General features: G+C 58.5%; 55 protein-coding genes and 1 pseudogene (1 of these 56 only partly in view). 33 read left to right on the top strand and 23 right to left on the bottom strand.

Going from position 1 to position 56,859, the window contains the following annotated elements; all coding sequences use genetic code 11:
- The 10 genes from HMPREF2849_RS08055 to holA form a co-directional block, all read left to right on the top strand.
- On the top strand, positions 1-328 hold the end of the coding sequence (locus HMPREF2849_RS08055; RefSeq protein WP_049171011.1) for a class E sortase. It extends 386 nt beyond the left edge of the window; only the last 328 of its 714 coding nucleotides appear in the window; the start codon falls outside the window, past its left edge; the stop codon is at positions 326-328.
- Positions 329-481, top strand: coding sequence for a hypothetical protein (locus HMPREF2849_RS11225; protein WP_016422316.1), 153 nt, complete (start codon positions 329-331; stop codon positions 479-481).
- A 14-nt stretch (positions 482-495) separates the two neighbouring features.
- Positions 496-1,839: a glutamate-5-semialdehyde dehydrogenase gene (locus HMPREF2849_RS08050; protein ID WP_239660012.1), complete on the top strand. Its 1,344-nt coding sequence runs from the start codon at positions 496-498 to the stop codon at positions 1,837-1,839.
- A 21-nt stretch (positions 1,840-1,860) separates the two neighbouring features.
- A complete protein-coding gene (nadD, locus tag HMPREF2849_RS08045; protein WP_049171017.1) occupies positions 1,861-2,616 on the top strand; it encodes a nicotinate-nucleotide adenylyltransferase in 756 nt (251 codons plus the stop codon).
- An 87-nt stretch (positions 2,617-2,703) separates the two neighbouring features.
- Entirely contained in the window at positions 2,704-3,162 is a 459-nt protein-coding gene (gene rsfS / locus HMPREF2849_RS08040) for a ribosome silencing factor (protein ID WP_005511538.1), read from the top strand.
- 2 nt (positions 3,163-3,164) lie between these two features.
- Entirely contained in the window at positions 3,165-3,872 is a 708-nt protein-coding gene (locus HMPREF2849_RS08035; RefSeq protein ID WP_069359622.1) for a histidine phosphatase family protein, read from the top strand.
- On the top strand, positions 3,862-5,202 hold the full coding sequence (locus HMPREF2849_RS08030) for a DegV family protein (protein WP_070546419.1): 1,341 nt from the start codon (positions 3,862-3,864) through the stop codon (positions 5,200-5,202). Before HMPREF2849_RS08035 ends, HMPREF2849_RS08030 begins: the two co-directional genes overlap by 11 nt.
- A gap of 126 nt (positions 5,203-5,328) precedes the next feature.
- The gene (locus tag HMPREF2849_RS08025) at positions 5,329-6,099 is read left to right on the top strand and encodes a ComEA family DNA-binding protein (protein WP_242451371.1); all 771 of its coding nucleotides are present in this window, start codon (positions 5,329-5,331) and stop codon (positions 6,097-6,099) included.
- Complete coding sequence (locus HMPREF2849_RS08020) at positions 6,083-8,059, top strand: ComEC/Rec2 family competence protein (RefSeq protein ID WP_070546423.1); 1,977 nt, start codon at positions 6,083-6,085, stop codon at positions 8,057-8,059. Before HMPREF2849_RS08025 ends, HMPREF2849_RS08020 begins: the two co-directional genes overlap by 17 nt.
- Positions 8,056-9,114: a DNA polymerase III subunit delta gene (gene holA / locus HMPREF2849_RS08015; protein WP_005511539.1), complete on the top strand. Its 1,059-nt coding sequence runs from the start codon at positions 8,056-8,058 to the stop codon at positions 9,112-9,114. The genes HMPREF2849_RS08020 and holA overlap by 4 nt, the downstream gene beginning before the upstream one ends.
- 257 nt (positions 9,115-9,371) lie before the next feature.
- Here holA and rpsT read toward each other — a convergent pair whose 3' ends face one another.
- Together rpsT and HMPREF2849_RS08005 are read right to left on the bottom strand one after the other, a co-directional pair.
- A complete protein-coding gene (gene rpsT / locus HMPREF2849_RS08010; RefSeq protein WP_016422323.1) occupies positions 9,372-9,638 on the bottom strand; it encodes a 30S ribosomal protein S20 in 267 nt (88 codons plus the stop codon).
- 271 nt (positions 9,639-9,909) lie between these two features.
- On the bottom strand, positions 9,910-10,524 hold the full coding sequence (locus HMPREF2849_RS08005) for a type II toxin-antitoxin system PemK/MazF family toxin (protein ID WP_070546425.1): 615 nt from the start codon (positions 10,522-10,524) through the stop codon (positions 9,910-9,912).
- 162 nt (positions 10,525-10,686) lie between these two features.
- On the opposite strand from HMPREF2849_RS08005, the gene lepA reads away from it, so the two are divergent.
- The 4 genes from lepA to HMPREF2849_RS07985 all read left to right on the top strand — a co-directional run bounded on the left by lepA (position 10,687) and on the right by HMPREF2849_RS07985 (position 15,888).
- Complete coding sequence (gene lepA, locus HMPREF2849_RS08000; protein ID WP_070546426.1) at positions 10,687-12,534, top strand: translation elongation factor 4; 1,848 nt, start codon at positions 10,687-10,689, stop codon at positions 12,532-12,534.
- A gap of 12 nt (positions 12,535-12,546) precedes the next feature.
- The gene (locus HMPREF2849_RS07995) at positions 12,547-13,563 is read left to right on the top strand and encodes an ankyrin repeat domain-containing protein (RefSeq protein WP_070862853.1); all 1,017 of its coding nucleotides are present in this window, start codon (positions 12,547-12,549) and stop codon (positions 13,561-13,563) included.
- 91 nt (positions 13,564-13,654) lie between these two features.
- Positions 13,655-15,238, top strand: a complete 1,584-nt coding sequence (locus HMPREF2849_RS07990) for a cation:proton antiporter family protein (RefSeq protein WP_070862852.1) — start codon at positions 13,655-13,657, stop codon at positions 15,236-15,238.
- Between the two features lie 77 nt (positions 15,239-15,315).
- A complete protein-coding gene (locus HMPREF2849_RS07985) occupies positions 15,316-15,888 on the top strand; it encodes a histidine phosphatase family protein (RefSeq protein ID WP_049172631.1) in 573 nt (190 codons plus the stop codon).
- A gap of 278 nt (positions 15,889-16,166) precedes the next feature.
- Here the strand turns inward: HMPREF2849_RS07985 and HMPREF2849_RS07980 are convergent, their stop codons facing one another.
- Positions 16,167-17,252: a lipoate--protein ligase family protein gene (locus HMPREF2849_RS07980; RefSeq protein WP_049193604.1), complete on the bottom strand. Its 1,086-nt coding sequence runs from the start codon at positions 17,250-17,252 to the stop codon at positions 16,167-16,169.
- Between HMPREF2849_RS07980 and HMPREF2849_RS07975 the strand changes: the two genes are divergently transcribed.
- Positions 17,203-17,760 carry a cation efflux transmembrane domain-containing protein gene (locus HMPREF2849_RS07975; protein WP_246822140.1) on the top strand — a complete coding sequence of 186 codons (558 nt, stop codon included), beginning with the start codon at positions 17,203-17,205 and terminating at the stop codon, positions 17,758-17,760. The two genes, HMPREF2849_RS07980 and HMPREF2849_RS07975, sit on opposite strands and share 50 nt — an antisense overlap.
- Before the next feature lie 68 nt (positions 17,761-17,828).
- Here HMPREF2849_RS07975 and nagB read toward each other — a convergent pair whose 3' ends face one another.
- The 4 genes from nagB to HMPREF2849_RS07955 form a co-directional block, all read right to left on the bottom strand.
- Positions 17,829-18,614, bottom strand: a complete 786-nt coding sequence (nagB, locus tag HMPREF2849_RS07970) for a glucosamine-6-phosphate deaminase (protein ID WP_048734993.1) — start codon at positions 18,612-18,614, stop codon at positions 17,829-17,831.
- 99 nt (positions 18,615-18,713) lie between these two features.
- The gene (locus HMPREF2849_RS07965) at positions 18,714-19,025 is read right to left on the bottom strand and encodes a hypothetical protein (protein ID WP_048734989.1); all 312 of its coding nucleotides are present in this window, start codon (positions 19,023-19,025) and stop codon (positions 18,714-18,716) included.
- 200 nt (positions 19,026-19,225) lie between these two features.
- Positions 19,226-20,014, bottom strand: a complete 789-nt coding sequence (locus HMPREF2849_RS07960) for a MerR family transcriptional regulator (RefSeq protein WP_070862851.1) — start codon at positions 20,012-20,014, stop codon at positions 19,226-19,228.
- 96 nt (positions 20,015-20,110) lie between these two features.
- On the bottom strand, positions 20,111-21,904 hold the full coding sequence (locus HMPREF2849_RS07955) for an ABC-ATPase domain-containing protein (protein ID WP_016422335.1): 1,794 nt from the start codon (positions 21,902-21,904) through the stop codon (positions 20,111-20,113).
- Between the two features lie 142 nt (positions 21,905-22,046).
- On the opposite strand from HMPREF2849_RS07955, the gene HMPREF2849_RS07950 reads away from it, so the two are divergent.
- Positions 22,047-23,366 carry an MFS transporter gene (locus HMPREF2849_RS07950; RefSeq protein ID WP_246822138.1) on the top strand — a complete coding sequence of 440 codons (1,320 nt, stop codon included), beginning with the start codon at positions 22,047-22,049 and terminating at the stop codon, positions 23,364-23,366.
- 4 nt (positions 23,367-23,370) lie between these two features.
- On the opposite strand, the gene HMPREF2849_RS07945 is transcribed toward HMPREF2849_RS07950, so the two are convergent.
- Together HMPREF2849_RS07945 and HMPREF2849_RS07940 are read right to left on the bottom strand one after the other, a co-directional pair.
- Complete coding sequence (locus HMPREF2849_RS07945; protein ID WP_187400067.1) at positions 23,371-24,405, bottom strand: NADP-dependent oxidoreductase; 1,035 nt, start codon at positions 24,403-24,405, stop codon at positions 23,371-23,373.
- Positions 24,406-24,464: 59 nt separating this feature from the next.
- Positions 24,465-25,061: an HD domain-containing protein gene (locus tag HMPREF2849_RS07940; RefSeq protein WP_016422339.1), complete on the bottom strand. Its 597-nt coding sequence runs from the start codon at positions 25,059-25,061 to the stop codon at positions 24,465-24,467.
- A gap of 57 nt (positions 25,062-25,118) precedes the next feature.
- On the opposite strand from HMPREF2849_RS07940, the gene HMPREF2849_RS07935 reads away from it, so the two are divergent.
- From HMPREF2849_RS07935 to HMPREF2849_RS07925, 3 genes are all read left to right on the top strand, one after another.
- Positions 25,119-26,213 carry a trimeric intracellular cation channel family protein gene (locus tag HMPREF2849_RS07935; protein ID WP_016422340.1) on the top strand — a complete coding sequence of 365 codons (1,095 nt, stop codon included), beginning with the start codon at positions 25,119-25,121 and terminating at the stop codon, positions 26,211-26,213.
- Positions 26,214-26,228: 15 nt separating this feature from the next.
- The gene (locus HMPREF2849_RS07930) at positions 26,229-27,524 is read left to right on the top strand and encodes an alpha/beta fold hydrolase (RefSeq protein ID WP_069359607.1); all 1,296 of its coding nucleotides are present in this window, start codon (positions 26,229-26,231) and stop codon (positions 27,522-27,524) included.
- 104 nt (positions 27,525-27,628) lie between these two features.
- Positions 27,629-28,273 carry a class I SAM-dependent methyltransferase gene (locus HMPREF2849_RS07925; protein WP_069359606.1) on the top strand — a complete coding sequence of 215 codons (645 nt, stop codon included), beginning with the start codon at positions 27,629-27,631 and terminating at the stop codon, positions 28,271-28,273.
- Positions 28,274-28,280: 7 nt separating this feature from the next.
- On the opposite strand, the gene HMPREF2849_RS07920 is transcribed toward HMPREF2849_RS07925, so the two are convergent.
- From HMPREF2849_RS07920 to arsC, 8 genes are all read right to left on the bottom strand, one after another.
- Positions 28,281-30,107 (bottom strand): amino acid ABC transporter ATP-binding/permease protein, encoded by a 1,827-nt coding sequence (locus HMPREF2849_RS07920; protein ID WP_070862849.1) that lies wholly within the window; start codon positions 30,105-30,107, stop codon positions 28,281-28,283.
- 1 nt (position 30,108) lies between these two features.
- On the bottom strand, positions 30,109-31,827 hold the full coding sequence (locus HMPREF2849_RS07915) for an ATP-binding cassette domain-containing protein (RefSeq protein WP_246822137.1): 1,719 nt from the start codon (positions 31,825-31,827) through the stop codon (positions 30,109-30,111).
- A 117-nt stretch (positions 31,828-31,944) separates the two neighbouring features.
- Positions 31,945-32,970 (bottom strand): ABC transporter substrate-binding protein, encoded by a 1,026-nt coding sequence (locus HMPREF2849_RS07910; RefSeq protein ID WP_070862847.1) that lies wholly within the window; start codon positions 32,968-32,970, stop codon positions 31,945-31,947.
- Positions 32,971-33,095: 125 nt separating this feature from the next.
- A complete protein-coding gene (locus HMPREF2849_RS07905) occupies positions 33,096-33,956 on the bottom strand; it encodes an ABC transporter ATP-binding protein (RefSeq protein WP_016422346.1) in 861 nt (286 codons plus the stop codon).
- Entirely contained in the window at positions 33,953-34,942 is a 990-nt protein-coding gene (locus tag HMPREF2849_RS07900) for a FecCD family ABC transporter permease (RefSeq protein WP_231367182.1), read from the bottom strand. Before HMPREF2849_RS07900 ends, HMPREF2849_RS07905 begins: the two co-directional genes overlap by 4 nt.
- A 250-nt stretch (positions 34,943-35,192) precedes the next feature.
- Entirely contained in the window at positions 35,193-35,360 is a 168-nt protein-coding gene (locus HMPREF2849_RS07895) for an antitoxin (RefSeq protein ID WP_016422348.1), read from the bottom strand.
- 153 nt (positions 35,361-35,513) lie between these two features.
- Positions 35,514-36,911 carry an MFS transporter gene (locus HMPREF2849_RS07890; protein ID WP_049172657.1) on the bottom strand — a complete coding sequence of 466 codons (1,398 nt, stop codon included), beginning with the start codon at positions 36,909-36,911 and terminating at the stop codon, positions 35,514-35,516.
- 197 nt (positions 36,912-37,108) lie between these two features.
- A complete protein-coding gene (arsC, locus tag HMPREF2849_RS07885; RefSeq protein ID WP_069359604.1) occupies positions 37,109-37,453 on the bottom strand; it encodes an arsenate reductase (glutaredoxin) in 345 nt (114 codons plus the stop codon).
- A 275-nt stretch (positions 37,454-37,728) separates the two neighbouring features.
- Between arsC and HMPREF2849_RS07880 the strand changes: the two genes are divergently transcribed.
- The 7 genes from HMPREF2849_RS07880 to HMPREF2849_RS07850 all read left to right on the top strand — a co-directional run bounded on the left by HMPREF2849_RS07880 (position 37,729) and on the right by HMPREF2849_RS07850 (position 42,806).
- The gene (locus tag HMPREF2849_RS07880) at positions 37,729-38,859 is read left to right on the top strand and encodes a metal ABC transporter substrate-binding protein (protein ID WP_070862846.1); all 1,131 of its coding nucleotides are present in this window, start codon (positions 37,729-37,731) and stop codon (positions 38,857-38,859) included.
- Positions 38,860-38,882: 23 nt separating this feature from the next.
- A complete protein-coding gene (locus HMPREF2849_RS07875) occupies positions 38,883-39,551 on the top strand; it encodes a metal ABC transporter ATP-binding protein (protein WP_042388536.1) in 669 nt (222 codons plus the stop codon).
- Positions 39,541-40,371, top strand: a complete 831-nt coding sequence (locus HMPREF2849_RS07870) for a metal ABC transporter permease (RefSeq protein WP_016422353.1) — start codon at positions 39,541-39,543, stop codon at positions 40,369-40,371. Before HMPREF2849_RS07875 ends, HMPREF2849_RS07870 begins: the two co-directional genes overlap by 11 nt.
- Positions 40,364-41,182, top strand: coding sequence for a metal ABC transporter permease (locus tag HMPREF2849_RS07865; protein ID WP_070862845.1), 819 nt, complete (start codon positions 40,364-40,366; stop codon positions 41,180-41,182). Before HMPREF2849_RS07870 ends, HMPREF2849_RS07865 begins: the two co-directional genes overlap by 8 nt.
- Positions 41,183-41,185: 3 nt before the next feature.
- Complete coding sequence (locus HMPREF2849_RS07860) at positions 41,186-41,878, top strand: metal-dependent transcriptional regulator (protein ID WP_049172669.1); 693 nt, start codon at positions 41,186-41,188, stop codon at positions 41,876-41,878.
- Between the two features lie 92 nt (positions 41,879-41,970).
- Positions 41,971-42,288 (top strand): hypothetical protein, encoded by a 318-nt coding sequence (locus tag HMPREF2849_RS07855; RefSeq protein ID WP_126107947.1) that lies wholly within the window; start codon positions 41,971-41,973, stop codon positions 42,286-42,288.
- Positions 42,285-42,806 carry a hypothetical protein gene (locus tag HMPREF2849_RS07850; protein ID WP_049172672.1) on the top strand — a complete coding sequence of 174 codons (522 nt, stop codon included), beginning with the start codon at positions 42,285-42,287 and terminating at the stop codon, positions 42,804-42,806. Before HMPREF2849_RS07855 ends, HMPREF2849_RS07850 begins: the two co-directional genes overlap by 4 nt.
- A 13-nt stretch (positions 42,807-42,819) precedes the next feature.
- Here the strand turns inward: HMPREF2849_RS07850 and HMPREF2849_RS07845 are convergent, their stop codons facing one another.
- Both HMPREF2849_RS07845 and HMPREF2849_RS07840 read right to left on the bottom strand, forming a co-directional pair.
- On the bottom strand, positions 42,820-43,785 hold the full coding sequence (locus HMPREF2849_RS07845) for a quinone oxidoreductase family protein (RefSeq protein WP_224783800.1): 966 nt from the start codon (positions 43,783-43,785) through the stop codon (positions 42,820-42,822).
- A 30-nt stretch (positions 43,786-43,815) separates the two neighbouring features.
- On the bottom strand, positions 43,816-44,502 hold the full coding sequence (locus tag HMPREF2849_RS07840) for a GntR family transcriptional regulator (protein ID WP_070549497.1): 687 nt from the start codon (positions 44,500-44,502) through the stop codon (positions 43,816-43,818).
- A 148-nt stretch (positions 44,503-44,650) separates the two neighbouring features.
- On the opposite strand from HMPREF2849_RS07840, the gene HMPREF2849_RS07835 reads away from it, so the two are divergent.
- The 5 genes from HMPREF2849_RS07835 to HMPREF2849_RS07815 all read left to right on the top strand — a co-directional run bounded on the left by HMPREF2849_RS07835 (position 44,651) and on the right by HMPREF2849_RS07815 (position 48,898).
- The gene (locus HMPREF2849_RS07835; protein ID WP_070862844.1) at positions 44,651-45,862 is read left to right on the top strand and encodes an NRAMP family divalent metal transporter; all 1,212 of its coding nucleotides are present in this window, start codon (positions 44,651-44,653) and stop codon (positions 45,860-45,862) included.
- A gap of 91 nt (positions 45,863-45,953) precedes the next feature.
- Positions 45,954-46,727 (top strand): LamB/YcsF family protein, encoded by a 774-nt coding sequence (locus HMPREF2849_RS07830; RefSeq protein WP_049172677.1) that lies wholly within the window; start codon positions 45,954-45,956, stop codon positions 46,725-46,727.
- Positions 46,728-46,798: 71 nt separating this feature from the next.
- On the top strand, positions 46,799-47,452 hold the full coding sequence (locus HMPREF2849_RS07825) for a 5-oxoprolinase subunit B family protein (RefSeq protein ID WP_049172678.1): 654 nt from the start codon (positions 46,799-46,801) through the stop codon (positions 47,450-47,452).
- An 18-nt stretch (positions 47,453-47,470) separates the two neighbouring features.
- Positions 47,471-48,355 (top strand): 5-oxoprolinase subunit C family protein, encoded by an 885-nt coding sequence (locus tag HMPREF2849_RS07820; protein ID WP_049172680.1) that lies wholly within the window; start codon positions 47,471-47,473, stop codon positions 48,353-48,355.
- Positions 48,356-48,442: 87 nt separating this feature from the next.
- On the top strand, positions 48,443-48,898 hold the full coding sequence (locus HMPREF2849_RS07815) for a GNAT family N-acetyltransferase (protein ID WP_069359594.1): 456 nt from the start codon (positions 48,443-48,445) through the stop codon (positions 48,896-48,898).
- Positions 48,899-48,946: 48 nt separating this feature from the next.
- Here HMPREF2849_RS07815 and HMPREF2849_RS07810 read toward each other — a convergent pair whose 3' ends face one another.
- A complete protein-coding gene (locus HMPREF2849_RS07810; protein ID WP_070862843.1) occupies positions 48,947-50,422 on the bottom strand; it encodes an NAD(P)(+) transhydrogenase (Re/Si-specific) subunit beta in 1,476 nt (491 codons plus the stop codon).
- 6 nt (positions 50,423-50,428) lie between these two features.
- Entirely contained in the window at positions 50,429-52,018 is a 1,590-nt protein-coding gene (locus HMPREF2849_RS07805) for a Re/Si-specific NAD(P)(+) transhydrogenase subunit alpha (protein ID WP_070705968.1), read from the bottom strand.
- 389 nt (positions 52,019-52,407) lie between these two features.
- On the opposite strand from HMPREF2849_RS07805, the gene HMPREF2849_RS07800 reads away from it, so the two are divergent.
- Complete coding sequence (locus HMPREF2849_RS07800; RefSeq protein WP_070566444.1) at positions 52,408-53,610, top strand: alpha/beta hydrolase; 1,203 nt, start codon at positions 52,408-52,410, stop codon at positions 53,608-53,610.
- A gap of 6 nt (positions 53,611-53,616) precedes the next feature.
- On the opposite strand, the gene HMPREF2849_RS07795 is transcribed toward HMPREF2849_RS07800, so the two are convergent.
- Together HMPREF2849_RS07795 and HMPREF2849_RS07790 are read right to left on the bottom strand one after the other, a co-directional pair.
- Positions 53,617-54,162 (bottom strand): TetR/AcrR family transcriptional regulator, encoded by a 546-nt coding sequence (locus tag HMPREF2849_RS07795; RefSeq protein ID WP_069359590.1) that lies wholly within the window; start codon positions 54,160-54,162, stop codon positions 53,617-53,619.
- Positions 54,149-55,645 carry an MFS transporter gene (locus HMPREF2849_RS07790; RefSeq protein WP_070566446.1) on the bottom strand — a complete coding sequence of 499 codons (1,497 nt, stop codon included), beginning with the start codon at positions 55,643-55,645 and terminating at the stop codon, positions 54,149-54,151. Before HMPREF2849_RS07790 ends, HMPREF2849_RS07795 begins: the two co-directional genes overlap by 14 nt.
- 386 nt (positions 55,646-56,031) lie before the next feature.
- Between HMPREF2849_RS07790 and HMPREF2849_RS07785 the strand changes: the two are divergent.
- A pseudogene (locus tag HMPREF2849_RS07785) lies at positions 56,032-56,859 on the top strand (IS110 family transposase); the annotation flags it as partial.

Genomic DNA, 56,859 nt, shown 5'->3' with positions numbered 1-56,859 from the left:
CCACGGAGCTCCCTTTGACAACATTGACCGCCTGCAGACGTGCGATGACATCACCGTAGAGACGCGTGATGCTATTTACCGCTACAAGGTATTGCCGGTCGACGGTATGGCTGGCGCAGGGGAAAGCTTCGACTGCGTGCCAGAAGGAACTAACGTCCCCGAGATTCCCGGCCAGCACATTGTCACTCCAGACCGCGCCGATGTCCTCAATCCGGTCGGTGACGCGACTCTACTTACGCTGACTACCTGCCATCCGCAGTGGGACAACACTCATCGGCTCATTATTCACGCGGTTCTCGCCGGTGTTGAGACCAAGGAGGTCAACTAGATGTACGCAGCTTTTTGGCGATCCCTGCCGGGTCCGTGGTGGGTGAAAGCGATCATCACCATCGTGATTGCCGTCATCGTGTTCCTGCTGTTGATGAATTACATCTTTCCTTGGGTTGCTGAGCTAATTCCTTCAAATGATGTCTCACTCTAGTTATGCTGGTAGGCATGACTGCTCAAACGAACGAAACTGCTAACACCATTCAACAGGGCATTGCCGAGGATTCGGCTCTTAGCCCGGAGCGTGCTGCTGAGCGCGCCGAGGTTTTAGATAAGGCACAGCGTGCCAAGGCTGTCGCGGGAGAGCTGGCTCGCTTTACGTCGGCACGCAAGAACGAGCTCCTGCTGGCCGCAGCAGATGCGCTGGTCGCCCGTACTGAAGAGATTCTGGTAGCCAACGCCAAGGACATCGAGGCCGGTAAGGCCCGTGGTTTTAGTGACTCCCTGCTGGATCGCCTGCGTCTTGACGCCAATCGTGTTGAGGGTATTGCCGGTGGGCTGCGCCAGGTTGCGGCCCTGCCGGATCCGGTAGGCGAGGTGCTGCGGGGAAGCACTCTTCCTAACGGCATTAAGCTTTCCCAGGTCAGCGTTCCGCTGGGCGTGATGGGCATGGTCTATGAGGCTCGCCCGAACGTTACTGTCGATGCCTTTGGTCTGGCGCTGAAGTCGGGCAACGTGGCCTTGCTGCGTGGCTCCAAGTCCGCCGTCCACTCCAACACGCAGCTGGTCGCGGTTTTGCGTGAGGTGCTGGCCAACCACGATGCACCGGAGGACCTTGTTCAGCTGCTGCCGTGTGAGACCCACGATTCCGTGCAGGATCTCATCACTGCCCGCGGCCTGGTTGACGTAGTGATTCCGCGCGGCGGTGCCGGTCTGATTGAGGCCGTCGTGACGAAGGCAACGGTGCCGACCATTGAGACCGGTACCGGTAACTGCCATATCTACATCGATGCTTCCGCCGATATCGACGAGGCGATTGCGCTGATGATTAACGGCAAGACCCGCCGTCCGAGCGTCTGTAACGCCACTGAAACGGTTCTCATTGACTCGGCGCTGTCCGCGCAGGATCAGGTCCGCATTTTGGACGCGCTTGCCGACGCGGGCATTGCGGTCCACGGCGATGTCGATAATCTGGCGGCCTCTGGGTGGACCGGTGAGGTCATTCCTGCGACGGAAGAAGACTGGTCGGATGAGTACCTTTCGCTAGACATTGCCGCACGCATTGTCGACGGTGTGGTGGCCGCGACGGATCACATCACTGAGTACTCCTCGGGTCACACGGAAGCTATCTCTGCACGTGACTGGGGCGTGTGCCAGGAGTTCGTCGACCGTGTTGATGCTGCCGCTGTCAGCGTCAATACCTCCACTGCGTTCACCGATGGTGAGCAGTACGGTTTCGGCGCAGAGATTGGTATTTCCACCCAGAAGCTGCACGCCCGTGGGCCCATGGGGCTGCCGGAGTTGACCAGCAGCAAGTGGGTTCTGGCTGGTCGTGGACAGACTCGTCCGTAGTGCCCGGGTAAAGTGCCAGTCATGATTAAGCGCAAGAAAAGTGTGCGGTCGCGAGTACACGCCGCGTTGACAGCGAAGTCGGCGGAAGCGCCCCGGCAGCGCATTGGCGTAATGGGTGGCACTTTTGACCCCATTCACAATGGTCACCTGGTTGCCGCGAGCGAAGTGGCAGACCGTTTTGACCTCGACTTTGTGCTTTTCGTGCCCACGGGTGAACCGTGGCAAAAACGCGGCCGGAAGGTCTCTCACAGCGAAGACCGCTACCTGATGACGGTCATTGCCACTGCGTCGAACCCGCAGTTTTCGGTCTCGCGGGTTGATATTGATCGGCCGGGTGCGACCTATACCGTCGATACGCTGCGGGATTTGAAGGTCATCTATCCCAACGCGGATCTGTTCTTCATTACCGGTGCCGATGCGCTGCAGAAGATTATGACGTGGCGGGACTGGGAGGAGATGTTCGACGCAGCAACGTTCGTCGGTGTCACTCGTCCAGGGGTTCACCTGCGGGCAGAGGACCTGGAAGGAATCGACGCTTCACGGTTGCACCTCATCGAGATTCCCGCCATGGCTATTTCTTCTACCGATTGTCGAAAGCGTGCGGAGGCAGGACGCCCTGTTTGGTACTTGGTGCCGGATGGCGTGGTGCAGTACATCGCTAAGCGGGGTCTGTACCAGTCTGCTGAGGGCACGGTTGGTTCTGTGGGCCCCGCATCGGTGAACTCGACCTCCGAGGATGCGGCATCGGTGGATGCGAAGTCCGATACCGCGGACTGAAAGTTAGCAAAATCCCGCTGAGACGGTAAGTTACAAGTACAAACGCTGTTTTTCACGACTTTTAATCACAAGGAGCTGAAGTCTTTCGTGACTGCACAACCACGCGCCATTGAGCTGGCGACCGCCGCGGCGAAGGCCGCCGATAGCAAAAAGGGTGAGGACGTCGTTGTTCTCGATGTCTCTGGCCCGGTGGTGATTACGGACGCATTCGTCCTGGTCAGTGCTGACAATGAGCGTCTGGTTGCCGCAATCGTCGACGAAATTGAGGACGATCTGCGTGACCTCGGCGCAAAGCCGGTTCGCCGCGAAGGTGTCCGTGAGGGACGTTGGGCGCTGCTGGATTACGGCGACATTGTCGTGCATGTCTTCCGCAGTGAAGAACGCGACTTCTACGGCCTGGATCGACTGTGGCGCGATTGCCCGCGCATCGAGGTCGAGGGCATCGAGCAGCCGAGCAACGAGGACGGCGAAGATTCCGCCCGCAATGCTCGTTCTATCGACGAGATTCCGCTGGCTGCCGAAAACCCGGACACGGACGAGTTTTAATTGTGGCGGGCTCACGCGAGGCACATGTTGCCGCTCGACGTCGCCTGATTATGCTGCGGCACGGGCAGACCTCGTATAACGCTACCGGCCGCATTCAGGGACAGCTGGACACGCAGCTTTCCGACGTTGGTCGCGAGCAAGCCCGTACTGCGGCGCAGTACCTGGCGGAGGCTGAACCGCGAATCACAAAAATCGTGTCCTCTGACCTGACCCGGGCAGCCGACACCGCCCGCGCGCTAGCCGAGGCCACCGGTGCAGAGTTGAGTTTTGATAAGCGCCTGCGTGAGACCAACCTCGGTGAATGGCAAGAGCGCACCTACGACGAGATTGACTCCGCGTTTCCCGGTATGCGTGACCACTGGCGCCATAATCTCAACTGGGCACCCAAGGGCGGCGAGACCCGCTTTGAGGTCTCCAACCGAATGCTGGCGGTCATTGCTGAGCTAGCGGCCAACCCCGATTGGGAGTCGGATACCTTTGTGCTCGTGTCCCACGGTGGTGCCATTGCTGCCGCTACCGCAGCCCTGCTGCAGATGCCGCGCGACTACTTCAGCACGTTCAACGGCCTGGGCAACACTGCGTGGGTCGAAATGGAGCAGCGCACGCGCGTCAATGGTGAGACCTCCTGGTACCTGAATGCTTTTAACGCGAAGGTCCGCGAGCGGGAGTCGCAGGTTTCTGATTCTTCAGGAGGCCGCCATGCCCGGTGACGGTCGCGTTCGCATTGTTGTTGATGACACCGCGTGCTTGATGCCCGAGGTTGCCCGCAAGCTCGACATCACCGTGGTTCCCATCGGCCATGACATCAATGAAGACGCCGTCACCACGTCGGCAGTCAGTCCACTGAAGCTGTGCGCCGCATATGCGCGTGCGCTGGAACGCTCCAACAAGGATGGTTCTGACGCTGGCGTTGTCGCCCTGCATCTTGGCAAGGGAATGTCCGCTACCTGGTCTAACGCTGTCACCGCTGCTGGTGCGCTGGACCGTGTGACCGTCATCGATACCGACACCGTCGGAGCTGGAGTCGGTGCCGCTGCCATCGCGGCGGCCAAGGCTGCGAGGGCCGGGGCCAGTCGTGATGAGGTTGCCGATGTAGCGCGTGATGTGCTGCAGCGCTATCGACTCTGGTTGTTTGTACCAAAGCTTGATTCGCTACGTCGTGGCGGTCGCATCTCCGCGGGCCAAGCGATGCTTTCTACGGCTCTCGCTATCAAGCCCATCGTCGGCATCAAAGATGGCTCACTAGCGCTGGTCGCCAAGTGTCGGACAGAGGCGAAGGTCAAGCAGCGCATGGTGGATTTTGCCACGAAGATGGTGCGGTCCGCGTCATCGGCGAACCGTCCGCCTGCGGTATTGCTGCATCATTCCGATGCGCTTGACGACGTTCACGAGCTCCAGGCCATGCTTGCCGAAGAGCTACCCGACGATACCCGGTTTAGAATCCTGGATTTGCCGGAGTCTCTTACCGCTCATGTCGGGCAGGGAGCCTATGCAGTTGGCATGGTCTCCGGTGGCTCGATTGATTCGAATGCCATGGATTTTGAAACAGAGATGGGCGTGACAGCGCTGCTCCACAGTGTGGAGGAGAGTGACGCGCCTGCTGTTGATGCTGTGGCTGCAGACGCGGTAGACGACGATTCCGGGAACATAGACAATTCCGGTGACTCTGCTGACACGGACGGTTCGGCTGAAAACGCTGGCACCACAGACCCAGGTGAGCCGATCACCGATCAGGCTGCGGTGAAGGTAGTTGAGAATCCGGCTGCCAGTCGCAACCGCAATAAACGAATCCATCGCACAGTAGTGACTAATGAACAGGGAATTCCGCTTTTCACCACGGCGGTTTCTAAATTGCCAACGTGGAGTGAGAATCGCCAAGCAGCTCTGGATAAAGCTGAGCGTCTGGCGAAGGCTATCTCTGATTTGGCGCTGCGCGATAAGTCCGATCCCGAGGGAGCTGTATTTGGCACCGATGGGGAGAAATCGCGGGAGTCGTCGTCAAGCGACAAGCGTGATGATGACGGCGACGAGAAGAAGTAGCGGCTGAACTGCGAAGATGATCTGGCCTGTGGATAACCTCCACAGGTCATTTTTTATCCACAGATGACGCCTTGATGAGTGCTTTCGTCAAGGTGGGGTGTGGTGCGGGGCGCTAGGGTGCGCATCGTGACGAATTTGCGGAATCGGCTGGCGGACTATCTGGAACCGATTGATCAAGACAAGCGCATGGCGGTGGACTTTTCCACGCGCCGGGCGGTGGTGACGCCGCGGGTGGCGATGGCTGCGTGCCTTGTGATTGCGGTGTTGGCTGTTGGAGCAATCGCTGCGGTGGTGTGGCCGTCGACGCCGCAGGTGGAGATGCCTGCGGTGCAGGACGCGGCTGTCGCGGGGACGACACCGGAGACGACCGAAACCCCAGCGGAGGCGCCTGGCGGTCCGGGGCAGGAGACTAACGCTCAGGCACAGGTGGGGCCGTTGATTGTGTCGGTGGTGGGGTTGGTTGTGAATCCTGGCGTGGTGGAGGTGCCAGTGGGTGCGCGGGTGGTGGAGGCAATTGAGCGTGCGGGTGGGCTTTTGCCGGAGGCTAATCCTGCCAGCGTGAACCTGGCGGCACCGTTGGTAGATGGTCAACAGATTGTGGTCGGGACAGAGGCGCTGCCAGCAGGGACGGCGGAGGGCGGTTCCGATGTTTCTGGCGGTTCTGGCGCCGGTGCTGCAGGCGGGGCTGACCCGGGTGGCTCTGACGGAAAGATCAACATCAACACCGCCACTGCTACGCAGCTGGAGGAATTGCCCGGAATTGGACCCGCAACAGCGACCAAAATCATTGACTTTCGTGAAAAGAACGGGCCTTTTGCGAGTATCGACGCACTTGAGGAGGTACCGGGAATCGGCCCGGCGAAGGTAGAGGCTCTGCGCGATGCCACCACCGTCTGACCTGCGCGCTCGTGCTGGGCTCGATGTGCGGCTAGTGCCAGCAGCGGTGTTGGCGTGGGCGACTGCGGTGGCGGTGATCATGCGCCCAGAATGGGCGATAGTTGTGGTACCGAGCTCAATCGCGACTGCGGTGGCGTTGCCGTGGGCGTGGCAGCGTTGGTCGTGGCGATGGGGCAGAGGTGCGGTGACCTCCGGCTGGCGAGCAATCGCCACTATCGTGGTGCCAGCTGTGGCGGTGGCCAGCGTTGCGGTGGCCACGCGAATCCGCATAGCGCAAGCCCGAGCCCATGAGCTCTATGAGGACATTGGTGGGATGGCGAAAGTGCAATTGCGCCTCGTCACCGAGCCGAAAGCAACCGAGTTTGGGGCCAGTGCGAAGGCCCGCATCGAAGGTCTTCCGGGGCAGGTGACGGCTTTCGGCGACGAGTCACTGTTGGCTATCACGAGAGACACCGTAATTGAATCCACAGCCGGTATACGTGTGGCCAGCAAGCCCTGCATTAGTGGTATCCAGCTGAATCTGCGCGGTGATGTTGAGGTCATCGCGCCACCACAGGGGCTGGCAGCTGACGTGAGGCAGCAGCTCTTTGACTCGGCGCAGAATCTCCCCGTTGGTCCCGACCGCCTGATTCCCGCCATGGCCATCGGCGATGAGCGCGGCTTTAGCCTCACCGATGGCGATGTGATGACTGCTTCTGGGCTTTCACATCTATCAGCGGTCTCTGGAGCGAACGTTGCGCTTGTTGTCGGGGCTGTTGTAGCCGTGTTTTCGTGGGCTGGACCGCGGGTGCGCGTCGCAGTCGCCGCGCTTGCCCTGTATGGCTTTGTGGCAATTGTGGGTACAGAACCGTCAGTGCTACGCGCGGTGGTCACCGGCTGCATTGGGCTGTTGGCGATTCTTGTAGGACGAGCTGGCCAGGCCATCGCGGCGCTGTCGGCTGGCATTATTGGGTTGATTCTCCTGGCTCCAGACCTATCGGTATCAGTGGGCTTCGCCCTCTCGGTCGCAGCCACCGCCGGGTTAGTCCTTCTTGCCGAGCCCCTTGCCAGACGCCTGTCCGCCACCACCGTTATGGGTACCTGGCCCGCCCCAGTAGTCCGCGCCGTCGCCGTATCGATTGCCGCACACGTGGTCACCATGCCCGTGTTGGCGCTCCTTATCGGCGAAATTAGTCACGTCTCACTGCTCGCCAATCTCCTCGCCGCGCCCGCCGTCGCACCGGTTACTATCGCTGGTTCGCTCGCTGCCGTTGCCGCCGCACTGCATCTCAATTGGCTGGTCAGTGCGCTGCTCTGGTGCGCCGCGCCGTGCGCATGGTGGATTCATCAGGTCGCACGCCTCGCTGCGGGAATCGTCGCGCCCGCCACTGGGACGGTCACGTTGGTCATCTCCTGCACGCTCACGTTCGCATGCTTGACGGCGCTCTGGGCGTGGCCCCGTCTTGCGCTCCGCGCTGGTTGCTTCGCAGTGGTACTTGCCGTCTGTAGTTACGCGGTTATTTGGGTGTTCGGGCTGGACATTGCGCGTGCCCCACAGGGGTGGAAGGTTGCGGCCTGTGCGGAGAAGAACCAGGTTGTTCTCATTCACGCGGAGGCTGTCGGAGAACCCGCCAACCATGTGGCATCGGTTGGTTACCCTGCACCGACCTCGCTCAGCCGGCAGTGCCGAATTGCACTCGGACTCACCGAGGAAGAGGCGGGGTACGTCCAGGTGCTCGATGACACCACCAATAACCCCACGACAGAAACCGTGGCGGTGGAGTCCCCGTCGTACATCGCTGAATCCGTGAGCGGCCAACCGTCCCAATCAGGCCGCTCACCCCAGTGGTTTATCGCTCGCGAGTGTGGTCCGCGCGTGCGAGAAACCGTAATGACACCCGAGCAGATTCCTGTGGTGTGCCCGCAGCGAGATGGGCCGCAAGCCCTGTATTCCAATGGTGAAGTCTGGCGAGGAAGGTGAAATCCGGGCTGTCCCGTAGGCTAGAAACAACAGTCGCAGGAATTAACGCGGAAAAGAGGTCGGGATTGAGCGCCGTCGCACCCGTGAATTTGATTGTGGGCAAAGAGGAGCTGCTGAAAGACCGCGCCCGCCTCGCCATTGTCGCTGCCGTCCGCGCGCAGGCAGCAACGGAGTCCGATCCGGGTGGACGCTCGGTGCCTGTGACCACCATCCGCGCAGGGGACATGACCACTGTCGATGCCGTGGAGCTCTTCAGCCCTTCGTTGTTTGGAGATGACCGGATCGTGGTTGTCACCGACTGCCAAGACGCCGGCAAAGAGCCTGCCAAGCTGTTGATGGATTCGGTTAAGGATCCCGCGCCGGGCATCACGTTGATTCTCCTTCACAGCGGTGAGGGGCGTCAGAAAAAGATGGTCGCTGACCTGCGCAAGTTGGGGGTCCGCTTTTTCGAAGCTCAACCGCTCAAGCGAAACGACTTGCCCGGTTTTGTTGGCGAAGAGTTCGCCTCACACGGGGTTAAGGTGCGTCGCGACGTCATCGATACCGTCCTGGATGCGGTCGGTTCAGACCTCCGCGAGCTGGCCACCGCCATTTCCCAGCTGTGTGCGGATACCGCGGGCAAGGTCACCTCGGAAGCAGTGCGCACCTACTACGGTGCTTCGGCGGAGGTTTCGGGCTTTGAGATTGCCGAGCTCGCACTGCGCGGCCGGGGTGGGGAAGCGTTGGCCAAGATGCGCCGTGCCTTGCAGCTGGGCATGGCACCGGCACTGCTGTCGGCTGCAATCACGGGAATGGTTGGTGATGTAGCTCGGCTCCACGGTGCACGTGGTGTCAATGCGCGTAGAGATGCCCACCGCTATGGCATGCCGCCGTGGAAGTTGGAGAAAACTCAGCGGTTGGCATCTGCCTGGTCAACCCCGGCGGTTGCTCGCGCTGTGGTTGTCGCGGCACAGCTGGATGCAGACACCAAGGGAGCCTCATCGACGCCGGAACTATCGCTGGAACAGTCGGTGCTTCGTATCGCGGAGCTGGCCCATTCGTCCCATCGGCGTTAAAATTTACGGGCTGCAAATGTGAAACTGTGTGAGTTTATGACACTTTCAAGCCATTTTTCAGGCCATTTTTGTCATAAACGTAGTCAGTAACTCGCATCGCCCCACCGCCGCCAGCCATAAACGCAGCCACTAACTCGCGTTGGGGTTAAATAATAAAAACCGCCTCCCGCCACATCCGAAATGAAATCGGAAAATAGCAGGAAGCGGTTAATTTCACGGCACAAGCGCCACAAGAACGGCACAGCGCCAAAAGGGAATTAGCCCTCCAGCTTGTTGAAAGCCTTAGCCATACCGGACTTCTTGTTAGCCGCAGTGTTGCGGTGGAAGACGCCCTTGGTGACAGCCTTGTCCAGCTTGCGGGAAGCAACGCGCAGCTGAGCCTCAGCAGCAGCCTTGTCGCCAGCCTCAACAGCAGCCTGGAACTTGCGGATCTCGGTGCGGACTGCAGAGCGGATAGCCTGGTTACGCAGGCGAGCCTTCTCGTTGGTCTTGTTGCGCTTGATCTGGGACTTGATGTTTGCCATCGTGAATACCTCTTGTATCCGTAGTAGTTGGAATTGCTACCGCCCGCCACCAAGAAAAGTCCTGATCACAGTACAAATTTTGGCTCGAATCCCTGCCGTTCAAACTAATTAACCAGCGGGATAAAACCATGCACTGCGCTTATACGGCGATGAAAACGCGAACCCAAGGTCCTGCCCGCGCTCGCCGCAAAGGAACGCAACGGTAAACAACTTGCAGAATCTTAGCAAACAGCGCTGCCTAATACCAGCCGCTGCCTAATTCCAGCTGCGGCTAATTCCAGCCGTAGTCCCCGCGCAGTCGGGCGGCGATGAGCTCAAAGCGCCTGCGGGGCATCATCGCACCTGCGCGGCGAATCCCGGATTCCGGAATGAGCAAGATACGGTCCATCCGCACCCACGACGGCTTGGGGTCTTCATTCCAGAACCCACTGCCGATAAAGAGCCACTCCGGTTGCTCGCTGTGCTCGGTGCGAGTGGAAATCAGCATGCCCAGAAGGTACTGGTCATGGCGGCCAACCACGACAACTGCGCGCTCCCGCAAGGCGGCGTCTTCGCCTTCGAGTTGCAATGGAATCCACACCACTTCGCCGGGGTCGGCTTGACCATCCATGTCGGGGCTGTACACGATCGTGCGGGCCAGTTCCGCGGTTGGACGCGCGATGGTCACCGGGTCTCGCAGGCGAAGTAGGGCCTCCTTGGACTCGTCGGAAAGCGAGGTGTCCTGAGCGAGCCCAAGTTGCGTGTTGAGCTTAAACAGCGCCTCATCGAGGGTGTCGGGGCCGCGGAACCACTCGGTACCGGCGAAAAGACGCGCGCTGATGCGATTGCGCAGGCGGCGTGGCCAGCTTTCGCGTTCATTTTGATCGGTGGACGAAGTGGAGCTCATGGAATCTAAGTCTAGAGGTTTAGTGCGGAGGGAATCGATAGGTAAGATTGTGCGTGATTGTATTTAAGCCCGGCTGGTCGGTTTTCGAGGCCGGCGCATATGGGTCGGCCAACGCCGCGCCCCAATGCCCATAACGTCTTTATTTTTCGGAGTAGACCCAACGTGACCAAGAATTTTGCGGAGCAGACTTTTACGGACCCCTCACGGATTCGAAATTTCTGCATTATTGCGCACATTGACCACGGTAAGTCCACCCTGGCGGACCGAATTCTGCAGCTCTCGGGTGTTGTGGAGGCGCGCGACATGCGCGATCAGTACCTCGACAATATGGATATTGAGCGCGAACGCGGCATCACTATTAAGGCTCAGAACGTGCGCCTGCCGTGGGTTCCGAGCACAGGTCAGCACGCGGGGGAAGAGATTGTCCTGCACCTGATTGATACGCCTGGTCACGTCGACTTCACCTACGAGGTCTCGCGCGCGCTAGAGGCGTGTGAAGGCGCGATTCTGCTTGTCGACGCCGCGCAGGGCATCGAAGCGCAGACGCTGGCCAATCTGTACTTGGCCATGGAAAATGACCTGGAGATTATCCCGGTTCTGAACAAGATTGACCTGCCGGCCGCGGATCCGGATAAGTACGCGGAGGAAATCGCGCACATCATCGGCTGTGAGCCGGAGGATGTCATGCGTGTTTCGGGTAAGACCGGTGAGGGCGTTGAGGAGATGCTCGACCGAGTCTGTGAGCTCGTCCCGGCACCGGTCGGCGACCCGGAGGCACCTGCCCGTGCGCTGATCTTTGACTCCGTCTACGACACCTACCGCGGTGTGGTCACCTACATCCGTGTTGTTGATGGTCAGCTCAAGCCGCGTGAGGTCATTCAGATGATGTCCACCGGCACCAAGCACGAGCTGCTGGAAATCGGCATTGTTTCGCCGCAGCCGAAGAAGTGTAAGGGCCTTGGCGTCGGCGAGGTCGGTTATCTCATCACTGGTGTGAAGGATGTCCGTCAGTCCAAGGTCGGTGACACCGTCACGCTGAACGCCACACCGGCTGAGGAGCCTCTGGAAGGTTACGAAGAGCCCAAGCCGATGGTCTACTCCGGTCTGTTCCCAATCTCTCAGCAGGACTATCCCGACCTGCGTGATGCGTTGGAAAAGCTCCAGCTTAACGACGCTTCGTTGACATTCGAACCGGAGACTTCGGTTGCCCTCGGGTTTGGTTTCCGCGGTGGCTTCTTGGGCTTGCTGCACATGGAGATTACCCGTGCCCGCCTCGAGCGCGAGTTCGACCTGGATTTGATTTCGACGGCTCCGAACGTTGTCTACCGCGTTGTCATTGAGGACGGCACCGAGGTCACTGTTCACAATCCGAGTGACTGGCCGGAGGGCAAGCTCCGCGAAATTTACGAGCCGATGGTCAAGTGCACCATCGTTGTGCCGAGTGAATTCGTTGGCCCCACCATGGAGCTGTGTCAGCAGAAGCGCGGCGAGATGGGCGGTATGGACTACCTGTCGGAAGACCGCGTGGAGCTGCGCTACAAGATGCCACTGGGCGAGATCATCTTCGACTTCTTCGACATGCTGAAGTCCCGTACCAGGGGTTATGCCTCGCTGAACTACGAAGATGCCGGCGAGCAGCTTGCGGATCTGGTCAAGGTGGATATCCTCCTGCAGGGCGAAGCAGTCGATGCTTTCTCCGCTATCGTCCACCGCGACAATGCGCAGTGGTACGGCAACAAGATGACCAAGAAGCTGCGCGAGCTGATTCCTCGCCAGCAGTTCGAGGTCCCGGTTCAGGCCGCAATCGGTTCGAAGATTATTGCCCGCGAGAACATTCGTGCACTGCGCAAGGACGTCCTTGCTAAGTGTTACGGCGGTGACATCTCCCGTAAGCGCAAGCTGCTGGAGAAGCAGAAGGCCGGTAAGAAGCGTATGAAGAACATCGGTTCGGTTTCGGTGCCGCAGGAGGCATTCGTGGCTGCGCTGTCCACCGACGAGGGCGGTAAGTAAAGGGGAAACTGCATGCCACGGAAGCGGAAGAAACTGGTCGAGAACTTCGAAGAGCTGCTCGAAGCCGGTGACATGGATGCACTGAAGGCCGTCTATGACACTTGCGCTCTCGACGCAGTCTTTGGCTACAGCAAGGACACTGCACTGGCGCTCCGTGGCACCCCGCCAGAGCTCATGCGCTGGCTAATCGACCAGGGGATCGACGTCAACACTGAGAACCACTTCGGTAAGACCGCGCTGGCAGAGCATGCAAGCCGGGGCGATACCGACAAGATGAAAATCCTGCTCGAATGCGGTGCCGACATCGAAGCCGGTAAGTATCCTCCGCTTTTCATGGCAGCGAAGAGCCATCAGCCCAAGGCGATTGCGTTGCTGTTGGAAAATGGTGCTGACCTTCACCGCGAGAACCGCCTCGGTCACGGCCGGACAGCGTTCAAAGAGGCGGTTGCTGCTGCCGATACCGATTCCCTCAGTCGAGTCCTAGACAGCATCGAGGTGCTTCTGGACGCTGGTTCGGAAATCGACGACGAAGTGCGCGAAGAGTTCACCAAGTTCGGTCGCCGCTACAACCGCATGTCAGAGAAGCAACGCGACAAGTACCAGCCAGTTATGGATCGCCTCTACGAGCGCATCGGTGCGGAACGTCCGGACGTGATTACACCTCACGATGGCCACAGCGACATCATTGTCCCCGCAGGCAAGTCGACCAACGGTCAGTTCCGATACCTCTGGAACTACCTGGTGCCGGGTGGTGGCGCAGCCGCGACTGTGCAGGGCGAGGTTATTCGCATCGTGGGCCGGCTCGGGTACGAGGCCCTGGAGATGGGCTACGTCAACTGGGACGAAGACTTTGTCGCGATGACCGACTTTTGGCTGGAGACGGTTGGGGCTGCCGAGGATGCAATGGCCGTCGTAAAGCAGCGCAAAGCTGGTGAGGCGGGCATTGATGCGTTGACGGCAGCGGCGGTCGCGTGGGTGGCAGAGCACCCGCAGCCGATTGCATTGGGCGAGGTTCCGTACCGACGCTAGCTCCCAAGACGCTAGCCCCAGTCGGGTGGCAAAGAACGGTTAATGGCCAACCTCTGCATTTATCAGTTGTGTCAGACGTTATCTTTGATGGGTGGAATCCGTATACCTAACAGCAATACTGTTTTCGATTATCGGCGGGCTCGGTGCTTCGTTGCTTCGGCTGCCGCCGCTGATTGGTTTCCTTGGGGCCGGTTTTGCCGTTCATGCAATGGGACTTGAGGAAATCCCGTTTATTGATTCGCTGGCCGAGCTCGGTGTTACCACCTTGCTCTTCACAATCGGTCTGAAGCTGAATCCCAAGGATATCGTGGCGCCGCGAGTGGTCTTTTCAGGGTTGGGTCACGCATTTTTAAACACGGTGGTTTTTGCCGTGCTGTTTGGTATCGCCAGTTTCTTGCCGCTGCGTGAACTCACGGGGCTGTCGGTGACTGCGTTGATTTACATCGGCATCGCGACTTCCTTCTCGTCGACGGTGTTCGTGATGAGCCACTTGGAGGAGCAGAACCGCGGTGCTTCGGCCATCGGACGCATCGCGATTGGTGTGCTCATTCTGCAGGACATCATTGCGGTTGGTGTGCTGGTGGCATCGTCGGGTAAGACCCCGGAGCTGTGGGCGCTGGCTCTACCACTGTTGTTCTTCATCCGTCCGCTGGCGGCGCGTCTTCCCAACCGCATGTTCCGCACTGAGCTGCTGGTTCTCACCGGTATCGGCATCGCAGTGGCCGCGTACTCGGCTTTCGAGCTGGCAGGGCTGTCCGGCTCGCTGGGCTCCTTGGTTGCCGGTATTCTGCTGTCCTCGCACCCAATTTCTGACCGTCTGTCGGAAGCTCTGATTAGTATCCGCGAGCTGCTGCTGGTCGCGTTCTTTATCCAAATTGGCCTCGGTGGTCTGCCAAGTGCTGGCGGCTACGTTATCGCCGCGATTATGGTCCTGTTCCTGGTGTTCAAGGTCACTATCTTCATCGGGATCCTCAAGCGCACCGGACTGTCCCTGCGCACTAGCGCGTTGGCGGGCCTGACGCTGAGTAACTACTCGGAGTTCGGTCTCATTGTCATGGCTGCGGCGACGCAACAGGACATTCTGCCCGATGAGTGGACCTCGATCATGGCGGTCGCCGTGGCGGGTAGCTTCATTGCCAGCTCGCTGATGGTCCCGCATGAGGACAAGCTGGTCAGCTTCCTGCAGAAGTTCGTCCCAGAAACCCCAGAGGACCGCCTGGTCCCAGAAGAGGCAACGGTCATTATTGATAACGCTGATGCCCTCATCATGGGTATGGGGCGCGTCGGCGTCGGTGTCTACGGCAGGTTGGTTAATGAGTACGGCATGAACGTCTTCGGCGTTGACTTCGATGAGGATCGCATCGAAGAGCTGCGTGAGCAGGGCTACCAGGTTATCTCGGGTGATGTGACAGACCCAGAGCTGTGGCACCACATCGAGTTGGAGAAGAAACCAGCGCTGTACGTGTTGGCGCTGTCTGAGCACGCTGAGACCTACGCGATGATTCAGAACATCCGTAAGCAGGACACCGAAGCCGTGGTTGCTACCACCACTAAGGTGCAGAGGTTTAAGGATCAGCTTCTCAACGTTGGTGCCGACATGGCCGTCTACCTTTATGACGGTGCTGGCGAGGAGCTTGCCGACCGCGCAGTGGAAACACTTAAGCAGCGTTCGTAGCCGGATCCGTGACCCCGTGATGGGCTAGCAGGGCTGCCGCGGCTAACCGCACTTTCAGATAAGCCTAAGCTGGAACTATGACTGATTTATATCTCGTGCGGCACGGCGAAACTGAGTGGTCGCGCACTGGACAGCACACATCGGTAACTGATCTTCCTCTGACTGACAACGGTCGGGAAGAAGCCGAGGCCCTGAACGGCTGGCTGGATCCGAAGGACTTTGGGCTAGTGCTGGCATCACCCCGCCAGCGTGCCCAAGAGACCGCTCGATTGGCAGGATTCCACGACTTCGAAGTCGAAGAGGATCTCGCGGAATGGTTCTACGGCGACTACGAGGGGATTACCTCGAAGGAAGTGCAGAAGACTGTTCCCGACTGGCAGATTTGGACTCACGGTGTGCCCAATGGCGAAACCGCGGAAGAAGTCCGCAAGCGCGTTGAACGTGTAGTCAAAAGGGTTCGTGAATCGGGTGAAGACAAGGCGATTCTATTCGCCCACGGTCACTCGCTGCGTGCGCTCACTACGGCCTGGTTGGAACTGCCCATTGAACTTGGCCAGTCCTTCCCATTGAATACTGCGTCCCTGTCAGTGCTTGGTCGCTACCATGACCGGCCTGCGGTTCTGCGCTGGAACCTCTCGCGGGGGCTGTAGCGGCGTTGTGGCCAGTGTCTCGGTGAATTCGCCGACACCGTTCAAGCTCTGTAGTGGGCGCCCGTGAATCACAATTCCGGTGCCTTCGATATCGGGGAGACCACCACGGCGGTGTTGTTACGGCGCGCGCCGAACCCTTCACCAGGTTTTGGTGCATATTCGCAGGATAGGACCCAATTGCACGCTCGCCGCTCACGTCGACTCTCCTTTGTTTACTTGTCTCTTTTAGTTAACTTCTTTTCCCGACCAGCTGTCGTATACAAGTAAGCAGTGCGACGTTAGGGGACTCGGTGAGTCCAGCCCTCCGTGCCGTATTTGGTGTCAATAAGATGCTGCGCCGCAGCGAAGTCCTCGTCGGAAAGCGATGCCTCGGTGGCACCGTAGCGGTTGATGAATGTCTGCTTCATCGTGTCAATGACTTCCGCGCGGCTGGCGCCAGTCTGACGGCGGAGCGGATCGACGCGCTTCTTCGCGCTGCGCAGGCCCTTATCGGCAATCTTGGCCTTGCCAATGCGCAGAACCTCCATCATTTTGTCGGCATCGATGTCATAACTCATGGTGACGTGGTGAAGCACTGTCGAACCACGGCGCTTCTGTGCGGCACCACCAATCTTGCCGCCATCGGAGGTGATGTCATTGATGGGGACGCACCACGCATTGACGCCGAGCTGCGCGAGCGCGGCGATGACCCAGCGGTCGAGGAACTCATAGGATTCGACGTAGCTGAGGCCGGCGACCAGCTTCTCCGGAACATAGATCGAGTAGGTGACGCAGTTGCCACCCTCCATGAACATCGCGCCACCGCCGGAGAGACGACGCACCACTTGCACATCGTGCTTCTCTACGCCCTCGGGTTCGAGTTCATTAACATAGGACTGGTAGGAACCGATGACGGTGGCACGATCATCCCAATCCCAGAAGCGCAGAGTTGGTCCGCGCTGTCCGGAATTGACTTGGTCAAGGAGGAGTTCGTCGAGAGCAACATTCATCACCGTCGGCAGGACTCCCGGCTGCAAAACCTCCCACTCCAAATCAGTGAAGTCGACAGCCTGTGTCAGTGCACGTCGAACGACCTGCGCAATGATGTGGGTATCAAAACCGTGCAGTCGCACCTCGCGACCAGACTGATCCTCAAAATCCTTCAGCGCCGCATCGAGGCGAACCTGTAAACGCTCCGTATGGTCTCCCGCAGGTGCACCGAGCAGAGCGTCATTAATAATGTCGTAGGCTTCATCGGGCTCGAGGAAAAAATCGCCCGAAATGCTTATCGACGAAATCGTGTCACCGGTGGTCTCACAATCGGCAACAACCAATTTGCCGCCGGGAACCTTCATTTCTGAGTGGAACTTCTGCGGGTGCGTCATAGGATTCGATGGTACTCGCGCCGAGCGTTACGATGTCCCCCGTGTTTACGTCATCAACCTGCTAGTTCTCACCGCATTGGGTTGGTCGCTGGCGAGCCGTCGTAAAGCGAGTATCGGCCTTGCCGGGCTGATTCTGATCCCGGCGATTGCAGCGTTCGGCACCGCCATCTGGAAGATGATTAGCGGTGAGCCGCCAGAGCCACTAACGCTGTCGGTAACGGCAATTATTGCGATGGTTATCAACCTAGTCTGCGCGATTTTGCTGATGAATCTGCGCAAGGCTGACAGTGCGCTCATGCGTGGCGCGTGGTTGGCGGCGCGTAACGACGTCCTGGCGAACCTGCTCATTCTCGCCGCCGGAGTGGTCACCATTTTCTGGTTCAGCGCATGGCCGGACATCGTCGTGGGACTTGTCATCGGCGTCATTAATCTCACGGCAGCGAAGGAAGTTTACGAGCAGGCGCGTGCCGAAGACCCCGAGCTAGAGATGGATGATGACGACGACTAGTGCAGACTAGTCGTGTGCGTGGCGCGATGAGGTAGAGGAATAGTCAGGGCGGGGAGGGAGGCTGAGGCCTACTTCCACATATCCTTCTGCCACTGCGGCTTATGAGCATAAGTGAACTCGTAGTATTCCTTGTTCTTCAGCTCACTTGCTGCGGCCTGGTCAATTACAACCGTGGCCCGCGGGTGCAATTGCAATACGGACGCGGGCATAGAAACGCTCAGTGGGCCTTCGATGGAGGCGGCAATAGCGTGCGCCTTTGCGGTGCCGGTGGCCAGTAACAGGAGATGGCCCGCACGTGAAATAGTGCCAAGCCCCTGGGTGACCACGTGGTACGGCACGTCGTCCGCGGAGTCGAAGAACCGGGCGTTATCCAGCACGGTCTGCGGGTGCAGCGTCTTAATGCGGGTCAGAGAACTAAAAGAGCTGGAGGGCTCGTTAAACCCGACATGCCCATTGGTGCCGATGCCGAGCAACTGAATGTCGATGCCACCGGCCTCGATAATCTTGCGTTCGTAGTCCTCGCAGGCTGCGCCGATGTCATCTGCGAGACCATCGGGAATATGGACACGCGCCGGGTCGACATCCACGTGATCGGAAAACTCATTGTGAATCACGTGGTAGTAGCTCTGCTCATGCTCGATGGGCAGGCCCACATACTCGTCGAGTGCGAAGAAGCTGCAGTCCTTGAAGGTGACTTCACCAGCCCGATGGCGACGAATCAATTCGCGATACGTCGCAAGCGGGGTCGATCCTGTTGCTACACCGAGGTTTCCACCTTTGTTGGCGTAGTACGCGAGGTAGTCCGAAGCGATGTTCGCGACTTCAGCCTCAGAATCGACGATGATGATTTCCATGGTGGAACACTCCAGAAAAAGCTAACGCGCGGCAGAAAATGAAAAACGCTCAGGGCAAGGCCGTAGGTGCCGTTGCCCTGAGTGTTTAGTCGTACTGAGTTACTTCACCCAGAAGTTACCGTTCTCATCCTTGTAGATGATGTCGCCGGCGTAAGCAACCTGGGTCTCGTTAACCTGAAGATCAACCAAATCCAGCGTTTCGACGATTGGCTCAATGTAGACACCACCGTTAAACCAAACCTTGAAAGCATCTGCCGAAGTTGAAGAACCGGAGAAACGGTGTGCCTCATACTTGTGCACCGGAGCAAAGGGGCAGCTGATCGCCTGTGCGATAGCAGGAGAGGCAGCAACAGCGCCAAACACAGTAGCGGCGCCAATGGTGACAGCGGCGACGGATCGGGTGAACTTCATGATTAATTCCTTCCCAAATCAGGGATTTAACGGTGCCATGGGGGAAGACATCATCAAAAATATGAATGTCAAGAACAGGTCTGACATAAATATTACAGGTGAAGACTATCAATAAACAATTGTCAGCGAATGGTGCTGGGGAGTTCATACCAGCAGCCATTGGCCGAGAGTTCCGGGGCTACAACAGTGCTCGCTGTCAACTACCGCCACTCGGCAGTAGCCGGGTCAATACCTTCCTTACGGGCCTGAGCTTCGATCAATTCCAGCAAATAGCCAGCATTGCCACGGTAATACCTATCGAATCGGGAATCAGCGATATACATGCGAGCCAGCAGAATCTGCTTCTCTCGACCAGCCTCGTAGAAGCGGGTAATAGAGGCCAAGTGACGGTCAACTAACTTAGCCGCTTCAGTGGAACCTGGCTCCACGTGGCGCTCGGCGGCGTCGGCAAGCGCATCGGCAAAATCCTTAGCCTCTGCCTCAAGAGCAGCCCAGTCGCTGTCGTCCATCTCTTCCTGAGCCTGCTGGGACTGCTCCCACTCGGTAGTGTCGCCCCAGCGTTCCTCAGCTTCGGCTTCTAGATTCTGCCAATCGCGGCCCAAGAGCTTTGCCTTCGTCTTTGCTTCCATCGTGTGTCCTTCCTCGATCAGTTTGTCCAGAGACTGCACCATGTGGTGCAGGTCAGCGATTTTCTCTGTGAGAACAGTTCGCTGTGCGAGCAACCGATCTTTCCGACCTCTCGGGGAGGAATCGCCGTGAATGAACTCCTCGATAGTCTTCAACGGCACACCAGCGGCGCGATAGACCAGGATCTCCAGCGCGGTGTCGATGTCCGCATCGGTATAGAGGCGATAGTCGGACCACGTGCGATACTGCGGGCTGAGTAGCCCGATGGCATCCCAATGTCGCAGCGTGCGCGTGGTAACACCCAGCAGTTCGGCCGTCTCGCCGATGGTGTACTCGTTGTCGTTGTTGCTCACGGGAATCATCTTTCTGTTTGACGTCGCGTCAAGGTCAAGACCCGACGCCGAAATCCGTCGAAGAAGTTAGTTGCGGCAGCCGTAGGTGTGCCGTTCCCGCGACTGTCAATCTGCGGGGCCCGACCGCAAGAGCCGAAGCCTGTTGATTGCCGCCACAACCTCCTGGAAACGAGGCTCCGCCAGATGACCAGAATTGGTAGACGCAGCTGCCGCGTCGAAGAGCGAATGACAAAAGTTGTAGTACTCACGCTGAATTAGCTCGGTGAGGTCAGTACGTCCATCGAGCTGCTTTACAACGGCGCCCAGAATCCGGGCAATGGCTTCTGTTTGGGAGGAATCCATCAATTGGCCGACAGCGCGCAGGTCAAGATTGTCCTTGCCCACCTGAATCAGTTCGAGGCAACGAGCACGCGGTGGCTTAGGCGGTTTCGCGCCGCTACCGCGCCCGCCGCGACTGCCACGACCACCGCGCCCACCGCGACTGCCATGCCCATGACCACCACGACCACCATGTCCACCACGGCTCTCACCGGCAGGGAAGTCAGCCTGCAGAAAACGCTCACCGATCTGCGCAAAAGCTGGCGAAGGTGCAGCCGGAGTGGCAGATTCTCGGAGCTCACGGGCGCGCTCGGTGACGTCGTAAGGCGTGTACGCATCCATAGCAATCACGGTGTCCGCGACATCGATGAACGCACCAGAACCACCAGCGACGATGACCGTGGAGATCCCGTGGTCCTCCCAGAGCTCGCGGACCCGTGCGACCAGTGGAGTAATCGGCTCCCGGTCATCGGGGATGAGTCGGCGCATGCGCTCATCACGAATCATGAAGTTAGTTGCGGAGGTGTCCTCATCGATGAGCAACACGCGCGCACCGGAACCCAGCGCCTCCATCAGACCCGCAGCTTGGGAGGTCGACCCCGACGCGTTCGCCGTGGAAAACCGGGTCGTGTCATCACCGGAGGGAAGACCGTTGATAAACGGCGAGATATCCACACCAGTGATGGCCCGGCCGTCCTCGGCACGCAGCGCAACCGCAGTCTCGTCAGCGACCACAAACTCGCGGCCGTCGCCAGCGACATGGTCATACACGCCAGTGACCAGGGAGGACAGTAGCGTGGACTTGCCGTGGTAGCCACCGCCGACAATCAACGTCACGCCCCGCGGAATGCCCATGCCGTGCACCATTTTACCCGACGGCAACTGAAAACTGTGCTGCAACGATTCCGGCGAGGTAAACGCAGTCGCGCCGGGCTTCGGCAGCTGGCTATTGCCCGCCTGACGGGGCAACACCGACCCGTCTGTCACAAACCCAATCAGGTCCGCGTCCGCTACCGCACGGCGCAAAAAGAGCTGGTCATACTCCAATTCCGCGGCTGCCTCGAGCGCATCGATGGGTGCGTTTACAATGGCGTCGTCAAGCGCGTCCAACAAATCCTCACAGATCAAGCGCGCCGCCTCACGCCCGAGAATGCGCCGGCCGCGGGCGGGCAGCTGGATTTCCAGGCAGATCTGGAGGGCATCATCATGCTTATCGACGTCGTGCGCATCCCCACGGAGCTCAGCGACAGCTGTTCGGCGCAAGACCTGCTGCCCCGGAGAATCGATAAACAGCCCGCGGCCATACTTCTTAAAAGCTCGCACGAGGCTGCGGTTCAACAAATCGAGCTCTGCCGTGCTGAACCTGCCGGGTTGTGAGCGGGAGGCTCCGCGATAGTCCAGCACTGACAGCGGAATGTGGACGCGTGCCCGTGATGCTGGAGCGTAAGGGTCGGATTGGACCTTGTCGACAAACAGCGTCGCGTCCAGATCCGGCAGGTCGTGGGAGCCACGAAGAGATTTGTATGCGCCGTAGCTCTTGCCATCGAGGTTGGAGAGACGTCGATAAAGGTCAGCGGGCATATTTCTACTTTCGTTGAAGATGTTAGATGCTCTTCCCGCGAGTGTAATGGCAGAAGGGGCAAGCGCGTTTCGTGCTTCGACTGGCCTGAGCAGACAGTCGCGTGCGTCAGCGCCGTTGCTGCGGACAGGTAGCGTGAAAGGTATGACGGATAGCTCGGTAGCTGACAAACCTGTAGGGGACAACCCAGAGTCGGTGCAAAAACACGCCAGCACCAACGCCAAGCGCTATGTTTGGGCGCACGGCCTGCAGAATATTGGCGATCAAATCGTCGCGGCAAAGACGTTGTTGCCATGGTTGCTGCATTCGGCTGGCGCGCCGGGCTTCTTCATCGCCATGCTTGTGCCAGTGCGTGAGTCCGGCTCTATGCTGCCGCAGGCTGCGCTGACACCGTGGGTGAAATCTCGCCCGCGCCGCACGACCGTCTGGATTGCCGGGGCGTTGGGGCAAGCGGTCGCTGCAGCGCTGATTGGTCTGGCGGCGTTGTTCCTGGAAGGTACCGCGCTCGGTGTTGCTGTAATCCTCGCACTTGCAGGCTTTGCGACGGCCCGAGCACTGTGCTCGATGGCCTCCAAGGATGTTCAAGGACGCACGATTCCGAAGGGGCAGCGCGGGCAGATCAGCGGCCGAGCTGCGATGTTGGGCGGTGTCGCCGCAATTATTGTTGGTGCGGTGTTGTGGATCATCCGCGATAACGTCACCAAACCAATCGTAGCGGGCCTCATTTTTGTTGCGGCACTGTCGTGGGTGGTTGCGGTTGTGATTTTCCGCGGAATTGTCGAGCCCACCAATGAAGATGACAAGGAAGAGCCGAATAAAACCTGGTGGCAGGACACCTGGCGGCTATTTGCGGAGGATAAGAACTTCCGTGACTTCGTGATTGTCCGTAGCTTGTTGCTGGTCACAGCACTATCTACGTCGTTCATCGTGACCTTGAGTGCGCAGGTGGGTGCTGAACTGGAAGCTTCAGACGGTAGCGGCGGGGGAGTGAACGCAAACGTCGGCATCTTCATGCTCGCTGCGGGTTTCGCTTCTCTGATTGGTGGAAAAGTCGCCGGAATCTGGTCGGATAAATCCTCAAAGAAGGTCCTGACCTACTCTTCGCTCGTCGGCTCGATCGTGCTTTTCCTGCTGGTCGCAAGTGCGCACTGGCTTTCCACCAGCGCCAATGCCTGGATTTTCCCACTCGGTTTCTTCGCAATGTCCGTCGTTCACGCCGGTGTTCGTGTGGCTCGTTCGACCTATGTTGTTGACATGGCAGAAGGCGACAAGCGCACCGAGTACGTCGGAGCGGCCAACACCATCATGGGTGTTGTCCTGCTCATCGTCGGTGCGCTGTCGGGTGTTATCGCTAGCTTCGGCCCTGCGGCGGCTCTAATCTTCCTGGCGCTGATGGGACTGGTTGGTGTCGCTATGTCCAGCAGGCTGAAGGAAGTCTCGGCTCCGCGCAGGGCAGTTCTTTAGTTCGTTAGAACTCTACGACCATCTTGCCGGTGTTGCCTCCGCTAAACAGCTCGAGGAATGCAGCTGGCATGTTCTCGATACCGTGGCGAGTGGTGACATCGTAAGCGACCTTACCGCTGACGACCAGCGGAGCCATTCGCTCCTGGAATTCACCTGCCAGGTGCAGGTACTTGCCCAATACGAAGCCGCGCAACGTAATGCACTTGCCAATGGCCAGAGCTAGGTTGCGTGGTCCGGTCGGAGCTCCGGTGTTGTTGTACTGGGAGATTGCGCCACACATAGCGACACGGCCAAAGGTGCGCATCGCGCCGATGGCTGCCTCCAGGTGGTCTCCACCAACGTTGTCGAAGTAGAAGTCAATGCCCTCTGGTGCCGCCTTTGCTAGCTGCTCTGCAACCGGGCCGTCGTTGTAGTTAAAAGCGGCATCAAAGCCGAGTTCGAGCAGGCGCTTAACCTTCTCGTCCGAGCCGGCGGAGCCAATGACGCGGGAAGCGCCCATCTGCTTGGCGAACTGACCAGCAGCCGAGCCAACTGCGCCAGCAGCGCCAGAGATAAAGACGACGTCGCCTTCCTTCATCTCTCCGACGGCACTCAGACCAACGTAAGCAGTAAGGCCAGTAAGACCAAGGATGCCCAGGTAGGCAGCAGCTGGAGCAACGTTGAGGTCAACCGGAGTTGCTTCGGAATCGGCAATAACAGCGTTGGTCTGCCAGCCGTAAGAGTGGCGGACAGCGTCGCCAACCTGGAACTTATCCGACTTGGACGCAAGGACGGTGCCTACAGCACCGCCAGTCATTGGCTGGTCGAGCTGGAATGGTGGGATGTACGACTTGGTGTCGTTCATGCGGCCGCGCATATAGGGATCAACGGTAGCGACCGAGTTGGCTACCAAAATGTCGCCGTCGTTAAGCTCAGGCAAATCGACGGTCTCGAGGCGGAAATTCTCGTCAGTTGGCAGGCCGGACGGACGAGACGCTAAAACCCATTGCTGAGTGGTGGTGGGCAGTTCGGCTGTGGACGAAGCATTAACCGAAGTCACTATTATTCTCCTGTCGTGTATTCCTGGATTAATTGTCGGTTTAATTGTTGACTCGCAGGTTACGCCTCTTGTACCCAGGAATCGAGGCGCTCAATAAGAACGCTCAGGTCCGCTAGCAAAGGCATGTCGGGCAGTCGTTCGGCAATCACGTTGCGGACGCTTGTGTACCACCACAGTTGCTGGCTCGGAGTAGACCGAAAGCGGTCCCACAGAGCGTGACCATCGCGGTCTAAATCCTCCAGAGTCTGGCTGAGATTGTGGAACTTATCCGCAGCGGCCACGATGAGGGACTCCTCGCTGCCATGAGAAAGCTGCTCCAGGTAGGCATCGGCACGCTCCTGCCACGAGGGCAGGGAAGAGTCTTTGGTGACGCCCTCGACGATCTCAACCACGCGAGGCCCGAACTCATCTTCCATCTCGGCACGTGAGTAGTTTTCCGGCACGTCTTCCAAAATGTCGTGGAAGAGGGCTGCCAACAGCACGTCTTCGTCGTTAGTCACGCTCGCCGCAATCAACATCACTGACATCGGATGGCTGATATAGGGAAGGCCAGAGCCCTTTCGGTAGTGCCCATCGTGTGCGCGGGAAGCAGTTGCGATGCCGCGCATGAGCCTGCTGCTGGGGCGTGCTGAAGCAAAGGTGTCAGCGTTTTGCATGGGTATCCCGACCTTTCGTTGATGCTTGAAAAATAGCAGCGTCTAAGCTTGAACATCATGAACGTCGCAGAAGTAGATCCGCTCATCGAGTCGATGTACCGGTGGTCCGATGTCAGTGGTGTCCTGCTCATGGGCATCATCGGTGGCACCATCGCCCGGCAACGAGGCTACGACATCATCGGGTTCTTCTTTATTGCGCTGTTCTCCGCACTGGGGGGCGGCATGATTCGCGATGTTCTGATTAACCAGGGCACCGTCGCCGCAATGAGCCAGCCGGAGTACCTAATCCTGGCGTTTACTGGTGCGCTCATTGCGCGATTTTTCTATTTCAAAGGAAAGACCTGGGAATACGTTCAGGTCCACGGTGACGCTGTGGTCTCGGGACTCTGGGCAGCTACGGGAACGGTCAAAGGCGTCACGTATGGTCTGCCCATTCTGCCGTGCATCATGATGGGCGTTTTCACCGCCACTGGTGGTTCCATGATCCGCGACATTGTGACCGGGCGAGTACCCGCTGTTTTCGGCGGCAACCAGCCCACGGTCATCCCGGCCGTGGCTTGCGCGGTCATTGTCATCGGAGGCCACCATTTGGGGTTTATGGCCGTGTCCATGGTCATTGGTCCTATCGTCAGCATCCTGCTTTCGCTGCTGGGGTACTGGGGTAATTGGCGAGTGTCGGCACACTCGGAGTGGGCGCCACTGAACGACACCGCGGCGCAGATTGCGGTCCTCGCACGTCGAGCAGAGGGCAAGAGCCGCGAGGTTGGTCGACGTTTCGAGCCCGCACGCCTCCGCAGCTGGCGTCACCGACAGATGGAAAAAGCGCTGCAGCGTCGCATTCAGGCTGAGGTTGATAGGGGAGTGTCGCGTTCCGACGCCGAGGCCAACGCGGAGGAATTCCTGGAGGAGTTCAATGCGGACTTCCCAGCGGATCTGCACATGCCGACGGCGCAGCAGGAGACAGTGCAGGATGACAGCGACGAATCCGATTTCGGTGTGGACCTATCCGGTGATTCCTATGATGACTACGGAGAAGATACGGCACTGCGGCAGCGGGAATACCGGGAGATGTTGGATCAAATTCTTGCGGACGATGAGGCGACCGATTTACTCGTCGCAAAGCTGATGAAGAAATACGAGCAGCGGGATTAGAGGAGCGGCAGAGACATGGCATCGACGAGTACTGCAAGCAGGCATTTTGGGTACATTATTAAGGAACACACCGTTGAGGTGCCCTGGGATCCTTTTACCGAAGCTGCGAATGCCGCGACATTTGAGCTTTTCGCCAGGGAAATCTATGCGCCAGGAAATGAGGATGCGCCGGCAATTGTCTATTTGCAGGGCGGCCCGGGATTTCCGGCACCGCGTCCGGTAGGTGCCAGCGGAGTAATCGGTGAGGCGCTGAAGGAATTCCGCGTCATCCTGCTGGATCAGCGCGGCACTGGGCGCTCGCATCGAATTGATGCGGCCAATATTGCAGATGTTCCGGCCGAGCGGCTTGCCCAATTGCGTCAGGAATACATCGTCGAAGACGCGGAGGCATTGCGAAAGCATTTGGGCATTGCCAAATGGTCGCTGTATGGCCAGTCTTTTGGCGGGTTTTGTATTACTTCGTATCTCAGCTGCTATCCGGAATCCGTGGAGCACGCTTATCTCACAGGCGGTTTACCTGTTCTGGACCGTGGTGCTGACGACCTTTATCGCACGACGTATGCGAAGCTGCGCACCCGTCACGAGCGTTTTTATCGCGAGTATCCGTGGGTCGAAAACCGAATTCGAGAAATCTGCGCGCACCTCGAGCAATCTGCAGAAACTCTCCCCACCGGTGAGCGACTGAGTTCTCGCCGATTCCGCACCATCGGAATTGAATTAGGCCGCGGAGATGGATTCCACAATCTGGCGTATTTGTTGGAAGAGCCATTCCACATTCGCAATGGCGAAAAGCAATTGCGCACCGATTTTCTGGCCGATGTAGGATCCCGCGTGAGTTTCGCCGACGGTCCGCTATACGCCGCGATTCACGAATCCATTTATGGTGGCGTCGGAAACCAGCCCACAACTAATTGGGCAGCTCACCGTATTCGCGAGGAAATCCCAGGTTTTGAAGAAAAGGCCAATCCTGCAGGAGACGAGCCGTTCTACCTCACCGGTGAGCACGTTTTCCCCTGGCAATTCGACGAGGACCCCGCGCTCGTTCCTTTCAAGGAAAAGGCGGAAGCATTTGCGCAGCACACCTGGGAAAGCTCGCCGTATGATTCCGCACGCTTGCTTGCCGACGCCCCAACCTCGGCAGCCGCGGTTTACCTCGACGATATTTTCGTGCCGTTCGAGTACTCCATGGAGACAGCCAACTGCTACCGGGACCTGCGGCCACATGTGACCAATGCATTCCAGCATGACGGTATTCGCCACGACGGCGCGGCCATCTTCGCGCGGCTCCGCGAGCTCGTCGAGGATCACTAGGATGCCAGTTTGCCGGTGGAGATTCTCTCCCCGTAGAACTTCAAACCTCCGCAGAACCTCATGTAGTCCAGCATTGCCTCTCGGTGCCGTCTATCCTGGTGAGCATGTCGACAGCAGAGTTCTGGGATGGGAAATTCACCGCAGATCGCGAGGCCGCAAGTGACGGTTCGCCCTCTTTCTTTGGCGGCGAACCGAATCCGACAATCGCGCAGCATGTTGAGGTAATCCGGAAAGGTTTCTCCGACCCCTCACGTGCGCTCGACCTAGGCTGTGGCCGTGGCCGTCACACGGTGTGGTTAGCCAGCCAGGGCTGGGATGTCACCGGCATGGATTTCTCCAGCGTCGGGCTCGAACACACTGGAGCCGCGTTGGCAGCTGAAGGGCTCTCTGCGAACCTGGTCCAGCAAGACTTAACAGACTGGCAGCCGGAAGCAGGAAGCTTTGAGCTGGTAGTCGCCGCATTTATTCACCTGCCGCGCAGGGACAGGGAGAACCTCTGGCGAGCCGTCGCTGAGGCTCTCACTCCGGGTGGCTACTTTGTCTCAGTCTCACACCATCCGGACAACGAAGTCCACGGCCCGGGAGACCCCGAGCTGCTCTACAGCGCGGATGAGGTCACTGATTTCTTTGCGCACGAGCCGCAGAGTCTCGAAGCGGTGGTGGCGCAGCGTGACGTCGTCAAGCAAATCGATGGCAAGAACGTTGTCGACACCGTGGTGGTGCTGCGGAAGACCTGCGCGGAGAGCTAGAAGGAGCCTAGACCTCGGCGCGCGCCAGTCGAGCAAAGGCACCGTCGGCGCTCAAGAGGTTGTCATACGTGCCACGTTCGATGAGCTGGCCGTTTTCGATGACCAGGATGTCATCGGCCTCGGCCAGTGTCTGAAGTCGGTGTGCGATGAAGATGCAGGTCGCGCCACATGCGCGGGCATTGTCCACGATACGAGCCTGCGTCAGCGGATCCTGGTGGCTGGTAGCTTCGTCGAAAATGACAATCTTTCCGGCGAGGTGTGCGGTGGGTGCATGGGGCACGGAGCCGTCGGCTAGTACCGCGCGTAAGTAGGTGCGGGCCAGCGCCAGACGTTGACGCTGACCACCGCTGAGCCGCTGCGCGCGGCGGCCAATGGGCCTGTCCAGCGGCATCTCAGCAGGGTTGATGGCGGCGAGTTCGAGCGCCCAGTGCATCAGTGATTCGGGAACCTCGCAGCCATCAGGCGCGCCGAGACATAGATTCTCAGCGATGGTGGCCTCCATGAGAAAGGGATTCTGATCTGCGACAACAACCGTTCGGCAGACATTGGTTGAGCCGAGGTCACGGGCATTGTGGCCATTGATGATGACCTCGCCGACATCCGGATCGACATGCCGCTGGATTAGCCGGGAGAGTGTGGACTTGCCCGAACCAGTTGGGCCGACCACACCGATGAACTGGCCTGAGGCAATGCGCAGATTGATCTTGGTCAGTGCAGGGTTATCGGCGCCAGGGTAGCGGTAGCTGACATCGCTCAGTTCGAGGGCAGGGACTGAGTCGCCGGAGTTGGCCCTCGCGGTCTGCGCGTGGTGCAGGTCCAGCGACTCCGGCTGCTTCGGCTCTTCCACAGTCGGCGGCTGCGCGGCCAGCTCCCTGATCCGAGTGACTGCATTGAGTCCCGCTGGCAGAGAAGATGCCAGGCGCTCGATCGAATCCATTGATGAAGCAGTTCCCGCCACCAGGGACGTCGTCACCAAAACAGCAGGGAGCATACGGTAGTCGGCTGAAAGCGCCGGGATACCAGCACAAAAGACGGCAATGCTGCCACCCCAAATCCGAAGTCCGGTCGCGCCAGAGCGCAGTCCAGCCCGCTTGCCGCCTGCACGCATTTTCTGAGCAAGCTGTTCATCGAGCTCACGCAATCCCCGCAGCCGCTGCTCGGCTGCGCCGTAGATGAGGATTTCCTCCCGAAGGCGCAGCGTATCGGCAATGTACTGCGCAATGTCCGTGCGTGTGGAGTTCGTTGCGGAAGCCTCCGTCGTCGCCTTCTTAGAGCCTGCGAGCGCAATCACAAAGCCAACCGCGAAGGTCAGCGTCAGAGCAATCGCAGGCAGGGCTCCGGCAGTCGATGCCGCTGTCACGACCGCCATCAGCGGAATCAGTACGGCCGTCACCGCGGGCGCAATTGTGTGCGCGAAGAAGACTTCCACTCGGTCAACATCACGAATCGCAATTGTGTGAATCCTGGCAGTACCCAGCCCATCGGTTACCGCGGGCGCCTGCGGGATAAGACGCTCGACGATCCACAGCCGCAGCTCGCCGAGCAGCCGAAATGCCGCCAAATGCCCGAGGTACTGCTCGACATACCGCAGAATCGCTTTCAACAGCGCCAGCCCTGCAACCACGCCAATGACCGCCCACGTCCACTGCATGCTCAAGCTTTGCGACGAGTCGGTTGCGTCCCACTTCGACAGCGCAATTGTGGCAATTGCCCAGGCGGGCACAGCCAGCATCAATGCACCCAGAATGTGCCCAGCCACGCGTGCGAGGATAGATGCACTGAGCGCTCCGCGAGCCTGTGCGGAAAAGCGCAGCAACCAGATGATGTTGTTCATGTCAGCTCTCCTCGGTCAGCGCTCGTGCGTAATACTCATTGCTTGTGCTCAGTTGGTCGGGTTTGCCCGCAGCCACGACCCGGCCTTCGGCGACGACAATGACCAGATCAACGTCCGATAGCGCTTCCATGCGGTGAGCGACCATGATGCTCGTTCGTCCTTCAGCAAGGCGGGTCAAGGACTCCTTGATGAGACCTTCCGTCCGACGATCGATGTCCGCTGTCGGCTCGTCGAGAAGCACAATCGGAGCGGCGCCGAGCAGACCACGCGCAATGGCCAGGCGGCGTCGTTGCCCGCCTGAGAGCCAATTGCCCTGATCGCCGACCTCCGAATCGAGACCACCAGGGCGCTGCTCGATTTCGGTGAGTAAGTGCACGTCGCGAAGTGCTTTTCGCATATCGACGGCCGTTGCGTCCGAGCATGCGATGCGAAGATTGTCCGCGACGGTGGTGCCGAAGATGGCTGGTTGCTGGGAGATGAGCAGCGAGTTGGCGAGCAACTCCGGGGTCGAAAGCGCGTGGCTGTCAAGGCAGACTTCCCCGGAATGCGGCTGTAGGCCTGCGAGTACACGCAGGAGTGTGCTCTTTCCGGAACCGCTGGGGCCAACGATGCCGACTCTGCTGCCGGCTGGAATTGTCAGGTTGATATCGGAGAGAATGCGCTTTTCGCCGATGTCAACGCTCACATCGCGGAGGGAAATCTCCGGTGCGTGCGGTGCGGAGGCTTTGGCGGAATGCGCTGTTCCGGTTGTGAACGCTTTAGCGGCAGGCTCACCGAATACCTCCACTATTCCGTTTCGATGCGTGCGCCCGCCGAGTCCGATGTAGAAAGTGCGGCCGACGCGATTGACGGGCTCGTAGAGCAGAACGGATAGGAAAACGCCTGCGAGAGCTGTGCCAACGCTGATTGCATCTGCCTGCAAACGCAGCAAGACAAGACCGATTGCGGTCGTCGACATTGCAATACCAAAAACCGCGTCGTTGACAATAATCATCAGCTGATTGCGGGCGAGCAGGGCAGTGAGCTCAGACATCGCAGTGCGAGTTTGGCTGGCAAAACGTGCCATGACTCGATCAATTGCTCCAAGAACTTTGAATGTTCCCAGCCCTTCGAGCATCTCCAAGTAGGCATGCGTGGCCTTCGCTTGCTTTCGGCGATACGTCGCATTGGATTTCCGCAGAATCTTTCCCGCACCAATAATGATCAGCGGCGTGGAAATGAAAAATAGTGCCAGCCACAAGGCGGTTTTCGTATCCACCCACAAAGCCCAGACCGCCAAAATGATCAGTGGAGCACTAAACGAGGCCAACGTGGGAGCGAGAAATGTCGCTCGGTAGTTCGCGGTCTGTTCGACGCTTGTGGTCGCGGCATCGAAGAGTAGGCCTTCGCCAGTGTTGGACGCGCTTCGGTGTGAGTGACCGGATTTCCCGCCACCGTGCCCTCTTCCATGCGCGTGCTTCGGGGCTTGTTCAGGAGCGGAAAACTCCGGCTTCAGCACACTGCCAACCACATGTGAGCGCCACAGCTTTTCCTGCTCGCCAGCAAGCCGTGGTGGCAATGCCTCGGTGACATAAGCACAGAGGCTTCCCAGAATGACCGCCACAATTGCAGCGGACAGGGATTCATGAAGTCCCCACTGCCCAAACCAGTTGCCGCCACTGGTGTCTGCGACACCGCCGTACAAACTGCTTAGAGCATCGAGCGTGTATCCAAGAGACACGGCGCTGAGAGCGAAGAAAAAGCTGCGCCCCCAGCTGGATAACAAAACCCAGTGCATTCGGCGGGGTGGGGAAGTCAGTGCTTCATGAATCCACATAGCGACGTGAAAACCTATTTTCTATTTAGCCAGTGCGTCAGCGATCTCACGCAGTCCATCGGGCATGTGCATTCCGGCGGTGCCAGAGGTCGTCTTCGCATCAATTAGTTGCACTCGATCATTCTTGACCGCAGCGACGTCGGCAAGCGCCGGATTATCCAGCAATTCCTGGAATGGAGCCTTGCCCTGGCCGTGGAAATCCTGGATCAAAATGACATCCGGATTGAGCTGCACAATTGTTTCCGGATCAGCGGGAACGGCACCCGGGCGCTTGCCCTTTGGCGAAATCGGCTCGCCACCGGCCAGCTCAACGAGATTCGTCGTCGCCGACTGCATGCCCATAATCATCTTCTGACCACCGCGGGCAAACAGGACCAGCGTCTTTGGCTTAGTTGTGGAATCAATTTCCGAGAGAATCTCTTCGGTTTCCGATTCAATCTTGGCAACCATCTCGGCCGCCTTGTCTTCGGCTCCGAGCAACTTGCCGAGCTTGGTCACCGACTCCGCCAGCGCCTTCGGCGAGGCGAAATCACTGCTGGCAAACGCCGCGGTCGGGACATCGCTGGCACCCAGCAGCTCACTTGCCGACTGCTCCTGATCATGGCGGCTGGTCATCAACACCATGCCCGGCTCATAGGACAGAATCTGCTCCGGATCCGGCTTCGTGGAGTTGGCAATCGCGTTAGGCACCTGACGCGCCAGCTCAACCTGATTACCCGAGCTCTCATCGAGCGCATTCTTCGTCACGGCTACGACACGCTCCGGCCCAACCAGTTCCAACGCCAGATCCGCAACCTCGGTCGACAGTGCAACGATGCGCTTCGGCTGGCTCTGCACCGTAACGTCGTGGTCGCCGACGGGCACAGTACGCGGCCACTGCGCCTGCTGGTTTGTCGAAGTTTCGCTTGACGACGGCTGCTGCGCCGTCTCCTCCGAAGTGGAACAAGCGACCACCGCTGCGAGGGGGAGTGCTGCAATCAACGGCAGAGCGAAGGTCTTTTTAGAGTTTCGCTTCAAGGCCGAGATAGGAGAAGTTGGTGAAAACACGAAAGTACTTCCTTGAGTGTTGAGTTTTGATTGTTGGGGAATTTTCGGTTGCGTTGGTGCTAGCTGGAAGCAGACAGTCTGAATCAGACAGTCTGAATCAGATAGTCTGAAACAGCCAGCCGCAATCAGTCAGCCGGGCGAGCCCGAGCCAACGCCGTCACTCGCACCGAACCGGTATGTGGATCGGTATCGACAGCGCTGGAGATGCGATAAATCGCATCTATTCGGGGAGGCGTCAGCACTTCTTCGGCGGAACCAGTGACTTCCAATCCGCCGTTGTGAATCACACTGAGCCGGTGGCAGCTGCGGGCCGCGAGGTTGAGGTCATGAAGGACGACTCCGATACCGTGGCCCTCGTCGGCAAGCTCGCCGAGGAGCTCGAGGATTTCCAGCTGAAACCCGATGTCCAAGGCCGCAGTGGGTTCGTCGAAAAGCATGACCTTGGCCTGTTGTGCCAATAGCTTTGCGATGAACACCAATTGCCGCTGCCCGCCGGACAGAGCCGTGATGGGACGGTCGGCGAGTGCGGTGACACCAACGCGGTCGAGGGCATAGGCGACGATGTCGTGGTCCGTGGAGTTCAGTGAACTGCGGAAACGGTCACGCCGACGGTGGTGCGCGTACCTGCCGAGTGCCACGACAGTTCGAACGTCAATAGCGGCATCGGCCGGTGTGTGCTGCGGCAGGTACGCCAACCGGGTGGCGCGTTCGTGGGCACGAAGCTTCGTCAGCGGCGCACCGAGGAGCTCAACCTGCCCCGAACTCGGTGTCACAATGCCCGCCATAGCACGGAGCAAGGAGGATTTTCCGGTGCCATTGGAACCGATGATGCCGTGGACCTCGCCAGGTCGAATAGCGAGGTTCACGCCACTTACGACGGTCCGATTGCGGTAACCGACACTGAGGTCGGTAGCCCGCAGCAGCGCGGTGCTATCGGCGTCTGGCTTAGTGACGTGGTCGCTGAGGTTTTGTGTCTGCTGACTCATGACTGGCGGCCACCTTGCCGAAGAATCAACGCGAGTAGCGCCGGTGCGCCAAGGAACGCGGTGACTGTGCCAGTTTGCAGAGCAACTGGGGAAAAGAGACTGCGGGCGACGAGGTCGGCGAGAATGAGAAACACTGCGCCGAGGCACATAGAAATGGGCAGCAGGCTGCGGTGATCGGGGCCGATGGCAAGGCGAATCAGGTGCGGGACGACCAATCCGACAAAGGAAATAACGCCAGTGACAGCGACGCCCGCTGCCGTGACTAACGCAGCCAGGGCGAGCAGCAGTTGCCGGATCCACACTGTGCGCATACCAGTGGCAGCGGCCTGTTCTTCGCCGAGGAGGAACAGGTTGAGTTCGGGAATGAGCATCATCAAGATAACCGTGCCGACGGTAATGGGGCCGACTGCCAGTGCAATGTCCTGCCAATTCGAAGCAGTTAAATCGCCGTTGAGCCAGAACATGGCCTGTTGAGCGTCATCGCTGTGTGGCGCGTTCGCGATGGTGGCGGAGATGACTGCGCCGAGGAACGCGTTGAGTGCAATACCGACGAGCAACAGGGTTGCTCCACTGCCGCCATTGAGACCGGCGACGATTTGGACAAATATGACAGCCAGCAACGCGCCTATGAATGCGCCAGCCGAAAGAACCCACGGTGCTTTCGCGGCCACGCCAGTGACGATGAGAATGACGGCTACCACTGCTGCACCGGAGGAGACACCGGTAACACCGGGTTCGGCCAGCGGATTGCGAAAAACTGCCTGCATGGTTGCACCTGCGACAGCGAGCGAGGCACCGACCAGTCCAGCAAGGAGGACACGGGGCAGCCGGATGCTCCAGACAAGTGATTGCGTGGCAGGGGATATCTCTGGCAGAAGGTGGTTGAGAGCCGGGAGGTCGTCGGAAAGCGTCTTGATGAGCGGGGTGAGCAGCGCGACGATGCCGTTGCTGAAACCTGTTCCCGCGGGGCCTATGGAGATCGCCAAGAGGATTGTGGCGGGGACGGCCAGGAAAAGTAGAAAGCCGAAGAGCCGGGCTCGAAGTTTTTGTTTTCGAGTGCGCGGAAGAGAAGCTCTATCGACAATAGTTTTCACTTGGTTAATGATGGACAATTTGAAAATAATTGTCAATAAAGGCGTGTCGGTGGGGCTGTGGGGTCCCCTAAGAACAGCAAAACCCCGCACCAGCTCCCTTGTGAAAACAGGGTGCTAATGCGGGGTGAAGAAGCTCTGTAGCTTACTTCTTGTCGCCCAGGCGCTCGTCTGCCATGTCGCGAACCTTCTTGATCTGGTCGGCCTTGTCCTCGCCGAGCTTGTCCTTGCCCAGCTGCTCAGCCTTGTCCAGAACCTTGTCGGTGTTCTCTTCGTTGCTCAGTGCTTCCTTGGCCTTGTCCATAAGTCCCATGGTGAAGACTCCTTCCATTTTTAATGTCTATTCGCGTTTTTTCGTTTGCGGCATAGAGTGTACCGATGAATTGGCGACGTTGCGACCGTTTTGGACTCACGGAGCGAATCCGGGATTCGACTGGCAACACCGTGACTGACGGCTATTGAGTGGCTATTGAGCTGTCTTGGTGCGGGCTTCATCTGCCTTGTGCATGACTTCGCGCTCGTACTTGCCGACGAAGATCATGAGGACAAACGCAATAGCGACAACTCCAATGAGGGTTGCGAATGTGACATTCCAGCCTGCGAAGTCGATCAAGAGACCGACACCAGTGGAGGCGAGTGTTGCGCCGAGAAGGTATCCGAACAATCCAGTGAAACCAGCTGCGGTTCCCGCAACATACTTAGGCGAGAGGTCGATGGCCTGCAGTCCGATGAGCATGATTGGGCCGTAAATGAGTGCGCCGATCAGGGAGATGAGCACATAGAACATCCACAATGGTGCCGTAGCGGGTAGCTGCCAGTATGCGAAAATGGTGATGCCGGTGCCGATCAGGAAGAGCATGCCGGCGCCTGAGCGCCAACCCTTGAAGACCTTGTCGGAGACCCATCCGCACAGCAGGGTGCCCACAATTGCTGCGCCCTCGTAGAGCATGAATCCGATGATTCCGCCCGTGACGTTGGTCTTGTGCAATTCGTTTGTCAGGTAAATCGGAATCCAGTTGAGAACGCCGTAACGAAGTGCGTAGACGAACACATTGGCCAGCGCCAACATGACGATAACCGGATTGGTAAGAACATGGTTCTTGACGATTGCGAACCAGGGTTCTTGTGCCTCGTCATTAGTTCCTTCGACCTTGTCTGGGTCGTTACGGTATTCCTCTACCGGAGGCAGTCCCATGGATTGCGGGTTGTCTCGAATCAGCAGGAATGCGATGGCAGCAATCACGAGCGCGACAATCGCCGGTAGCCAGAATGCGGGAGTCCAGTCGGCATCGGAAGTGGCGAACGAATGCAAGCCCCAGGCTGCCAGAGCACCACCGACGGCGGCACCGACATTGTGGGCAGTGTTCCAGATCGACATCAAAGTGCCGCGCTCGGATGTCGAGAACCAGTGGACGACAACGCGTCCAGAAGGAGGCCAGCCCATGCCTTGGAACCAGCCATTGATGAACATGACTGTCGCGAAAATCGCAACAGAGGCGCTGATGGCTGGGACGAACGCAACAAAGAGGTTTACGACCGCGGACAGTGCTAGGCCAAGCGGGAGGAAGTACCTGGCATTGGCCCTGTCGGAGAGCATGGCCATGAAGAACTTGGATAGGCCGTAGGAGAAGAGAACCGCATTGGCTACGATGCCAATTCCGGCTGCACCCAGTAGGTCGTGCTTTTCCAGCACAGCGGACACCAGGGGGATGTTATTTCTGATGAGGTAGAAGCCCGCGTAGCCGATGAAGATGCCCATGAAGACGTTGAACCGCCAGGTCCGGTAGGTCGGGGCAATCTTTTCCTCGGGAAGGGGAGCTGCTGGGCCGGGGGCGCTGAGCCAGCCGAGCCTCTGACTGCTCATGATGAGAGTCCTTTCGCTGAAGGCCGCCGTTGCCTCTGGTGCAACCTGTGCGGGTGGCTAGGGCGGCAGGCGGATAGCTTTATCGTTTCAGCGGTGAGTTTACAGCGACTTTATCCCCTATTAACGGGTTGTTAACTTCCCGGTCTTGGAGGCCTGTGGAGGGGGTTGGTGTAAAGGCGATTAACGCATGTCATTGGTTAGAGAATGTCGTTAATAGCCTCGGTGGGGCGCGCCATCCGTACCCCCTTATTGGTGACGACAAACGGGCGCTCAATCAGGCGTGGGTGCGCAACCATTGCGTCCAGAAGTTCCTCGTCGCTGGAGTCCTTGGAGAGTTCCAGTTCCTTGAACTCTGCTTCCTTGGTGCGCACGGCATCGATGACGTTCAGGCCTGCCGCCTCGATTAGCGAGCGCAGCTCGGCCTTGGTTGGAGGAGTGTCTAGGTACTTGATGATTTCCGGCTCGATGCCGGCTTCGCGTAATACGGCGAGAGCCTGGCGGGACTTTGAGCAGCGGGGGTTGTGATAAATCTTCGCTTCCATGTCTCCATCATGGCTGATGTTGTGGCGTGAAGGTTGGCGCTGTGGCGTGACGGCCTGTGGATAGGGGTTGTTCAATGTTTATCCTTAAAAAATGTCATACCGAAAACACTTAAGTTCAATAGGTTGAAAATCGCTGTCGTTAGGTTTACTCTCACACGTGATAGATGAACGGCGAAGTGCGCCCCAACCGCCCCTAAGGTGACCCGATTTACTGAAGCGGCCGGTCAGCGTAGCCGTCGTAAAGCAGGAACAAACAATCAAGAGCGGACACCAACATGACAATTTCCGGAAAGCTTTCGCGATCAGCCAAGTCCATGTGTGTGGGCCTTTCGATTTTGCTAGCCGGCGCTGGCCTTGCAGCGTGTGGCGATAGCAGTGAGGGAGCCAGTGGCGAGAACCCAATCAACGTCGTGGCTTCCACGACGCAGATTTGTGATTACGTGAAGCAGCTGGACATCGATGAAGTGGATCTGACCTGCCTGTTGGCGCCGAATGCAACGGCTCATGAGTTGGAAATGACCCATGAGCAGCTGAGCAAGACTGGTAACGCGGATCTCTTGTTCGTCAACGGAGTCGATCTGGAGCACTTCCTGGACCAGGCGATTGAGTCCTCGGGCTTTTCCGGAACGATGGCAGTGACCAGTGGCGTTCTCACTGCAGGTGACGTAGATGCCATGAAGGCGGCCAAGGATATGGACAAAACCAAGCCACTGCCGACAGAGAAGGCGAAGAATGGTAACTACACCATTGACCGAGGTGTGGAAAAGATTGATGTCTCCCCATGGCCATTCCCGCCGGAAGAGCCCGGTGAGGAGGCGGAATTTCGCTTCGATCCGCACGTATGGACCTCGCCTAAGAACGCCAAGATTCAGGTTGCCAACATCGGCTACGCCCTGGAAAAGGTCGCCGAGGAACGTGGTGACAATGAGCTGAAGTCCACCATCGCCGACCACGTTGCGGTCTACCAGGAGAAGCTGGATCAGCTGGATGAGTGGGCAAATAAGTCCATCGCCACTGTGTCGGACCCTGTACTGTTTACCAGCCACGACGCCTTTGGATACTTCTCCCACGAGTTCAATATCAACTTCATCGGCGCAGCGCTGTCTGATTTCAACGAGCAGCAGGATGCCACGGCCGCGCATATCGCCGAGGCGGCAAAGACCGTGAAGGACTCGGGTGCAACCGCGCTGTTTGCGGAAAACTCGAACAACTCGAAGTCAATTGAGGCGATTGCCAAGGCCGCGGGTGTCAAGGCCATCGTTGGTGAGGACGCACTCTACGGCGACTCGCTAGGTCCGGCCGGAAGTGACGGCGAGACCTACATTGGTTCAATCATCCACAACGTCACTCAGGTCGTGACGGCATGGGACGGAACTGTCGCGCCGCTGCCAGAGGGCATCAAGTGAGCCGTAACCGCTTAGCTAACCCCATGTCTGCTGACCCCATAGTCACGCTCCGCGATGCCTCATTCGGCTACACGGCGGTACCCATCGTCAATCACATCACCGCCAATGTCGCGCCGGGTACCGGGCTTGCACTCATCGGCGCCAATGGCTCTGGAAAAACGACTGTGCTGCGCGGAATCCTAGGTGGGACTCGTCTTCTCGCTGGTGAGATGCACAACAACGCGAAGATTGTGTCCTACGTCCCGCAGTCGGCAGACCTCGATCGCACTTTTCCGGTCACGGCGTTCGATGTCGTCGCCATGGGGGTGCTGCACGAACTGCGCCCCTTCCAACCGCTTGGACACCGCAAAGAACGCATCCACGCAGCGCTAGCCAAAGTCGGGCTTGCCGACCGCACCAGTGAACGTTTCGGCAACCTCTCCGGTGGTCAGCAGCAACGCGTTCTGTTGGCGCGTGCCATCGTCGCACGTCCGCAACTCGTGCTTCTCGACGAGCCGTTCAACGGCCTCGACACTGAAAATCGGGCGATGCTGCTGAATCTCCTCAACGAACTGAAGGAAAATGGCACGGCAATTATCGCGGCCACCCATGATCTTGTTCTTGCTGAGGAGACCTGCGAAAACACATTAATTGTGGCGGAGCAGCCGGCTTTTGGTGCGACCTCGAAGTTGGTGCCAGCCTATGTGGACTGAGCTTGCGAATGAGCTTGGGGTAGCGCCTTTCATGTTCAGGCCACTAGTGCTGCTGATTGCCCTCGGGGCGGTCTCTGGCCTGGTCGGTGTCATCGTGAACCTGCGTGGCCTCGAGTTCAATGCCGAGGCCATGGTGCATTCGATTTTTCCCGGAATTGTGGCCGGTGCCGTATTCGGCGGCATCGACATGATTATCCCGGTGGCTGCAGCATTTGCGGTGGTAGTGGCAGTAGCACTGACCTTGGTATCGCGCTCGCACATGTCGGAAGCCGGAGTGGCAGTTGTACTGACCAGCTTCTTTTCCATCGGTGTGATTCTCTCGCTGAAGAAAGGTGACCAGTCAGGACAGCTGGAAGCGCTCATGTTCGGGCGACTGCTGGAAGTCACTGACTCCCGTCTCACCAGCGCCCTGATTGTCTGTGCCATCGCCTTGGTTCTTATCGCAGTGACCTGGCGCCGGCAGGTGTTTGTTGCCTTTGATCGCTTCGGTGCCAAAGCCGCAGGCGTCAATGTGTGGGGCATCGACCTCACCATTAACGCGGCGATTGCTGCGGTCGTGGTGTCGTCGGCAAGCGCTGTGGGCGTGCTTCTGGTAGTCGGATATCTGGTCGTGCCGGGAGCGGCGGCGAGACTGCTGACTCGCCGAGTTCATGTGATGGTGCCGATTGCGATTGCAGTGGGCTGCCTCAGCGGAATCGTTGGTTTGGCACTGGTGCCTTTGGGGCCGGTGTCGCCTCAGGCAGTCGTCGCGCTGACCTCGGTGGGACTGTATTTCATGGCACTGGGGCTGCGCGTCGTGCTGGGAGGAGACCGTGTCTAGCATCCTGATTTTGCCCATTATCGAACTGATACTGGTAGGAGCCCTGGCTGGAGTAGTTGGGGTGCTCGCGGTGCTGGGAAAACAAGTGTTCTTCGCAGAAGCGATTACACATGCGACTTTTCCCGGCGCGGTTGTGGGCGTTGTTATTGCGGCAGCGCTCGGCCTGAGCCACTCGTGGATTTCGGTGTTCCTCTTTATCGGAGCATTTCTGATGTGTATTCCGATTGGGGCACTGTTCGGTCTGTCAAAGGTGGGAACGACGTCCTCGGCGGCAGGAATTGTGCTGACATTTGGGTTCGCACTGGGCTACTTCCTGAACAAGTGGTTCGCCCCGTTGCCGGTGAAGGTAGAAAGCTTCCTGGTCGGCAGCGTACTTAACGTGAACAAGATTGATATTGCGCTGTCGGGTGGGCTCTTGCTGCTGGTGGCGTTGGTGCTGGTGGCTCGGTGGCGCCAGCTGATTTACTTCACATTCGATCCGGAGTCTTTCGGGGTCGCGCATTCGAGGAGAAAAGCACAGCTGGTCATCAGCGGGCTAATCGTTCTGACTCTGGTGGCGCTGATTCCGGCTGTCGGCACGATTCTATCCATCGCGCTGCTAGCTGCCCCGGCAGCTGCGCTCGTTGGGGTAGTGAACGATACCCGTTTGCTATTCGTGTTGGCGCCATTGATGGGTATCGCGATTGGCCTGGTGGGGCTATTCATTGCGGTGGCGGCGAATCTGTCAGTTGGCGGCTGCATTGGCGTGTGCGCCGGCTGTTTCTATGTCCCCCTCAAGATTGCGGCAACACGCAATAACGCTAGAGTCTAAAGAATGCACGTGGAGGATTTACCAGCAAAGACCCAGGACTACCTCAAGGTCATTTGGGATTTGCACGAGCGCACCGGTGAAAAAGTGGCACTTGGCGATGTCGCTGAGCGGATGGGTGAAAAGAAGCCCACCGCCAGCGAGGCCGTGAAGAAGCTAGCTGCACGTGGCCTTGTCAACCACGAGCCGTATCGGGGCATTAGCCTGTCGGACCGTGGGCGGGATATTGCGCTAATCATGGTGCGGCGCCACCGGCTTATTGAAAGCTTCTTGGTCTCGACTCTCGGATACACCTGGGATGAGGTTCACGAGGAAGCCGAAAAGCTTGAACATGCGGTCTCGGATGATTTCATCAGTCGCATTGATGCAATGCTGGGATTCCCTGAGCGCGATCCGCATGGCGATCCAATTCCCAGCGCAAGCGGTACCATCGCCAGCGCAGTGCGCACCGACCTGACGGATATCGAAGCCGGCGCGATGGTGGTAGTCGATCGCATTAACGACTCCGACCCTGAACTACTGCGCTATTTGGCGACATCAGGGGTAGGCCCGGGGACCGTGCTCCGAGCCGAAGCCGCACCATATGCAGGTATGCATGTCTTCGCCATCATCGATGAGGTGGGCGATAACGAGCCAAAGAAAATTCATGTGGCAGACTCGGCACTATGGGCAATCAAGGCGACTCCAACAACCAACTGACGAGAGCCGCAGCGCGCTCTTACTATAAGGTGTCGCGGAATCTCACTGGGCCGACGAAAGTGCCACCCGCACCGTCAGTGTCGTTCGACAGCGTGAAGAGTGCTCGTCGGCAGGCATATGCCAGTGTCGAGAGTGTTGATGTGCCGTTGAATGCCATCGCTATCTCACGCGCCGAGCAGCAGGAACACATGGTTGACCTCGAACGTCGATTGAATGCCTCGACCAAAGACATGCGTGCCCTGGTTGACTACGAAGAGCAGCGCATTGCGGTTACTAGCACTGTCAAAGAGGCAATCGTCTATACGCTGCTGGCAATACTCCTTCTGGCAGCAGCCATTGGACTTGGCTACGCCAGCCACCTGGGGGCCGATGCGATCTTGAATGCTGCGGCGGAGGTGACACCGCGGTGAGTAAACGTTCAGGCTCCGACAACGGGTGCGTGACGGTCATTGTCGTATTTTTCTTTTTTGGCCTGATTATTCAGCTCTTCGGTGTCACGCTGTGGATTCTGCAATATGCATTGCCAGTGGCGGGTTTGGTGCTTGCGATTCTCATCGCATACCAGGCGTGGGCCGGTGTGCGCCGTAGTGCTGAGGCGCACGAGCTCGCCGAGCGTAATCACGCGGAGCTGCAGCAGATTGCCATGGACACCGAGTACCAGCTCACCGCAATCCTTACTGCCTGGGACAATGTGAACACCACAATGGGTGTCGGCACCATCTACAAGGATGTATTTGCCTCCGGTGAGGCTACGCCGGAGCTCATCGAGCTACGCGGTGAGCTCTCTCGTGCCCGGAAGCTAAACAACCGACTGCGCGAGCAGCGCGAAACTATGACCAACCGGGAGCTGGTGGAAGCCATCTCTGATGCCGACGAGCTGTGGTGCTCGCTGACGAAGACGTATCAGAACGCTCGTCGCGAGCTGTAGTAACGCGCCTGGTTTACTCGACGGTCATCACAATCTTGCCGTCAGCGTGCCCGTCTTCCAATACTCGGTGGACCTCCGCGACTTCGGTGAGATTCTTAGTCAGGCCGATAGGAAGTGAAATCTCACCGGCAACCACGCGGTCGGCCAGGTCGGCATAAATAGTCGTGTCATTCGAAATGGCCGGAATGTGTGCCTCAATGCCACGTTCCCTCGCCGGTGTCAGGTCGGCCAGTGAAGGCAGCGCCACAATCCGACCATCCGATGCCAACACATCCAGCGAGGGTAGGAAAGTGTCGAAGTACACGCCATCGAGCACAACATCAACGCCCTCGGGGAACCGCCGGCGCACAGCCTCGAATACATCTTCCGCTGTGTAATCAATATGCTGCGCGCCAAAGCCCACTAGTTTTTCATGATGGCGTGACGACGCACTGGCCAACACAGTTGCGCCACGGGCAACCGCCAGCTGTGTCATCAGCTGGCCAACACCGCCACCTGCACCATGGATGAGTACGGTGTCACCGCTTTTTACCTTTGCAAGCTGCTCGACAGCGACGGTCGCCGTGATTCCCACTAGGGCAAGACCCGCAGCGGTAACGTCGTCAAGCGAATCGGGCGTTCGGACCACACCGTCGGCGGGGAAGACGTTGTGCGTTGCGTAGGTGCCGCGGAAGTCGTCGAAGCCGCGCATGCCGAAGACACGGTCGCCGGGGACGAAGCTGTCCACACCTTCGCCGACGGCAACGACTTCACCCGCGGCTTCGCGTCCGAGGACGGCGGGAGGGTTGAATTTTGTGCACAGACCGGAAGAGCCATCGCGCATCTTGTAGTCCAGCGGATTCGCGCCGATGGCTGTGGTTTTGACCAGGATTTCGCCGGGACCGGGCTGAGCATGATCGATAAGTGTCCTGGTGAAAATGTCAGCGGGGCCGAACTCCGGAATGGTCATTGCGTATGCGTTGCCTGAATTTGCTGCCATGTCCATCACTGTAGTCCTAGCAGCTAATTATCAACGGTCGGCAAGCGGGAGGGCAGCGGTGACGGCACTGAACGACTCATTGAGGTAGGCGCTGAGGAGGTCGGCGGCGTGGTTTGGGGTGTCCTCGATGAGAACTTTGGCGATACTGATGTGGCGATCGGCGTATCGGGCATGGAGTTCGATGCTTTGGGGGTAGGAGAGGAAGCAAAGACGGAGTTGGGCCTGAATTGATTCGGCGGTGGCTAACAGGTCGGGGGACCCGGAAGCTCTGACGATGGCGAGGTGAAAGGCATTATTCCGTTCGGGAAGGTTCAATGATGACTGTGAACCACAAATAGAAAGAATCTCTTCGCCGAGGAGCTTTGCCTGGCTCTTGCTTAGCGATCGCAGTGTTCCGCATTCGACGACATGGCGAAAGGCATACAGTTCGCGGATGCGTTGTTTGTCGAAGGAGGCTATAAAAACGCCGTGATGAGGAATATGAGTGAGTAACCCCTCAGATTCCAGCTTGCGGTAGACCTGTCGGATGGTGTTGCGGCTGACCTGCAGTCGCGCAGCAAGTTGGGTTTCACGGAGCTGCTCGCCGCTATAGTGCTTTCCGGCGAGAATCTCTCGGCGCAGGACAGTTGCGGTGACATCCGCTACTGAAACGTCTTGTTGTTTTTCCCCAGAGGACGTGCGGGTCTGATCGTCGAGGATGTTTCCGGGGGTAGTCATGTAATACAGACTACTAAAGCACTTTTGTGTGGCGGCCATCACCAATTAACATACGAGACATTGTTCAACAATCTCTGTGCAGGCGATCTTCAACGTAGGAATCCTTCAACGTGGGAATCGTCAGACTTGTAGGGAAAGGCCTTACGCTATGGACGCTTCAACATCTGCCCATAAGGCGCGGCGAACGGCACTCCTCGGCGCCGTATTCCTGATGGCGACCAGTGCTATCGGGCCGGGCTTCCTCACCCAGACCGCAACCTTTACGGCCAAGCTTGGCGCGGCTTTCGCCTTTGCCATTGTGATCTCGGTGCTTCTTGATATCGCGATTCAGCTCAACGTGTGGCGAGTGATTGCTGTCTCTGGACGCCGCGCGCAGGAGCTCGGCAACGCCGTGCTTCCGGGGCTGGGCTGGTTAATGTCAATTCTCATTGTCATCGGTGGTGTGGTCTTCAATATTGGCAACGTCGGCGGTGCTGGACTTGGTGCGAACGCGATGTTGGGCGTGGACGCAAAGATTGGCGGCATTGTTACTGCAATCCTCGCCATTGGCTTCTTCCTCTCCCGGCGGGCGGGTATGGCGCTGGACAAGGCACTCGTTGTGCTCGGTGTCGTGATGATTCTGGTCACTGGAATTGTGGCGTTCAGTTCTAACCCGCCAGTAGGGGAAGCACTGAAGAACACGGTCATGCCCGACACGATTGATTTGTTGGCAATCATCACGCTCGTCGGTGGCACTGTTGGCGGTTACATTACTTACGCTGGCGCTCACCGCATGCTTGATGCTGGCGCCGGCGGTGTAGAGAACCTCGCACAGACCACTCGCTCATCTGTTACGAGCATCATCGTCACAGCCATCATGCGTTTCCTCCTTTTCCTAGCTGTCTTGGGAGTGGTTGCGGGTGGCGTGGTCCTCAATACGGATGGAAACCCCGCTGCAGAGGCATTCCAAGCTGCGGCAGGAGATTGGGGTATGCGCTTCTTTGGCGTTGTCCTGTGGGCTGCGGGAATCTCGTCGATTGTGGGTGCCAGCTACACCTCAGCAACATTTCTGACTCGTTCCTCGGGTGCTGGAGCCAAGACTCAAAACACGATCACCATTGTCCTAATTGCAATCTCCACGCTGCTCTTCGGTGTCATCGGTACGGCTCCAGCGACGCTGTTGGTTTTCGCCGGAGCCTTCAATGGTTTGGTTCTTCCAATTGGCGTTAGTGTGCTGATTTACATCGCGCTGTTCCGTGCGGATCTCATGAATGGTTACAAGTACCCGAAGTGGTTGGCGGCTATCGGAATCTTGGGTGTCGCAGTCGCCTGGTTCTTGGCGTGGCGCTCATTCGGCGGTGTGTTTGAAATGCTCGGCTAATCCCCCCCGGTTTCTCGCACAGCTCAGATGAGAACCAACATAACAACGGTACAAAGACCAGCATTATTACTTGGAAGGAGCGGTGACGTTTATGGGCGCCACTATCGATCTCAACTCTGACCTTGGGGAAGCGTTCGGCTCGTGGAAGATGGGTGATGATATCGCTCTGCTGAACATTGTGACCAGTGCCAATATTGCCTGCGGGTATCACGCGGGTGACGCTAGCGTCATGATGGAGACCTGTGAGGCAGCTGCTGCGCGCGGAATTCGCATCGGCGCGCACGTCGCCTACCGAGATCTCCCCGGGTTTGGACGACGTCGCATGGATTACGCACATCGAGAATTGCGAGCCGAAACCGTCTACCAGATTGGTGCACTTTCGGCATGTGCACGGGCGGTGGGTACCGAAGTTTCCTACGTCAAGCCCCACGGTGCCCTCTACAACCGCATCGCAGTGGATGAAAATCAGGCCGCTGCAGTGGTGGAGGCGCTCCTGCTCGCTCGCTCCACCTGCGGAGATGAGCTTGCCATTATGGCGCAGCCGGGGTCGGTCATCGAACGGCTCAGCCTCGACGCGGACCTCCCTGTGATTAGGGAAGCTTTTGCAGATCGCGCTTATAACTCCGATGGAACTCTGGTGTCCCGAGTACTCGAGGGGTCGGTCATTGTAGAACCCGATGCCGTCGTCAAACGCGTCATTGCAATGGCTAGCGGGGAACCAATCGTCGCCTACGACGGTTCACCGTTGACCGTGCAGGCTGACTCTATTTGTTTGCACGGAGACACCCCTGGTGCGGTCGAACTCTCCCGTATGATTCGCCAAGGGCTCGTCGACGCCGGAGTCACTGTCGCTGCCCACGTATAGCGCGGACTCGCACACCGGTCTTATCAACCGCAGTTTTTCAACCCCGCAAGAAAGAAAGGATCAGCACCGCCATGGCCGAGATTCGCCCTATGGGAACAAATGCGCTGCTTATCGACTATTCATCATCGGCCAATCCGTTGGCGAAGGTACTTCGTGCACACTCTGCTGCGGCTGAGATTGAGGGACTCGTTGACAGGGTACCTGCAGCCCAAACGCTCCTTCTTCGCTTTCGCGGACCGGCTCGTCGTTACCTCGGCGCAGTAGAAACCGCGCTGCGGGGCAACAATGCGCAGAGGCAGACCGTCGACAAGCGAAAAACAATGACGATTCCCGTTCACTATGACGGCGCGGACCTTGAGTCCTTGGCACAAAGCCTTGGGATGAGCCCTCAAGCGTTGATCGATTGGCACTGCGAACGCCCTTGGACGGCCGCGTTCGGTGGATTCGCGCCGGGCTTTTATTACATGGTGCGCGGGAGCGGTCAGGGGTGGCCAGAGCCGCTTGATATTCCCCGCCTTACGACGCCGCGCACTCGAGTTCCCAAGGGCTCCGTCGGACTTGCGGGCCAATTCGCAGGTGTATATCCCATCGATTCGCCCGGTGGCTGGCAGCTCTTGGGACATACAGATGTGGAGATGTGGGACTTGAATCGGCCTAATCCGGCGCTGCTTGAGCCCGGGGTTGAGGTGCAATTTGAAGCGACTTCTACGGTGAGTGCGGCGTAGAAAAAGGGGGCGGAAGAGATGAAGAATTCTATCGAGATTATTCGACCCGGCATATTGACGACGATTCAGGATTTGGGCCGTGCAGGGCAAGGCAGCCTGGGCGTGAGTACTTCCGGTGCGTTCGACCACGAGTCCGCGGCAGCTGCTAACCGGATGGTTGTCAACGAAGAAAGCCTGGCGGTGCTTGAGTGCGTCGTCGGCGGGTTGGAGTTCCAAGTAGCGGAGGGAGCAATCATATCCTTCGCAGGAGCCCACGGTGAGGTGACTGTCGAGCAGGATGGCAAGGTCATCAAGACCTCGATGAATAGTCGAATTGTGGTCGGGGCGAAGGCAATTGTGCGGCTTGGTACCTTCGATGCAGGTCTTCGCGGGTACGTCGCGATTCGAGGGGGCATCGATGTCGCGGAAGTGCTGGGCTCGCGGTCATACGATACGCTCGGCAAGCTCGGCCCAGCGCCTTTGCAGGCCGGTCAGGTCTTGCAGGTCGGCGACCCGGAGTATTCGACGGGGTCGTCAATCGCAATTTATCCCGCGCCTCATTGGTCGAGCGAGGCTGCGCGCTTAGATGTTGTTCCTGGCCCTCGGGCGGACTGGTTTACGCGGGAAAGCGTCAGTGATTTCTTTCACGAGACATGGACCGTGACGCAAGAGGCCAACCGCGTCGGACTTCGGCTGAATGGGACTACTCTTGAGCGCCAGGTCACCCATGAGTTGGCAAGCGAGGGAATGGTCCCCGGTGCGATACAAGTGCCCGCATCGGGGCAGCCGATTATTTTCGGTCCTGATCATCCGGCGACGGGTGGATATCCGGTCATTGGTGTGTTGACGGAGCCGTCATTGTCGAGGGCCGGGCAATTGGTGCCCGGCGCGAAGGTACAATTCCGCCGGGTGCGGGCGGTATAGGTCTGCGGCTTCATTCTGCGCGATGGTGCGCCACTACGTTTGCCAGCTATGAGCGTCACACCGTTCTTCGCAGTAAAATCAGCCACCATGATTGAACACGCCTCCTTTTCTCAACTCAGTGCGACCGATGTGTATTCCATCTCGGCACTGCGCACCGATGTGTTCTATCTTGAGCAGTCCTGTACAGAGCCGGAAATGGATTGGCGCGACCTGGAAGCTACCGCGGAGCACTATTTCATCCGCGACGACAATGACTCCCGCAAGATTATTGCGTACTTGCGTGTAATTGACACGCTCGATGAGTTCTCGACGAGCTACCCGCGCACCATCGGCCGAGTTGTCGTCGATGCTGCGAGCCGGGGTAGGGGGTTGTCCTCGAAACTGCTGCAGCAGGTCATCGCTGACCACCCGGATACGGGGCTGATTCTGCATGCCCAGACGCAGGCGAAGGCTGTGTACGCAAAAGCCGGCTTCCATGAGATCGGGGAGACCTTCATGGAAGCCGGCATTGAGCACATCACGATGGTTCGTGACGGGTCCTAGGGGAAAGTACTTAGGCTCCGATTTGTACGGCGTTGCTTGCCTGAAGTTTTAAGCGTTGACCTTCGAACTCGCCAGGATGCGGTTCAGAGAGTCGACGCTGGCCTTCGCATCGCCGATAAGCATGTCGGTGTTTTCGTTGAAGAACAACGGGTTCTGCACGCCTGAGTAACCCGAACCCATCGAACGCTTGAGAACAATCACGCGCTCAGATTCCCACACCTTCAGCACCGGCATACCCGCAATCGGGGAGCCCGGCTGCTCTGCCATCGGGTTGACGGTGTCATTTGCACCGATGACCAGGGTGACATCCACATCAGCGAAGTCATCGTTGACCTCGTCCAGCTCCAGCACGATGTCGTAGGGAACCTTGGCCTCAGCCAGCAGCACGTTCATGTGACCCGGCAGGCGGCCAGCGACTGGGTGGATACCGAAGACCACTTCCTTGCCGGCCTCACGCAGGTTACGGACTAGGTCAGCAACAGCGTACTGAGCCTGTGCCACAGCCATACCGTAACCCGGAGCGATGAGGATCTTGTCTGCATCACGCAGAATCTCGGAGGTGTCCTCGTGGCTGACCTCGGTGTGGGAGCCTTCCACGGCGCTTCCCGACGAAGCCTCGGAGCCAAAGCCACCCAGAATAACGTTGGCAAAGGAGCGGTTCATGGCCTCACACATGATGTACGACAGGTAGGCGCCGGAGGAACCAACCAGCGCACCAGTGATGATGAGCAGCGGGTTGCCAAGCATGAGACCGGTGAAAGCGGCGGCCCAGCCGGAGTACGAGTTCATGATGGACACGACAACCGGCATGTCGCCGCCACCGATGGCGATGACCAGGTGCCAGCCCAAGAACAGGCCCAAAGCAGTCACTGCAACCATGCATGCCCATGCGATGGCGCCGCCCTCGGTGCCGGTTGCGATGAAGACAGCCAGGAGAACCAGAGTGACCACCAGAATGGCAATGTTCAGAGCGTTGCGGCCCGGCAGCAGAAGCGGCGAGCCCTTGATCTTCTCAGACAGCTTCAGGCCTGCGACGATGGAGCCAGTGAAGGTCACAGCGCCGATGAAGACGCCAATGTAGACCTCACCGAAGTGGAACTTCAGGGCATCGGGGGCTACATCTTCGGCGAAGATGTAGGAGTTGAAGCCGATGAAGATAGCGCCGAGTCCGACCAGACCATTGAACAGTGCAATCAGCTGCGGCATGCCAGTCATGGCAACGCGGCGTGCGCGACTGATACTGATGACACCACCGATGCCGATAGCGACGGCGATGAGAATCAGGGTAATCAGCGGCGAGAAGTGAGTATCCGGCTTGGTGTCTGCGGTGACGAGTGCCTGGAAGATGGCAATGACGACGGCTACAGCCATACCGGCGATACCGAAGGAGTTACCGCGGCGAGCGGTCTCCGGCTTGGACAGGCCCGAGAGGGCAGCGAGGAACAGGACGGCGGCGACAATGTAGCCGACGTTGGACAGGCGGTAGGTCCAGTCCAGAAGCGAAGCAGTATCAATGCTAGCCATTAGACTTTATGCCTCCTCTTTCACAAACATGCCAAGCATGCGGTCGGTGACGGCGAAACCGCCGAAGATATTGATGGAGCTAACCACGATGGCCGCGAACGCGAGACCGGAAACCAGCAGGTTGGAGCTTCCCACCTGGAGAATCGCACCCACCAGAACAATGCCGGAAATCGCGTTGGTCTCAGACATCAGCGGTGTGTGTAGGCGCGGCGTGACCGCGGAGATTACGTAGAAGCCAAGCACGATAGCCAAGGTGAGAACCATGAAGTTGGCGCTCACGCTGTGCGGTGCGCTGAGCATAACCACAATTGCCAGCAGTGCCGTCAGGCCCAGAGCAATCTTCGAGCCCAGGCCAGATCCCATGAAGGAAACCTTCTCCGGCGCATTCTCTTCTAATGCGGCCTGGTGAGCCTGCTGCTCCTGCAGTGGGGCAGCAGGGGTGACAGCGACCTTGATTGGCGGTGGTGGCCAGAGAATCTCAGCTCCGGTAGCGCCGGCGCCATTTTGTGAGCGAGCCTTTGTCACCGTGATGCCACGGATAATCTCGTCCTCGAGATTGAGAACTGGAGAGCCATCCTTTTCCGGCGTGATCAGCTTGAACAGGTTGAAAATGTTCTGGCCGTACAGCGACGATGCCTGCGCGGGCAGACGTCCTGCAAGGTCGGTGTAACCGATGATGGTCACACCGTTGTCAGTGACAATGGTCTTGCCTGGAACGGTCATCTCGCAGTTGCCGCCACCGGCGGCAGCCATGTCGACGATGACGCTGCCTGGCTTCATAGCTGCAACATCGGCAGCAGTCAGCAGCAGTGGAGAGCGACGGCCAGGGATATTCGCGGTGGTAATGACAATGTCAGCCTGCGCGGACTGCTCGGAGTAGAGCTTCGCGGCAGCGGCAGCCTGATCATTGGTCATTTCCTTGGCGTAGCCATCTTCGGACTTCTCGGTGGCGGCCGGAATCGGGATGAACTCTGCACCCATCGATTCGACCTGTTCACCGGCTTCAGGGCGCAGGTCTGTTGCCTTAACAACCGCGCCCATAGAGTTGGCCGTACCGATCGCCGCAAGTCCGCCGACACCAGCGCCGATGACGTAAACGGTAGCTGGTGGCATCTTTCCTGCGGCAGTCACCTGACCAGTGAAAAGGCGACCATATGCAGAAGCCGCTTCGACTACTGCGCGGTAGCCGCCGATGTTGGCCATCGACGACAGTACGTCCATCGACTGTGCCCTGGAAATGCGGGGAACTGCATCCATAGCAAGGGCGGTGATGTTGCGTTGCGCGAGCTCTTCGACCAGTTCTTCGTTTCGGCCTGGCGCAAGTCGGCTGATCAGCATGGCACCGTCGTTAAGCAGTGCACGGAACTGCTCCGGCGGAGTGTCGAGCGTTACGACGATATCGCTGTGCCAGACAGACTCGTCGACAATGGTGGCACCGGCGGATTCGTAGTCCGCGTCGGTGAACTTAGCAGCCAGGCCGGCGTCAGCCTGCACGGCGACCTCGTAGCCAAGCTTGACGAGTTTGCCGACGGTCTCCGGGGTCGCAGCCACAATTGTTTGCTGGGGATCGGGTTCTAAAGGGATGCCGATTCTCATTGTGGGAGTTCTTTTCTGTTCGGGGGTTTTATTAAGGGCCATGCACACTCGGTTGTCGGTTAACAGTGAGCGTGGGCGTGACCGCTTTCTCCTTGGTGTCAATAAGGTATGCGCTGGCGGGGAGGCAGCGGAGGCGTTTGTGGAAAAAGGTAATAAAAATATGTGGGTAACGGTGGTGAGGTGGGTTTTTCTGAGTTTGCGCACTCTTAGAAAGGGGGTAGGAAATGGGGGTAATAGTGCTAATTGTGGGCGAGAGTGAACATTTGTAGCGCCCTGAATGATTGTTTGAGGGGTGAAGTATGGGGGAGGATGATTCTGTCTTTACGTACGTCTTTACGCATTAGGTAGATTCGTATTCCAAGGCTTTTGGCAAGAGTTAAGGAAAAACGATGATTGGTTCACTAAGTGCCGCCGGAAAGGCCGTGTCGGCATCCCGCCGAGGGGAGGGGCGTACGTTCTCGAAGGTGGCTGCTCTCTCGCTCGCAGCTGGTGTAGTTCTCGGCGGACAGGTGCCAGCGCAGGCGGCACCGCGCATTGGTCAGCTGCCGGATATCACTGCACGCGAAAGCACTATTGACTACCAGAACTCGGAAACCGTGGACAAAATTGGCGGTGGTCTGGTGGATGTCATGGGTGGCGTGAACCGCGTCATCTCCGGTGGCGAAAGTGGCCATATCACCGAGCCGTTCGCCCCAGAGGCGGGGCAGCTGCGCAAGGAGTTCGGAGCGATGGGCTCCCATCCAGTTGCCGCAACCCGCGAAGCACTGCCATGTGATGGTGTCGTCTACACCATCTATAACCGCGTACTGCGGGACCTCCACGGTCTCCACGACACCACCGGCTGCTACGACGTATTGCCTGAATCGGCCAACGCCTCCCCAGTTGGCGCACAGCTTATCTACCCGGCGGATATTGACTCCATGGAGTCTGCGCCACTGATGGTTCTCAGCCCTGGCATTGGTACTGAGCCGGGTATGTACGACGCGCAAGCGCGACTCTATGCAAGCCACGGATACGTCGTGGCCCTTGGCTACAACTTCACCAACTGGTTCGCGCCACAGATGGTGCTGGCAGCTTCAGTTGCCGCAGCGGCCAATGAGGACGAGTCCACACCACTTGCAGGCAAGATCGATTTCTCCCGCACGATGCTGGTCGGGCACTCTGCGGGTGGTGGCTCCGCAATCTTCCTGAACAACAGGATGGATAAAGCCTTCCAGGCTGCGGGTATCGATATGGTCACCCGCGGTCTGGTTGCCATCAACCCAGGGCCTTCCGACGCTGGACTAATCTCCACACCGCCGGAGATTCCAAGCCTGGTCGCCATTGCGGAGCACGAGGACATCGTTCCTTTTGATGCGGATCGACGTGGTTACCGCGATGCTGAAGGGCCCGCCTGGGAAGCGGTAGTCACCGGTTCCTACCACGGCACCTACCTGGATGATCCGTCCAAGAATGTGCTTGGCTCGCTGGTGCTGTCCTTTAGTGAGTATGTGCTCGGCGGAACGAGTCGAGCAAAGGCCGTCTATGAGGGTGCTAACTACGGCCTGGCTACTGACTCCGAGCTCAAGGACGTTCAGCGCAAGGGCGTTTAGAGCTGGCTACTCCATCGACTCTGGAATCAGCTTTGCTGCGGCCTCGGCGATTGCCTTGCGCTGTGCTTTCGTGAGCTGGTTGCCATTGAGATAGTCGTTAGCCCAGAGTCCATCGGAGATCATCTGGACAACGTAGGCCATACAGGCGTCCTCGTCGGTGGCAATCTGCTCCACCGGGGGATTCCATCGGCGCAAAAGGCGCGTCCAAATCTCGCGCAGCTCCGGGTCTGCGGCAGAGTCGATGGACATAAGTAGTTCAGCTCTCGTTGCCGTATCCAGCGAGACCTGGAGGTTTGCGCGTAAGCGGTTGGCGGGGGAGACCTCCTCTGCGGGCCCGCCCGCGGCTTCAATCAGTTCTTCCTCCCATAGCTGCGCCATGTGCTCATGGACGCTGCGAATCATGTCTTCGCGGGAGGGGAAGTGGTAAATCAACCCTGATTTACTCATTCCGCATTGAGTTGCGACATTTTCGTAGGTGACCTCGGAAAAGCCGTTTGTCTCGATAATCTCAACGATTGTGTCGAGAATGGCAGTGCGCTTACTCGTGCGCATATTCAGTCTCCTTCGGGTTGCCGCGGAATGCCACCGCAGTCGCAATCGCTGCAATGACAGCAACGACAGCCAGGATAATCAAAATGGCCAGGTAGGAACTGTCGAGGCCGGCGCGGGCGCCGTCGTTAAGCGCTGGCGTGTGAAGTGCATCGGTGAGTGAGATGCTGGCGTCGACAGGCGTGAACAAGGCGTAGAACATGGGTAGGAGGCTGCCTGTGATTGCGACGGTGATCAGTGTGCCAAATTCGTAGGACACGGATTCCATCGCCGCCGCCATACCGGCCTTTGACCTCGGGGCTGAGCCGATAATCGCGGTCGACGACACCGACATCACAGAACCTGCGCCCGCGCCGAGCAGTATCAATCCTGCGATCATGAGCGGGAAATTGCCCGAGGAAACACCGTGGTACATGCCTGCCAGGCCGATGGCGTTGAGGAGGAATCCGCCGGTGATGAGTGTGCGGAAACCCACTCGATGCAGCACCATGCCGCCGATGACACCAACTGGCAAGGACGCCAGTGCCGCGGTGGCAACTAGCAAGCCTGCGTCGAGTGGTGTGTATCCGACGGAAATCTGGAAGCGCTGCGTCGTCATCAATTCGGCGCCTGCCAGGACAAACATGGCAAGCGCGGCTGCCAGCACGCCACCGGAAAACATCCGCGAACGGAAGACGGAGAAGTCGATGAGGGGTTCAGTGAGACGTGCCTGACGACGCTGAAACAGTACCGCGCCCACTAGCCCGCAGGCGATAGCTGCGACGATGACGGTGGAGGAGCGATGACCAGCGAGTTCCTTAATGAGCGAAACCAGGCCCAGCATGGCCAGCATCGCGTAGAGGCTGGTGAGGAAATCCCAGCGCTTGGCTGGGTTGGGCTGATTCGGCGGAGCAAAAATCAGCGTGCCAATGATTGCGAAAATTACTACAGGGATGTTGATAAGGAAGATTGAGCCCCACCAGAAGTGCTCCAATAGGAAACCGCCAACGACGGGGCCAGCGGCGGCACCCAGTGTTGCCGTGGCAGACCAAATGCCAATAGCTGTGGCAAGTTCACGAGGGTGGCGGAAGGTCTCACGTAGCAGTGCGAGGGTCGCCGGCATCATGGTCGCGGCGCCCAGTCCTAGACAGCCGCGGGCGATGACCAGCGCCCAGGCGTGCGGCGCAAAGGCCGCGGCCAGGGAAGATAAGCCAAAAATCGTCAGGCCCACAAGAAACATCTTGCGGTGACCGATGCGGTCGCCCAGAGTGCCTGTGCCGAGGAGGAGTGCGGAGATCACCAGTGGGTAGGCGTTGATGATCCACAGGCCCTCCAGCTCGGTTGTGTGGAGCTGCTCGCGCAGAACTGGCAGGGCAGTGTAGAGCACCGAGTTATCTATGCCGATGAGTAGTAGGCCGGCGCTGATGATAGCGAGGAAGACCCACCTGTGGGTGACTGGAGTGGACGGATTAGCCCTCGTGGAAGCGGCGTGGTCGGTACTTGTCATTCCAGTAACTGTAACGAACGTTCGGTTTAGTTACAACTTCTGGAGAGTGCCGATGTAGGCCTAAAACTTCAAGAAAAGTAAGCCAATCCCGCCCAAGGAGCCGGTGAAAAAGTGTCTAAGTTGCAGGCGTTGTTGAGGTGCGAATTCACGACCGCCGTTCGATCCGTTACCGTGATGGTGTCCCCCTCACGGGGCGCGGTCACCGGGCCCGGTATGGCTTATCTGCGTGAACATTTCCATAATCCGGGGGGTGTTGCCACCGGACACCGGGGACAACCGCTGACAGCTAATAGGGCCACGGACCAAACAGAGGTCTCGTCGTAACGTGGGTGCCTGCAACGGATGTCCAAGACACCGGCGACCAGCCGCAACAGAAGGACACCACCATGGAACCGTCCACAACACCCGACATCATCATCGGCCTCGACGTCGGCAAAACCGACCACCATGCCAGCGCGCTGACCACCACCGGCGAGAGAATCTATGACAAACCACTGCCCCAAGACGAAGCCGCACAGCGCGAAATCCTCGCGTCCATGCAGGCCCACGGCGGCGTTCTCATGGTCGTCGATCAACCCAACACCATCGGCGCCCTGCCCATCGCAGTGGCCCGCGACTGCGGTTGCACGGTCGGAGACCTCCCCGACCTAGCCATGCGAAAAGCAGCCGACCTCTACCCCGGGCGATCAAAAACCGCCGCCGGGATGCATTCATCATCGCCGACACCGCCCGCACCATGCCGCACACACTGCGGGCAGTCGACCGCGACGACGAGACACTAGCAGCGCTGAAGATGCTCGCCGGATTCCACGACGACATCGCCAAAGACGCCACCCGAACGAAAAACAGCCTTCGCAGCGTGCTCACACAGATTCACCCCGCACTCGAGCGCGTCTTTGCAGGCGAGATTCTCTCGCGCACGCTGGTGCTGGACTCGCTCATCCACTACGAAGGTCCGACAAAACTGGCCGCCGCAGGTCGAGGCCGGGTCCTGAAGTGGATACGCAACCGCGCCAAGAAGGACCCTGATACCCTCGCAATTTTCGCCGCCCTTGCCGAGCAAACTGTCACGGTACCCGGCATGGCGGCAGCAGAATTGGTCATTCCCCAGCTGGCGGCGAACATCGAAGCGCTTCAAGCGCAGCGCGACACGATCGCCGGACATGGCTCGGAGATGCTCGAATCGTTCCCTCTTGCCCAGGTCTTGATGTCGA

The organism is Corynebacterium sp. HMSC073B01 (genome assembly GCF_001838255.1).
GTDB classification, from domain to species: Bacteria; Actinomycetota; Actinomycetes; order Mycobacteriales; family Mycobacteriaceae; genus Corynebacterium; species Corynebacterium jeikeium_D.
Note: the sequence above shows the minus strand (reverse complement) of the source record. Positions and strands in the feature narration are given on the sequence as shown.

Excerpts from the sequence above, each read along its gene's own strand:
- HMPREF2849_RS11225 (WP_016422316.1), top strand. The coding sequence starts at position 329 with ATGTACGCAGCTTTTTGGCGATCCCTGCCGGGTCCGTGGTGGGTGAAA.
- HMPREF2849_RS08050 (WP_239660012.1), top strand. The coding sequence starts at position 496 with ATGACTGCTCAAACGAACGAAACTGCTAACACCATTCAACAGGGCATT.
- nadD (WP_049171017.1), top strand. The coding sequence starts at position 1,861 with ATGATTAAGCGCAAGAAAAGTGTGCGGTCGCGAGTACACGCCGCGTTG.
- HMPREF2849_RS08030 (WP_070546419.1), top strand. The coding sequence starts at position 3,862 with ATGCCCGGTGACGGTCGCGTTCGCATTGTTGTTGATGACACCGCGTGC.
- HMPREF2849_RS08020 (WP_070546423.1), top strand. The coding sequence starts at position 6,083 with ATGCCACCACCGTCTGACCTGCGCGCTCGTGCTGGGCTCGATGTGCGG.
- rpsT (WP_016422323.1), bottom strand. The coding sequence starts at position 9,638 with ATGGCAAACATCAAGTCCCAGATCAAGCGCAACAAGACCAACGAGAAG.
- HMPREF2849_RS08005 (WP_070546425.1), bottom strand. The coding sequence starts at position 10,524 with ATGAGCTCCACTTCGTCCACCGATCAAAATGAACGCGAAAGCTGGCCA.
- HMPREF2849_RS07995 (WP_070862853.1), top strand. The coding sequence starts at position 12,547 with ATGCCACGGAAGCGGAAGAAACTGGTCGAGAACTTCGAAGAGCTGCTC.
- HMPREF2849_RS07985 (WP_049172631.1), top strand. The coding sequence starts at position 15,316 with ATGACTGATTTATATCTCGTGCGGCACGGCGAAACTGAGTGGTCGCGC.
- HMPREF2849_RS07980 (WP_049193604.1), bottom strand. The coding sequence starts at position 17,252 with ATGACGCACCCGCAGAAGTTCCACTCAGAAATGAAGGTTCCCGGCGGC.
- nagB (WP_048734993.1), bottom strand. The coding sequence starts at position 18,614 with ATGGAAATCATCATCGTCGATTCTGAGGCTGAAGTCGCGAACATCGCT.
- HMPREF2849_RS07965 (WP_048734989.1), bottom strand. The coding sequence starts at position 19,025 with ATGAAGTTCACCCGATCCGTCGCCGCTGTCACCATTGGCGCCGCTACT.
- HMPREF2849_RS07960 (WP_070862851.1), bottom strand. The coding sequence starts at position 20,014 with ATGATTCCCGTGAGCAACAACGACAACGAGTACACCATCGGCGAGACG.
- HMPREF2849_RS07955 (WP_016422335.1), bottom strand. The coding sequence starts at position 21,904 with ATGCCCGCTGACCTTTATCGACGTCTCTCCAACCTCGATGGCAAGAGC.
- HMPREF2849_RS07950 (WP_246822138.1), top strand. The coding sequence starts at position 22,047 with ATGACGGATAGCTCGGTAGCTGACAAACCTGTAGGGGACAACCCAGAG.
- HMPREF2849_RS07940 (WP_016422339.1), bottom strand. The coding sequence starts at position 25,061 with ATGCAAAACGCTGACACCTTTGCTTCAGCACGCCCCAGCAGCAGGCTC.
- HMPREF2849_RS07935 (WP_016422340.1), top strand. The coding sequence starts at position 25,119 with ATGAACGTCGCAGAAGTAGATCCGCTCATCGAGTCGATGTACCGGTGG.
- HMPREF2849_RS07930 (WP_069359607.1), top strand. The coding sequence starts at position 26,229 with ATGGCATCGACGAGTACTGCAAGCAGGCATTTTGGGTACATTATTAAG.
- HMPREF2849_RS07925 (WP_069359606.1), top strand. The coding sequence starts at position 27,629 with ATGTCGACAGCAGAGTTCTGGGATGGGAAATTCACCGCAGATCGCGAG.
- HMPREF2849_RS07920 (WP_070862849.1), bottom strand. The coding sequence starts at position 30,107 with ATGAACAACATCATCTGGTTGCTGCGCTTTTCCGCACAGGCTCGCGGA.
- HMPREF2849_RS07905 (WP_016422346.1), bottom strand. The coding sequence starts at position 33,956 with ATGAGTCAGCAGACACAAAACCTCAGCGACCACGTCACTAAGCCAGAC.
- HMPREF2849_RS07895 (WP_016422348.1), bottom strand. The coding sequence starts at position 35,360 with ATGGGACTTATGGACAAGGCCAAGGAAGCACTGAGCAACGAAGAGAAC.
- HMPREF2849_RS07890 (WP_049172657.1), bottom strand. The coding sequence starts at position 36,911 with ATGAGCAGTCAGAGGCTCGGCTGGCTCAGCGCCCCCGGCCCAGCAGCT.
- arsC (WP_069359604.1), bottom strand. The coding sequence starts at position 37,453 with ATGGAAGCGAAGATTTATCACAACCCCCGCTGCTCAAAGTCCCGCCAG.
- HMPREF2849_RS07880 (WP_070862846.1), top strand. The coding sequence starts at position 37,729 with ATGACAATTTCCGGAAAGCTTTCGCGATCAGCCAAGTCCATGTGTGTG.
- HMPREF2849_RS07875 (WP_042388536.1), top strand. The coding sequence starts at position 38,883 with ATGTCTGCTGACCCCATAGTCACGCTCCGCGATGCCTCATTCGGCTAC.
- HMPREF2849_RS07870 (WP_016422353.1), top strand. The coding sequence starts at position 39,541 with ATGTGGACTGAGCTTGCGAATGAGCTTGGGGTAGCGCCTTTCATGTTC.
- HMPREF2849_RS07860 (WP_049172669.1), top strand. The coding sequence starts at position 41,186 with ATGCACGTGGAGGATTTACCAGCAAAGACCCAGGACTACCTCAAGGTC.
- HMPREF2849_RS07845 (WP_224783800.1), bottom strand. The coding sequence starts at position 43,785 with ATGGCAGCAAATTCAGGCAACGCATACGCAATGACCATTCCGGAGTTC.
- HMPREF2849_RS07840 (WP_070549497.1), bottom strand. The coding sequence starts at position 44,502 with ATGACTACCCCCGGAAACATCCTCGACGATCAGACCCGCACGTCCTCT.
- HMPREF2849_RS07835 (WP_070862844.1), top strand. The coding sequence starts at position 44,651 with ATGGACGCTTCAACATCTGCCCATAAGGCGCGGCGAACGGCACTCCTC.
- HMPREF2849_RS07830 (WP_049172677.1), top strand. The coding sequence starts at position 45,954 with ATGGGCGCCACTATCGATCTCAACTCTGACCTTGGGGAAGCGTTCGGC.
- HMPREF2849_RS07825 (WP_049172678.1), top strand. The coding sequence starts at position 46,799 with ATGGCCGAGATTCGCCCTATGGGAACAAATGCGCTGCTTATCGACTAT.
- HMPREF2849_RS07820 (WP_049172680.1), top strand. The coding sequence starts at position 47,471 with ATGAAGAATTCTATCGAGATTATTCGACCCGGCATATTGACGACGATT.
- HMPREF2849_RS07815 (WP_069359594.1), top strand. The coding sequence starts at position 48,443 with ATGATTGAACACGCCTCCTTTTCTCAACTCAGTGCGACCGATGTGTAT.
- HMPREF2849_RS07810 (WP_070862843.1), bottom strand. The coding sequence starts at position 50,422 with ATGGCTAGCATTGATACTGCTTCGCTTCTGGACTGGACCTACCGCCTG.
- HMPREF2849_RS07805 (WP_070705968.1), bottom strand. The coding sequence starts at position 52,018 with ATGAGAATCGGCATCCCTTTAGAACCCGATCCCCAGCAAACAATTGTG.
- HMPREF2849_RS07800 (WP_070566444.1), top strand. The coding sequence starts at position 52,408 with ATGATTGGTTCACTAAGTGCCGCCGGAAAGGCCGTGTCGGCATCCCGC.
- HMPREF2849_RS07795 (WP_069359590.1), bottom strand. The coding sequence starts at position 54,162 with ATGCGCACGAGTAAGCGCACTGCCATTCTCGACACAATCGTTGAGATT.
- HMPREF2849_RS07790 (WP_070566446.1), bottom strand. The coding sequence starts at position 55,645 with ATGACAAGTACCGACCACGCCGCTTCCACGAGGGCTAATCCGTCCACT.